Annotated in this window: 33 protein-coding genes; 27 read left to right on the top strand and 6 right to left on the bottom strand. The window is 59.2% G+C overall.

Features of this window, described 5'->3' with window-relative positions; genetic code table 11:
- Positions 1-763 (bottom strand): oleate hydratase (locus BSU04_RS13495; protein WP_179258311.1); only part of this gene is annotated, 763 nt, incomplete at its 3' end.
- Positions 764-959: 196 nt separating this feature from the next.
- Between BSU04_RS13495 and BSU04_RS13490 the strand changes: the two genes are divergently transcribed.
- The 5 genes from BSU04_RS13490 (at position 960) to BSU04_RS13470 (ending at position 8,092) form a co-directional block, all read left to right on the top strand.
- Positions 960-2,462, top strand: coding sequence for a basic amino acid/polyamine antiporter (locus tag BSU04_RS13490; RefSeq protein ID WP_089161063.1), 1,503 nt, complete (start codon positions 960-962; stop codon positions 2,460-2,462).
- A 66-nt stretch (positions 2,463-2,528) separates the two neighbouring features.
- On the top strand, positions 2,529-4,874 hold the full coding sequence (gene speC / locus BSU04_RS13485) for an ornithine decarboxylase (protein WP_089161062.1): 2,346 nt from the start codon (positions 2,529-2,531) through the stop codon (positions 4,872-4,874).
- A gap of 22 nt (positions 4,875-4,896) precedes the next feature.
- Complete coding sequence (locus BSU04_RS13480) at positions 4,897-6,120, top strand: arginine deiminase (RefSeq protein ID WP_179258310.1); 1,224 nt, start codon at positions 4,897-4,899, stop codon at positions 6,118-6,120.
- Positions 6,121-6,147: 27 nt separating this feature from the next.
- Positions 6,148-7,152: an ornithine carbamoyltransferase gene (locus tag BSU04_RS13475; RefSeq protein WP_089161061.1), complete on the top strand. Its 1,005-nt coding sequence runs from the start codon at positions 6,148-6,150 to the stop codon at positions 7,150-7,152.
- 10 nt (positions 7,153-7,162) lie between these two features.
- Positions 7,163-8,092: a carbamate kinase gene (locus BSU04_RS13470; protein WP_089161060.1), complete on the top strand. Its 930-nt coding sequence runs from the start codon at positions 7,163-7,165 to the stop codon at positions 8,090-8,092.
- Here the strand turns inward: BSU04_RS13470 and BSU04_RS13465 are convergent.
- The 5 genes from BSU04_RS13465 to BSU04_RS13445 all read right to left on the bottom strand — a co-directional run bounded on the left by BSU04_RS13465 (position 8,076) and on the right by BSU04_RS13445 (position 14,287).
- A complete protein-coding gene (locus tag BSU04_RS13465) occupies positions 8,076-8,948 on the bottom strand; it encodes a slipin family protein (RefSeq protein ID WP_089161069.1) in 873 nt (290 codons plus the stop codon). The genes BSU04_RS13470 and BSU04_RS13465 overlap by 17 nt on opposite strands.
- A gap of 41 nt (positions 8,949-8,989) precedes the next feature.
- The gene (locus BSU04_RS13460; RefSeq protein ID WP_089161068.1) at positions 8,990-9,496 is read right to left on the bottom strand and encodes a universal stress protein; all 507 of its coding nucleotides are present in this window, start codon (positions 9,494-9,496) and stop codon (positions 8,990-8,992) included.
- 240 nt (positions 9,497-9,736) lie between these two features.
- Positions 9,737-11,335, bottom strand: a complete 1,599-nt coding sequence (locus BSU04_RS13455; protein ID WP_089161059.1) for a bifunctional aspartate transaminase/aspartate 4-decarboxylase — start codon at positions 11,333-11,335, stop codon at positions 9,737-9,739.
- A gap of 20 nt (positions 11,336-11,355) precedes the next feature.
- Positions 11,356-13,062, bottom strand: coding sequence for an aspartate-alanine antiporter (gene aspT, locus BSU04_RS13450; RefSeq protein ID WP_089161058.1), 1,707 nt, complete (start codon positions 13,060-13,062; stop codon positions 11,356-11,358).
- 115 nt (positions 13,063-13,177) lie between these two features.
- Complete coding sequence (locus tag BSU04_RS13445) at positions 13,178-14,287, bottom strand: asparaginase (RefSeq protein ID WP_256982675.1); 1,110 nt, start codon at positions 14,285-14,287, stop codon at positions 13,178-13,180.
- Positions 14,288-15,331: 1,044 nt separating this feature from the next.
- Between BSU04_RS13445 and BSU04_RS13440 the strand changes: the two genes are divergently transcribed.
- The 22 genes from BSU04_RS13440 to zwf all read left to right on the top strand — a co-directional run.
- Complete coding sequence (locus BSU04_RS13440; protein ID WP_306427192.1) at positions 15,332-19,774, top strand: chemotaxis protein CheB; 4,443 nt, start codon at positions 15,332-15,334, stop codon at positions 19,772-19,774.
- Between the two features lie 950 nt (positions 19,775-20,724).
- Positions 20,725-21,324, top strand: coding sequence for a hemerythrin domain-containing protein (locus tag BSU04_RS13435; RefSeq protein ID WP_089161056.1), 600 nt, complete (start codon positions 20,725-20,727; stop codon positions 21,322-21,324).
- 43 nt (positions 21,325-21,367) lie between these two features.
- Entirely contained in the window at positions 21,368-21,649 is a 282-nt protein-coding gene (locus tag BSU04_RS13430) for a hypothetical protein (protein WP_089161055.1), read from the top strand.
- Positions 21,650-22,014: 365 nt separating this feature from the next.
- Positions 22,015-23,397: an NAD-dependent succinate-semialdehyde dehydrogenase gene (locus tag BSU04_RS13425; protein ID WP_089161054.1), complete on the top strand. Its 1,383-nt coding sequence runs from the start codon at positions 22,015-22,017 to the stop codon at positions 23,395-23,397.
- Positions 23,398-23,424: 27 nt separating this feature from the next.
- A complete protein-coding gene (locus tag BSU04_RS13420; RefSeq protein WP_089161053.1) occupies positions 23,425-24,615 on the top strand; it encodes an NAD(P) transhydrogenase subunit alpha in 1,191 nt (396 codons plus the stop codon).
- Positions 24,616-24,643: 28 nt separating this feature from the next.
- Entirely contained in the window at positions 24,644-25,006 is a 363-nt protein-coding gene (locus tag BSU04_RS13415; protein ID WP_075357217.1) for an NAD(P) transhydrogenase subunit alpha, read from the top strand.
- Between the two features lie 10 nt (positions 25,007-25,016).
- Positions 25,017-26,468, top strand: a complete 1,452-nt coding sequence (locus BSU04_RS13410; RefSeq protein ID WP_089161052.1) for an NAD(P)(+) transhydrogenase (Re/Si-specific) subunit beta — start codon at positions 25,017-25,019, stop codon at positions 26,466-26,468.
- 33 nt (positions 26,469-26,501) lie between these two features.
- Positions 26,502-27,536: a zinc-dependent alcohol dehydrogenase gene (locus tag BSU04_RS13405; RefSeq protein ID WP_089161051.1), complete on the top strand. Its 1,035-nt coding sequence runs from the start codon at positions 26,502-26,504 to the stop codon at positions 27,534-27,536.
- Positions 27,537-27,579: 43 nt separating this feature from the next.
- Complete coding sequence (locus tag BSU04_RS13400) at positions 27,580-29,043, top strand: NAD(P)H-hydrate dehydratase (RefSeq protein WP_089161050.1); 1,464 nt, start codon at positions 27,580-27,582, stop codon at positions 29,041-29,043.
- Positions 29,044-29,127: 84 nt separating this feature from the next.
- Positions 29,128-30,111: a zinc-dependent alcohol dehydrogenase family protein gene (locus BSU04_RS13395; protein ID WP_089161066.1), complete on the top strand. Its 984-nt coding sequence runs from the start codon at positions 29,128-29,130 to the stop codon at positions 30,109-30,111.
- A 350-nt stretch (positions 30,112-30,461) separates the two neighbouring features.
- Positions 30,462-32,285 (top strand): NAD(P)H-dependent oxidoreductase subunit E, encoded by a 1,824-nt coding sequence (locus BSU04_RS13390; RefSeq protein WP_256982671.1) that lies wholly within the window; start codon positions 30,462-30,464, stop codon positions 32,283-32,285.
- The gene (locus BSU04_RS13385) at positions 32,282-33,022 is read left to right on the top strand and encodes a 2Fe-2S iron-sulfur cluster-binding protein (RefSeq protein WP_218827279.1); all 741 of its coding nucleotides are present in this window, start codon (positions 32,282-32,284) and stop codon (positions 33,020-33,022) included. Before BSU04_RS13390 ends, BSU04_RS13385 begins: the two co-directional genes overlap by 4 nt.
- Positions 33,019-33,597 (top strand): NADP oxidoreductase, encoded by a 579-nt coding sequence (locus tag BSU04_RS13380; RefSeq protein ID WP_089161049.1) that lies wholly within the window; start codon positions 33,019-33,021, stop codon positions 33,595-33,597. The genes BSU04_RS13385 and BSU04_RS13380 overlap by 4 nt, the downstream gene beginning before the upstream one ends.
- A gap of 19 nt (positions 33,598-33,616) precedes the next feature.
- On the top strand, positions 33,617-35,131 hold the full coding sequence (locus BSU04_RS13375; protein ID WP_089161048.1) for a Ni/Fe hydrogenase subunit alpha: 1,515 nt from the start codon (positions 33,617-33,619) through the stop codon (positions 35,129-35,131).
- Positions 35,128-35,622, top strand: a complete 495-nt coding sequence (locus BSU04_RS13370; protein ID WP_089161047.1) for a hydrogenase maturation protease — start codon at positions 35,128-35,130, stop codon at positions 35,620-35,622. The genes BSU04_RS13375 and BSU04_RS13370 overlap by 4 nt, the downstream gene beginning before the upstream one ends.
- Complete coding sequence (locus BSU04_RS13365; protein WP_089161046.1) at positions 35,615-35,962, top strand: hydrogenase maturation nickel metallochaperone HypA/HybF; 348 nt, start codon at positions 35,615-35,617, stop codon at positions 35,960-35,962. The genes BSU04_RS13370 and BSU04_RS13365 overlap by 8 nt, the downstream gene beginning before the upstream one ends.
- A 19-nt stretch (positions 35,963-35,981) precedes the next feature.
- Positions 35,982-36,905 carry a hydrogenase nickel incorporation protein HypB gene (gene hypB, locus BSU04_RS13360; protein ID WP_089161045.1) on the top strand — a complete coding sequence of 308 codons (924 nt, stop codon included), beginning with the start codon at positions 35,982-35,984 and terminating at the stop codon, positions 36,903-36,905.
- The gene (locus BSU04_RS13355) at positions 36,902-38,062 is read left to right on the top strand and encodes a Kae1-like domain-containing protein (RefSeq protein WP_089161044.1); all 1,161 of its coding nucleotides are present in this window, start codon (positions 36,902-36,904) and stop codon (positions 38,060-38,062) included. Before hypB ends, BSU04_RS13355 begins: the two co-directional genes overlap by 4 nt.
- On the top strand, positions 38,053-38,268 hold the full coding sequence (locus BSU04_RS13350; RefSeq protein WP_089161043.1) for a HypC/HybG/HupF family hydrogenase formation chaperone: 216 nt from the start codon (positions 38,053-38,055) through the stop codon (positions 38,266-38,268). The genes BSU04_RS13355 and BSU04_RS13350 overlap by 10 nt, the downstream gene beginning before the upstream one ends.
- A complete protein-coding gene (hypD, locus tag BSU04_RS13345) occupies positions 38,265-39,404 on the top strand; it encodes a hydrogenase formation protein HypD (protein ID WP_089161042.1) in 1,140 nt (379 codons plus the stop codon). The genes BSU04_RS13350 and hypD overlap by 4 nt, the downstream gene beginning before the upstream one ends.
- Before the next feature lie 47 nt (positions 39,405-39,451).
- Positions 39,452-40,510 (top strand): hydrogenase expression/formation protein HypE, encoded by a 1,059-nt coding sequence (gene hypE / locus BSU04_RS13340; RefSeq protein ID WP_089161041.1) that lies wholly within the window; start codon positions 39,452-39,454, stop codon positions 40,508-40,510.
- A 368-nt stretch (positions 40,511-40,878) separates the two neighbouring features.
- The coding region (gene zwf / locus BSU04_RS13335) for a glucose-6-phosphate dehydrogenase (RefSeq protein WP_144021227.1) at positions 40,879-42,245 on the top strand (1,367 nt) is incomplete at its 3' end.

Here is a 42,245-nt window from a genome sequence, read left to right as displayed (position 1 = left end):
GCGTTTCGCCGTTGGCCTCGTCAAGCACCAGATCGCTCACGCGCGTGCCGAACTGGAACTGGACACCGCGGTCGTCGAGCCATTTGCTCAGCGGCCGGACCATCGAGTCGTATTGGTTGTAGACCGTGCGCATGATTCCATGCAACTGGTTGAACCCCGACACCATGTGCACGAAGCGCAGCAGGTAGCGCTTGAATTCAACCGCGCTATGCCATGGCTGGAACGCGAAGGTCGTGCACCACATCAGCCAGAAGTCGGTCTTGAAGAAGGCCGGGGCGAAGTAGTCCGCTATGCGGCGGCGGCCGAGCAGGTGCTCCGGTTCAATCGCGAGGCGCTCGAGCGTGAGGATGTCGCTTTCAGTGAGCCCGAACTCGGGTTTGTCGATCCGACGACCGTCGCGTACCAGTCGAGACTTCGACGCAGTCTTCATCGTTTCATTCCAGTCCAGGATTTCCTGTGTGACCGTCTTGCTTTCGTCGAGCGTAGGGATCGATGAGAACAGATCAAACGTACACACGTACTTGCTCTCGAGCATGCGACCGCCGCGCAGGACATAGCCGTCTTGCGCCGAGCCCGCTGCGTCCAGGCTGCCGCCTGCTACGCCAAGCGCTTCGAGTATCGTGATATTGCGGCCAGGAACATCGGCATCGCGGATCAGGAAGGCGGCTGCGGCCAGCGATGCAATGCCGCCCCCCACCAGATAAAACTTGCTTTCTTCGGAGGAGAACGGCTTGGCCGTACCGTCCGCGTACGCACGTTGCATGGAATCACCCTGGTTGGGATCGGGTTGAGCGGTGTTGACCAATGAACAGTGAACCACCGCTTTGAAAGGTATCGGTCCCACTTAAACCGGGGTTGATAAAGATCAACGAGCGAGCTGATGCAGTCCCTATGCTGGATCGGGTCAAACGCCGAAGGGCGCTTGCAACGGCACACCAGCAGCAGGGAGAAAACACCTTATGGACCAGACGCATAGCAGTTTGCCGCTCAAGCCCGTTGCCGCCGATACGGTCGTTGCTCAACCCGCCGCTCAACCCGGAGGCCGCAAGCTGAGCTTGCCGCTCCTCACGGGTGTTGTGATCGCCTCGATGATCGGCGGCGGCGCCTTCAATCTGCCGCAGAACATGGCGCAGGGCGCAGGACTGGCGGCAATCGTGATCGCGTGGATGATCACGCTTGTCGGCATGTTCTTTCTGTCGAACACGTTTCGCACGCTGGCCGACAAACGCCCTGATCTGAAAGCGGGCATCTACTCGTATGCGAAAGAAGGCTTCGGCTCGTTCGCGGGCTTCGAGATGGCTTGGGGCTACTGGCTGTCCGCTGCTTTCGGCAATGTTGCCTTCGCCGTGCTGATCATGAAGACGGTCGGCTATTTCTTTCCGGTGTTCGCAGCGGGCAACACCTGGCCGTCGATTGTCGGCGCGTCGCTGCTGATCTGGGTCATGCATTTTGTCGTGCTGTATGGCGTTAAGCGGGCAGCCATCCTGAGCGTCATCTCGAGCGTATTGAATATTGGCACCATCACCGTGGCCCTGTGCGCGATGGCGGTGGCGATCAAGGGCGGCATGTTCTCCTACGACTTCTGGGGCGCTCAGGAGCATTTAGGCAGCCTCCTGGGTCAGGTCAAGAGCACGATGCTCGTGACCTTGTGGGTGTTCATCGGCATCGAGGGTGCTGTGGTGGTTTCGGACCGCGCCAGCAAAACCTCGCAAGTAGGGATCGCGACTTTTCTCGGCCTGACGGTCTGCACGATCCTCTATTTCCTGTTGTCGGCGTTGCCGTTCGGCGTGATGCATCAGGCGCAACTGGCGGGGCTCGCTTCACCGTCGGCAGCTTATGTGCTGAAGGCAGCAGTGGGCGACTGGGGCGCGGTGTTCATCGTTGTCTCGCTGCTGGTGTCGCTTCTGAGTTGCTGGCTTGCCTGGACCATCCTTGTTGCGGAGTTGCCGTTCGAAGGGGCGAAGGACGGTGTATTCCCCAAGTTCCTGGCCAAAGAAAACCGTCACCATGCCGCGGCGCCGTCGCTGTGGGTATCGAGCGCGACCATGCAGCTCGTAATCTTCGTGGTGCTGTTCGCGAACGACGCCTGGATGTGGCTGATCTCGATTACCGGGATCATGATCCTGCCGCCGTATCTGGCGAGCACGGTCTTCCTGTGGCGCTACGCGACGCAGTCGAAGTACGCACCGACCGCCGGCGAAACCTCAAAAGAATCGATCTGGACCGGCGTGTTGGCGACTGTCTATTCCCTCTGGCTCGTCTATGCCGCGGGACTGCAGTTCCTTCTGATGTCCACCATTCTGTTCGCACTCGGCTTCCCCGTCTTCTGGTGGGCACGGCGTGAACATGCGGCTGGAGAGCGTGTGTTCACGGGACGTGAGGCATCGGTCGCGGGCGTGCTCGTGGTCGTGGCGGGTGTGGCTATCGTCCTGTTCAGCCGGGGCTTGGTAAAGATCAGTTGAGGTGGTGAACGACTCAGTATCGGGCCCAATACAAGGCCCAATACCGCGCCCAATACAAGGATCAAGATGATGTATGACCAGATGTTCGGTTTCCTGTTTTGCTGTGCGTTGCCCTTGCCACCCGCGTTGCCGTCGTCACGCTTTCAGCGACTCGTCGATGAACTTGGACGCTTGGGGTATGCCACCACGGTCACCCTTACGGTGGGGGAAGCGTCCTCCGCCATCCGCAGCGAGGCTGCGGTTGGCTGTGTGATCGTGGAATGGTCGCTCACCGAATCTGAGACGGACGTTGAGGCTTTCGTGCGCTTTGTCCGAGAGCGGGGTCTGGACGTACCCATCTTCATCCTGGTCGAGCGCCATCTGCTCGCGGAGATTCCGGTTGCGGTGCTGGGGCATGTGACGGGTTATGTGTTCATCGAAGAGGATACGCCTGAGTTCGTCGCCCGCAACCTGGTGAGTCATTTGCGGACGTACGCGGACTCGCTCAAGACGCCGTTCTTTGGCGCGATGGTCGATTACGCGGAACAGGCGAACCAGATGTGGACCTGTCCGGGCCACAACGGTGGCGTGTTTTACCAGAAGAGTCCGATCGGCCGCGCGTTCGTCAAGCATCTGGGCGAAGCGGTGTTCCGTAACGACCTGGATAACTCCGTCGTCGAACTGGGTGACCTGCTGGTTCATGAAGGCCCCGCGCTCGCTGCGCAAAAAGCGGCAGCGCGGATCTTCGGCGCGGATCGGACTTACTTCGTGCTGAACGGTACGTCCACGTCCAACAAGATTGCATTGACCGCACTCGTGACACCGGGTGACCTGGTGCTCTTCGATCGCAACAATCATAAGGCGGCACATCACGGCGCGCTGCTGCTCGGCGGGGGCATCCCCGTCTATTTGCAGACGCAGCGCAATGCGCACGGGATGATCGGTCCGATCGACTACGACGCGCTCGACGAAGACCGCATCCGCGACGGCATCCGTTACAACAAGCTCATCACCGATCCCAAGGCGTGGCAGCGCGAGCGGCCGTTTCGTGTTGCGGTGATCGAGCAATGCACCTACGACGGCACGATCTACAACGCGCAAATGCTGATCGAGAAGATCGGGCACCTGTGCGAATACATTCTCTTCGACGAAGCCTGGGCCGGTTTCATGAAGTTCCATCCGCTATTCAAGGGACGTTTCGCGATGGGCATCGAGGGACTGGATGCCAACGCGCCGGGCATCCTTGCCACGCAGTCGACGCACAAGCAGCTCGCCGGCTTCTCGCAAGCGTCGCAGATCCACGTAAAGGACGCGCATCTGGATGGCCAGCGTCGCCAGGTCAGTCACCGGCGCTTCAACGAGACTTTCATGCAGCACTCGTCCACGTCGCCGTTCTATCCGTTGTTCGCCTCGCTCGATGTGGGCGCGCAAATGATGAAGGGCCGCTCCGGCGAAGTGCTGTGGGACGATACGATCAAGCTCGGGATCGAGATGCGCAAGAAGATCCGTGCGCTGAAACACGACTACGAAGCCACCGAGACGGACCCCGCACGGCGCTGGTTCTTCGATCCGTTTGTTCCTGACAAGGTCACGGCCACGAGCGGCATGCAACGCTGGGAAGACCTGTCAACGGACGAACTTGCGAGCGATCCGCGTTACTGGGAGCTTGCGCCGGACGCGAAATGGCATGGCTTCGGCCACCTCTCGCCCGGCTACGCGATGACGGACCCGAACAAGCTGACGCTCATCACGCCCGGGTTCGATCGAAGCACCGGCGAATACGCGGAGCACGGTGTTCCGGCAGCGGTGCTCGCCGAGTTCCTGCGCGAACGGCGCATCGTGCCCGAGAAGAATGACCTCAATAGCATCCTGTTCCTGCTGACACCGGGGCTGGAGTCGAGCAAGGCGGGCACGCTCCTTTCGGCACTGGTGCGCTTCAAACAATTGCACGACGAGAACGCGCTTCTCGACGATGTCATCCCGACCTTCGTCGCTGCCCATAGCGAGCGTTACGCGGGAATCGGCCTGCGCGATCTTTGCGCCGACATGCATGCGTTCTATCGTGAGCGCAATGCAAGCCGCCTGCAACGCGAGCAATTCCGCGCAGCGCACTTTCCCGAGATGGCGATGACCCCGCAAGCCGCCATGCACGAACTTGTGCGCAACAACGTGGAGCTGTTGCCGATCGACGAGATCGAGGGACGAATCGCGGCAACACTCGGTCTTGTTTATCCGCCGGGTATTGCGGTGGTGGTATCCGGCGAGCGCTACACCGAGCGCGCGATGCCCACGCTCGATTACTTCCGGATGTTCGAGGAAGGCGGGAACCGTTTCCCTGGTTTCGAGAACGAGATCCAGGGAATCTATAGAAAGAAGGAAGCCGACGGCAGCGTGCGGCTCTATACCTACGTCGTTAGTGGTCGAAGAGCATGAAGACATTGAGGGGGAATCACTGATGGCTCTAGGCGTTCATTCGGAAGCGGGCAAGCTGCGCACGGTGATGGTCTGCCGTCCGGGTCTTGCACACCGGCGGTTGACCCCCGCCAACGCGGCATCCCTTTTGTTCGACGATGTCATCTGGGTCGACAAGGCGATCGAAGACCACGATGTATTCACGGGAGCGATGCGCGAGCGGGGTATCGAAGTATTGGAGTTTCACGATCTGCTCGCAACGATCTGCGGCGACCCGGTCGCGCGCGACTGGATTCTCGATCGACGCATTGTCGAGGAGGAAGTCGGCACGGGGATGCTGAAGGAGTTGCGCGCGTGGCTCGAACAGATGCCGGCGGCACAACTGGCCGAGGTGCTGGTCGGCGGCGTGGCGAAGGCCGAAATGCCCTTCGACGCCCGCGGCCTTTTTGGCGGCTACCTGGAGCAATCGGACTTTGTGATCCAGCCGCTCGTGAACCTGATCTTCCAGCGCGACACGAGCGCGTGGATCTACGGCGGCGTGACGGTTCACCCGATGTATTGGCCGGCGCGCCGCAAGGAAGCATTGCTGGTCGCCGCGGTGTACCGCTTTCATCCGCGCTTCGCCGGTAAGGTGAACACCTGGTGGGGCGACCCGGATCGCAACTTCGGCGTGGAAACCATGGAAGGCGGTGACGTCATGTCCATTGGCAACGGCGTGGTGCTGATCGGCATGGGCGAGCGCTCGAGTCCGCAAGCGGTCACGCAGGTCGCGCGGCATTTGTTTGCGGGCGGCGGCGCCAAGCGGGTGATCGCTTGCGAGTTCCCGAAGCGGCGCGCCTCGATGCACCTGGACACGGTGTTTTCATTTCTCGATATCGACTTTGTCAGCATCTATCCCGAGGTCGCCGACGAGATCCGCTGCACCAGCCTGTATCCGGGTGATGCACCCGGCGAAATCCACTATGAACGCCATAACGCCAAGTTCCTGACGGTCGTGAGCAATGCCCTCGGGGTGGGTTCACTGCGCATCCTGACGACTGGCGGAGATGCATATGAAACCCAGCGTGAACAATGGGACGATGGCAACAACGTGCTGGCGCTTGACCGGCGCATGGTGATCGCGTATGACCGCAACACTTACACCAATCGCAAGATGCGGCAGGCGGGCGTGGAGGTCATCGAGATCCCGGGCGGGGAACTCGGACGTGGACGGGGTGGCACGCATTGCCTCAGTTGCCCGATCGAGCGCGATGCTATCGACGCCTGAATCCCCTCTAATTCTCAACCGGATCTCATCGTGTTCAATGTACATAACCGTAGTTTCCTGACGCTGATCGAATACACGCCACGTCAGATTCGCTACCTGCTCGACCTGTCGCGAGATCTCAAACGCGCCAAATACGCCGGCACGGAAATCGCGCGGCTGGTGGGCAAGAACATTGCGCTGATCTTCGAAAAGACCTCGACGCGTACGCGTTGCGCATTCGAAGTTGCGGCCCATGACCAGGGCGCCCATGTCACCTATATCGATCCGGGCGCGTCGCAGATCGGTCATAAGGAGTCGATGAAAGATACCGCCCGCGTACTTGGCCGCATGTACGACGCGATCGAATACCGGGGCTACGGGCAGGAGATCGTGGATGAACTCGCCAAGTACGCAGGGGTACCCGTGTACAACGGGCTCACTGACGAGTTCCACCCGACGCAGATGCTCGCCGACGTCCTGACCATGCACGAATTCAGCGACAAGCCCATCCATGAAATCAGCTACTGCTATATAGGCGATGCCCATAACAACACGGGCAATTCGTTGATGATCGTGGGCACGAAGCTCGGCATGGACGTACGTCTGTGTGCGCCGCGCCGGTTGTGGCCGCACGATGATCTGATCGCGCAATGCCGCACGTTTGCGGCGGCTAGCGGAGGTCGTTTGACGCTAACGGAAACACCGGCGGAAGCGGTGAAGGGTGTCGATTTCATTTATACCGACGTCTGGGTATCGATGGGCGAGCCGTTCGAAAAATGGGGCGAACGGATCGAGGAGCTGCTGCCCTTCCAGGTGAATGCGTCCTTGCTTGCGGCCAGCGGCAATCCGCGTGTGAAGTTCATGCATTGCCTGCCTGCGCTGCATGACACGAAGACAGAAATTGGAAAGCAAATCGGCGATAAATACGGCTTGCTGAATGGCGTGGAAGTGACAGACGACGTATTCGAGTCGGACGCATCGATTGTCTTCGAGCAGGCAGAAAACCGCCTCCACACGATCAAGGCTATTCTCGTCGCTACGCTGGCCGAGTGAGGAGAACGCAATGCTGATGGTAATCGCATTGGGTGGTAACGCGTTGCTCAAGCACGGTGAGGCGGTCAGCGCCGAGGCACAGCGCAACAACGTCCGGATTGCTGCCGCGCAGCTCGCGAAGGCAGCGGCCGGCAACGACCTCGTGATCGTGCACGGCAACGGACCACAGGTTGGCATGCTCGCGCTGCAAACGAGCAGCTTTCCGCTAGATGTCCTCGATGCGGAAACGGAAGGCATGATCGGCTACATGATCGAGCAGGAAATGCGCAACCTGCTGCCTGCAGGACGGGCTTGCGTGAGCTTGCTGAGCATGGTTGAAGTGAGCGCGTCCGATCCGGCTTTCGAACACCCCGACAAACCGATCGGGTCCAGGTACACGGTCGCCGAAGCGGCGGTGGCATCGCAGGGAAAGGGCTGGACCATGGCTGCACAAGGCGACAAGTTACAGCGTGTCGTACCGAGTCCAAAGCCGGTGCGCATGCTCGAGATAGAGCCCGTGCGCTGGTTGCTGGAACACCGTTGTGTGGTGATCTGCGCCGGAGGCGGCGGGATTCCGGTAGTCGCTGACGCACAAGGGCAGCATCGCGGTGTCGAGGCAGTGGTCGACAAGGACCGCAGTGCAGCGATGCTCGCGGCTGAACTCAAGGCGGATCTGTTCGTCATCGCGACAGACGTGCAAGGGGTTTATCTCGACTGGGGCAAGCCGTCGTTGCGCTTGGTCGCGCGTGCGACTCCAGCAGCGCTTGGCGAGCTGGCTTTCTCGGCTGGATCGATGGCGCCAAAGGTCGAAGCGGCGTGTGATTTTGCAAGCCGCACGGGTCGGCGCTCGGTCATTGGTGCGTTGAGCGACATCGAGGCAATGATCGCCGGCAATGCCGGGACATCTATCGATGTAACGGCGACTGGCATTGAAGGGGCGGTCGCTACGCAGCCGTCTTGATGAGCGGCTTGACTTCTGCACCGGGCAGATCACGTCCGGCGATCGCAAGCGCGAGCGGCGGATTCAGGCTGTCGACCATTGAGGTAGGCATGAGGATGGTCGCCCCGCGCTCCTTGGTCGTTTCGTAGATGATGTTCATCGCGCGCAACTGCAGCGCACCCGGTTGAGTCTCGTACACCTTTGCCGCCTCGACAAACTTCGCCGCAATTTCCGCTTCCGCCGAACCCAGGATCACGCGGGCTTGCTTTTCGCGCTCGGCCTGCGCCTGGCGCGACATCGCATCCTGCAATGCCACTGGGATTGCCACATCGCGAATCTCGACGGAGCCAACGGTCACGCCCCATTCTGCCGTCTTTGCGCCAATCTCGTCACGCAGTTGAGCATCCGCTGCCCGGCGGTCCGACAGCAGCGCCGCAAGCATGGATGAACCGATCATTTCCCGTAGCGATGTTTGTGCTACCCGGTCGATCGCCTGCCGATAATCGGTGATGGCCAATGCCGCTTTTTCCGCGTTGTGGATATGCCAGAAGATGATCGCGTCGACGTTCACGGGTACTGTGTCTTTCGTGAGCGCTTGCTCGGCATTGAACGAGGTGGTCTGGATCCGTTCATCGATGACAGCAACTACGTTGTCGATCACCGGGATGATCATGAAGAATCCTGGTCCCTTGACGCCCTGCAACTTGCCAACGCGTAACACTACGTATTTTTCCCAGGCGTTAGCGACCCTCACCGACAAGAAGACCAGCGCGGCTGCGATAAAGAACAGCGGAGCCAGCCACACACTCACAAATTCGCCGGTAGCCAGCCCGGCAAGCACCAGTATCAACGCAAGGAATAGGGTGATGGGATTCATGATGGTCATTTCCTGAAAGGCTACCGGCCACGACTACTCAATCAGGTCGGATGTTCGATGGATTCCGCTGCAGCAGGCGTCGCGGCATTATGGGCGCCCGGATGGGGCGCAGGAACGAGCAGGACTGGACACGTTGCCATTCGCACGAAGCGCTCGGCAACGCTGCCGAGCAAGAGCCGCTGGAAGCCTCGGCGCCCGTGGGTACCCATCACCACAAGATCGGCTTTCAGCTCGTCTGCCGCGACCAGCAGGCGTTGTGCAATGCCGTCGCCATACAGGTCGACCTCGGCGATCCGCGCGACGCCTCTGGTTTTTTGCAGATGCATTTTCGCGAGCGCTTCGTTCGTAACTCGCGTTCCTTCTTTGGTCAACGCAGCGCGCAGGATCGACGGATCGTAGCCGGGGGCGTCGTAGACCATCAACGGTGCGTCGATGATGTACACGGGCTGCAGTTCGGCGTCGGTATCGCGGGCGATCTGCAGGGCTGCGTCGAGCGCCAGGATGGACGTCTCGCTTCCGTCGATTGCAACCAGGATGCGCTTATACACGGTGTTCTCGCTTCGGTAATACACAATGCTTGCAGCCGCGATGTTCGATGCATGCGGGCGTTGCGTGAAGGTTTCCATAGACGAGCGTAGCGCTTGGAAGCGCCGCAACGCCAGCCTCGGAAACTACTCAGGCAGCGACCCGTGACGACTTGCGTCCATGTCGGTCGCCGGCCGAAAATCGTGTGACGAAGTGAACCGCCGTCTGGCGGTTCCGGGAAAAACATGCCAATTCGCGGTGTACTAACGCTTCACTGCCTTCTCGTAGTCTTCGCGGTATTCGTTCAAGATCTGTCGGGTAAACTTCCCGATCGCGGCGTACTCGATATCGGTCAAATTTGCGAGCGATACCCTGGCCGAGGTATCGACAACTTCAAAGCCGTTCCCAGGTAATAAGACTACGCCTGTCTCTTCTGCGAGACGGAACAAGAAGTTAGTTCCGAGATTGCTCTTGATAAACCACGCCTCGAAGGCGGGCCCGTAGAGCTTGCCGCCGATCTCCTGGAGGTCGATCAAGCTGTAATAATTGACGTCATTAGCATCCCGTTCCACCTTCACTCCCATCTCGCGGTAAAGCGTTTGATGCCTCTTGCGTATGAGTTGTTTGGCCGAATTCTTATAGTGATGGTCCCGGTCCATGAGTCCGTTCAGCGCGAACAGAGCCATCTGCAACTGTTGCGGCACAGAGAGCCCCGCTGTGTGGTTCAATGCGACGGCGCGACTGTCGGCGACCAGACGATCAATGAACCGCAGTGCCCGAGGTTCAGTCGTAAGCGTGGAATAACGCTTGTCGAGCAGTTGTTTCTGCGGTTCTGGCAGCTTTGCAAGGGATGCGTCGAAGACATTGTCATCATGTACGCCAATGGTGCCCAGGCGCCAACCCGTCGCGCCAAAGAACTTGGAAAACGAGTACACACAAAGCGTGTTGTGTGGGCATTTGGCAAACAGGGAAACGAAGTCATCTGCAAACGTCCCGTAGACGTCGTCGGTGATAATCATCAGATCCGGGCGATGACTGGCGACAAGCCCCGCTAACTGATCCAGCGAGGCATCCGATAGCTTTGTCGACGGTGGGTTGCTCGGATTGACGAGGCAGAAGAGCTTGACAGCCGGGTCCTTCAGTTTGGCGATCTCGGCTTCCGGGAATTGCCAGTCAGCGTGTTCGTCCATCCGGATGTCGACTACCTCTAGCTGGTAATCGCTTAAGACGGGAATCTCCAGGTACGGCGAGAAAATCGGCGTTGCGATAGCGATCTTGTCTCCAGCCTGAATCAGGCCATTCTCGTGAAGCGTCTGGAAGATATAGGCCATCGCGGCCGTTCCACCCTCGGTGGCGAACAGGGAGAAGTCCCCGCTCTTCGGCTGGGCACCGAACATCTCCTGAGTGAGATACGCCTTGACGATCTGTTCCGTGTGTTCAAGCATGCGCGGCGGCGTGGGATAGTTGCAACCGAGGAACGCACTCACCATTTCATAGAGAAACGAATCACGGTCGAGGCCGAGCTGATCTTTGACATAGGAAATTGCGGAGCGCAAGAAGATAACGCCGTCAGTTTGTCGATGATCGTTAGCGTAGGCTTCAAACCTTTGCACGATACCGTCATGTTCGGGAAGACCGCCGAAGCCGCTGTTTAAATAGGAATATGACCGTTCCGATTCTCGCAGGGAAAAGTCACCCAGGCTCAGGAACGCCCAACGCGGCAATGTTGCGAGGAAATTCGGATTCCCCCGGCCCGCGTTCAGCATGATTCGCTGTGCATCGGATGAAGCAATCTCGATGAGCCGGTCCTTAAGTTCAAACGGGCTCAGACCGGAAAATTTACTATAGTCTTGCTCTGCCATGATGGTCTCGCCTAAAAGTTTTAGCCTGCGTTTTTCGAAATAATGCCGACAATGACCGGTCCCCACAGCGTGAGGAAGACGTTGGCAACGGCGTAGGTGACGGTGAAGGAAACGACCGGCGTGGCATTGCCTGCCTTGGATAGCAATGCCGCAAACGCGGGATTAGCGCTGCGGCCGCCTGCGACGCACGCCAGTGCTTCAATTGGATTTCGAATGCGTAGAACGAAGTAGGAGAAAAAGAACGTGACGATCTGAGGGATAAGGGTGACGGCGACGCCGAGCAGCAGCAGGGTCAAACCATATTGCCGAATCGCGACCAGTGCTTGGGGACCTGCCGCAATTCCCACAATTCCGACAAAGACGGCAAGCCCAAAGTCGCGTAAAAAGTTCGAGGCCCCGATTGGTAACGCCGCGAACTTCGGATGGACACTGCGAAGCCACCCGAAGAGCAATCCTGACAGCAGGCAGCCGCCGCCGCTTCCGATCGATACGGGCACGCTCCAGAGCTTGAACTGGATCAGTCCGATCAGCATTCCAAGTATCATGCCGAGGCCGAAGAATACGAAGTCGGTAACGGATGCCGCCGTAATCTTGTAGCCGATCTTTGGCTGCACGCGGTTGAGATCGGCAGAGCTGCCGACGAAATGCAATTCATCGCCCGTTTTCAACTGAAGGTTGCTCAGCAAGGGCAGGTCGCGTCCCATGCGCTTGGCCGCCGTCAGGAAAACACCGTGACGGGTGGCGACATTTATGTCGTCATGCATGTTGCCCAATTCCCGGCCAGTCATTTCACGATTGGTCAGGATGATCTCTCGACTCTCAAGCACGACTGCCATATCGGGCGGCGCGACGACTTCAGGACCAAACATGCTGGAAGCAGCGTCCATGACTCCCACCGCGCCGCTGATCGCGACGCTGTCGCCAACCTGGACCAATGCCGTGTCGGTGACGTCGAGCACTTTGCCCCCGCGATAGATTGCTTCGACCGCTGCATCCGGAAGCTCGGTATCGATCGCCAGCGCGGTTTTCCCAACAGCGGTACTTGCCTTAGAGATTTCAAAGAAGCGTGTATTGACCGGGGCAATAGCGTTGAATTGCCCAGGGTCGAGTTCGGCCTTGCCGCCCGACAAGAGTTTGGCGAGCTTAACCGCTTCTTGTCGGATATCCCACTTCATCACCATTGGCAAAAACCACGTCACCATGATGATTGGGCCAAGCGAGCCAAAAATGTAGCAGACGGCGTATCCGACCGCGACGTTGGTTTGCATGGTTTTTATCACTGCCGGCGCCAGTCCCAGCCGGCCAATGGCGTCACCAGCTGTTCCAATGATTGCAGACTGCGTCAGGCCGCCGGCAGCCAGTCCCGCGGCCATTCCCCGGTCGAGCCCGAAAGCCCACGCTGCGACGAGAACGCAAAGGAGCCCTGTCACGCACATGACGACTGCAGACGCCAACTGGTTCAACGACCGTCTGTTCAGCGCGTGAAAGAATTGAGGACCACCCTGAAAGCCGACCGCATAGATGAACAAGGCAAAGAAGATTGCCTTGATCCCTGCGTCAATCTGTATGTTCATTTGGCCGATGACCACGCCCACCAGAAGCGTTCCGGCGACACCGCCCAGCACGAAGCTTCCGATTTTGATCTTGCCGACCAGATAGCCAAGCGCGATGGTCGCAAATAGCGCGAGAAGCGGCTCCTCTGTGAACAAGTGTTTTAGGATTTCCATTGCTATTTTTTCCGAAGAGTCGTGGCTGTCGTTGATCGTTTGGGGGAGGGCGAGTCGCTATCGTGACTCGCCGCTGCGGCTGTCCGACTGCCGCTGATGTTGCCCTGAGGAGGCGTTACCAGGTGGCTGAAAATTGCTGCTGCATTTGGGCGGCGGACGTTACCCCGTTAGCGATGAGAAGCTGCGTGAGAATGCGCGCCTTCTGAGGATTTAAGTCCAGTGAGACGATGAAACCGCTTTTGTCGTCGTCAACCTCGACATTGCGATTCACAAATCCGGATCCAACGCGCGTCGAGCGGACGACTACAACGCCCTTCTTGACTGCTCGTTCAAGTGCGGCAAGCGCAGCTATCGATGTGTTTCCATCGCCGACACCCGCTAAAACTATGCCCTTCGCGTTGTTGGCGACGGCGTCGTCTATTTGCACGCCGTCCATATTGCTATGTCCGTAAATGATCTCGACCCTTGGCAACGTCCCCGCTGCAGGCAGGGCTAGCCCGGCATAGTGAGGCGCATGCTGGCTGGTCATGAATCGCACACTCGCCGGGTCGACATAGCCTATCGATCCGCTGTCCGGAGACCGAAACGTTTGCACGCTCGTGGTGTTCGTCTTCGTTGCCCACCTTGCACCTTCGATCCTGTCGTTGAGGACAATCATGACGCCTCGACCGCTCGCCTTGTCGCAGGAGGCAACTTCGACGGCTTCATAGAGATTGTTTGGTCCATCGGCACTAATGGCATTGGACGGGCGCATCGATCCGACAAGAATGACGGGCTTGTCAGTATGAAGAACCTTGTCGAGGAAGAAGGCAGTTTCCTCGAGTGTGTCGGTGCCGTGCGTGATGACCACCGCATCTGCCTCGTTCTTATCGGAAATCTGTTGAATGCGTCGTGCAAGCTGAAACCAGACCGTGTCGTTCATATCCTGCGAACCAATCGATGCGACTTGCTCAGTCGAGAGACGGGCTAACTTATCAATCCCCGGAACAGCCTTGATGAGCTGTTGGGCGCCGACACTGCCTGCGTTGTATGCGTCGGCGGCGCGAGGGTCGGATTGGCCTGCGATCGTTCCTCCCGTTGCTAAAACGATGACGCGAGGCAATGTGGACAATCCGCCTGAACCCACCTTGGCTGTGACCGGACACGTTGTGGCTGGTTCCTCTGCTTGGGCGCAGGTCGAAAGAAGGGCCGCGGCTGTGCAACTCACCGCTACGAGCGCTTTCACTATCCGATGGTGCGCCTTCAATGCAAGGGGGCTTTTTAACGAGCGCATTTTCCGGAATCCTAAAGAGCATAAAATTGGTGGTGCGCGATTCCGCATCTCGGGCAACTATGGGGTGGCCGTGTTCGGAATGATCACGCCTGGATGAAGAAAACGGTAGGGTCGGAAATTACTCAGAACCGTTAGCGGGAGCGCACTGTCATTTGGCAGAATGGAAGCCCGCCGGTGTGGGAACCCTTGAATGCCAGTGGCGCGGGGAGCTCGCGGTTGCGTCGCGAGCCTGGAGGCAGCGCGCCAGAGATAGTGGCATCCGTAAAACTGTCGTCACATGTATGGCGACAAACGTTGGATCTGACAGATAAAAATGCGCCTGAGTAGTTTCCGACCCTTTCGTCTGCAACGGGACCGGATCATCATAGCTGCAGTATGGGAAGCGGCATTTCCGTCGTCAGATAGCGCTGAGAGATTGCGATACTTGCGGACACATTTGTGCGTCGATCTTGCGATCAGCTAATCTGTCGATCTTTTTAATCCAGCGGGGATGTTTTTTGCTAGAGGATTCTTGAATTGTGAATGAAGCGCAGAAAAATAGCCATCTGTCGCATTGAGTTTCAGCGTGAACGCAGCAGTCTGTTGGATCGGCAAAGAGTGAAGCGGCGCACAGCCGCGACATCTCCGACCCGGAACGCTAACCTGAGACCGCGACAGCAGTGAGATAGGCGAGTACGATGATTGAAATGAATGCAGAGGCCGTTACACGATTACCCATCTGTGTACACTCCTGAAATCCGAAAAAATACGCTGATCTGGGCTCGGTTTATGCGTTAGCCAAGGGGAATCCCGATTAGTTTTTGCAATCGCGTGATTGTTCTCCAATCGCGCATATCTAAGCGCGTATAGACCCGTGGTCAACGCGAAGTCGCTACGGCTTGCCGCCTGGGGGATCGTCGAATGCCAGGGATCTGCAACTTACGCCCGCTGACCGGCTTGCATTTGTAAGCCTGAAGGCTCGGGGAGCGCTGGCCGCTTCGAAACAATTCTCTCCGGATGCACAAGATGCCTGCAAGTATCGTCCGTCAGGCTAGCCTCTCTCGACCCAGGTCGAATCGCAAGCCACTTTCAAACGCTGGTCCTGCTGCTAGGAGCGACAAACTTTTTGTCGTCGGGATCGGCGCATCGGCGGGTGGGCTCGACGCGTGCCGTAAGCTTGTCGAAGCGTTGCCGCCGAGAACCGCCACAGCATGGGTCTTTGTCCAGCACCTGGATCCGGCTCACGAAAGCTTGTTGGTGAGCTTGCTTACCGGTCATACACGGATGACCGTCGTGCAAGCGGCAGATGGTATGTTGATTGAGCCGGAACACCTTTACATTATTGCCCCTGGTACCTATCTATCCGTCGCCAACGGAGTGTTACGCAGTTCGATTCCACAAGCACGTCACGGCGCGCGGCTACCCTTTGACTTCCTGCTGCATTCACTCGCGAAAGAGTATGGCCCACAGGCAGCGTGCGTTGTCCTGTCGGGAACTGGCGCGGATGGAAGTCTCGGTTTGAAGGCGATCAAGGATCAAGGCGGAATGATCATTGTACAGGATCCGCGCGAGGCGGGATCCGATGGAATGCCGCTAAGCGCGATTGCCACCGGCGCGGTGGACCGGGTGCTGCCGCTAGCAAAAATCCCGGAAGCGCTTATGGAGTACCGGCGGCGGATGCCAAGCCGGGATTTGGCTGGCGAGGAGTCAGGCCAGGGCACTGGGTCGGCCTGGCTGGCTCCGATTATCGAGTTGTTACGCACCAGAACCGACCACGATTTCACGCTCTACAAGCGCGGTACGCTGGAGCGTCGAATCGAGCGCCGCCGCGCAATGGCCGCAGTCGAGACGCACAACATGGCTGGATACATTGCGGTTCTTGCTAACGACCCTGCCGAACTGGAACTTCTCGCCAAAGACATCCTGATTAACGTCACGCAATTTTTTCGCGATCCCAAGGTTTTTGATTTGCTGGCGAAAACCGTTGTGCCCGAGCTCGTCCGCCTCCATGCGCCGGGTCGGGATATCCGCATCTGGATCGCGGGGTGCAGCACGGGGGAGGAAACCTATTCGCTTGCCATGCTTTTTCTCGAGGAGATCGCGGCCTCGAGGAGCGGCGTCAAGCTGCAGGTTTTTGCCTCGGATGCCGATCCGGATGCCCTTGCCAAGGCTCGCGAAGGTCTGTATCCAGAGGGCATTGAAGCGAATGTCTCACCCATTCGACTTGCCAATTTCTTCCTCAAGGAAGGGAGCAACTATAGGGTATTGCCTGATCTGCGGTCGATGGTGGTGTTCACTGCCCATGACGTGCTCGCAGACCCGCCATTTTCCAGGCTTGACATGGTCTCGTGCCGCAATCTGCTTATTTATCTGAATCCCGAAGCCCAGACAAAGGTCGTGTCCCTGTTCCACTTCGCCTTGCGCGACGGCGGCATTCTTCTGCTCGGCAGTGCCGAGACTGTCGGAAAACCCGATGGCCGCTTCGAGATTCTTTCGAAGTCAGAACGCATTTATCGGCATACCGGTCACGGCAGGTCGCACGACGTCGGCTTTTCGATGAACTCGACCAACGCAGTCCGTATTGCGTCCCAGCATGAGCGGGGACGCGCCGTCTCCCGGCAGTCCGCCATGGCGGAGCTGTGCAGGCGGCTGGTCATACAGTCGCATGCGCCGGCCACCGTCCTGATCAGCCGCGATCACGAGTGCATTTATTCCGTCGGACCCACCGACCGGTATCTGCATGTCGCCTCGGGCCCTCCCACTCAGGACATCCTGGCAATGGCCGCGCATGAGGTGCGCAGCAGGCTCAGGCTTGCCATCCAGCGTGCGAGGCAGGGAAATGCGCGGGTCGTGGTGGTGGGGGGCACGACGCAGCAAAACGGCAACGTGGTGGGTTTCAAGCTGGACGTCCAGCCTGTCTCGAACGATGGCGAGGAGATGTTCCTGGTTTCCTTTGTCGACGACCCGCATCACGACCATCAGAACAGGAAGGTCATTACCGGCACGCCGGAGGACATGCCTCGGGTTGCAGAACTTGAGAGCGAGCTCGAGGCGACGAAAGCGGAGCTCGCGAGTGCAATTCGAAGCCTCGAGATAATCACTGAAGACGATAAGGTGGTCAACGAGGAGGCGTTGTCGGTTAACGAAGAATACCAATCGACCAACGAGGAGCTGCTGACATCGAAAGAGGAATTGCAAGCGTTGAACGAGGAGCTGACGGCGCTCAACAGCCAGCTACAAGAGACGCTGGAGCGGCAACGCACGACCTCTAACGATCTTCAGAATGTCTTGTATAGCACCGAGGTAGCCACGCTTTTCCTGGATATGCAGCTCAATATCCGCTTTTTCACCCCGGCGACGAGATCGCTGTTCAATGTTCTCCCGGGCGACATAGGCCGGCCGTTGCGGGATCTCAGTTCGTTGGCCGCAGATGATGATCTTATTGCCGACACGCGCACCGTACTGGCGACATCTGTCCCGTCCGAACGTGAGATACAGACGCAAACAGGCATCTGGTTTATTCGTCGGATCTTGCCGTATAGAACGGACGATAACCGGGTGGAGGGCGTTGTCATTACGTTTGCGGACATTACCGAACGTAAGTTGGTAAAGAATTCATTAAGGGAGGCCAAACAGCTTGCAGATCAGGCCAATAACGCCAAGTCGCGATTCCTGGCTGCGGCGAGTCACGACCTGCGCCAGCCGCTGCAAGCGCTTGTCCTCCTCCAAGGTTCACTCGCGAACGCAGTGGAAGGCGACGTCGCCAAGAAGATGGTCGAGCGTCTCGAGCATATACTGAGCTCAATGTCCGGCATGTTGAACGCGTTGCTGGACATCAACCAGATCGAAGCCGGAACTGTTCATGCGGAGCTGGTTAGTTTTCCGATTGGCGAGCTTCTTGATCAAATGAAGGATGAGTTCAACGACCGCGCGCTCCCGTCTAACCTCACCTTCCGTGTTGCCCCCTGCAGTCTCTTGATTAAAAGCGATCCGCATTTGCTGATGCAGGTGATCCGCAACCTGCTGTCCAACGCCTTCAAGTACACCAAGCGGGGGCACGTGTTGTTAGGTTGCCGCCGCAGAGGCGATAGACTTCGCATCGAAATCTGGGACACAGGTATTGGCATTCCGAATGATGAGCTAAAGGCAATATTCGACGAGTACCATCAGTTGGACAATGCAGCGCGTGAACGTAGCCGGGGCTTGGGTCTTGGCCTGTCTATAGCAAATCGTCTGGCCGATCTCCTGGGCGATCGAATCACGGTGCGCTCTCAGCCTGGCAAGGGCTCCGTTTTCTCGATCGAAGTCGCGCTTGCACCGGTCGAAGCGAGTGGACCGACGAAGGACGATGATGCGTGTATCGGCGAAGTTTCAATACCCGAGCCGAACGCACACCACGGCTCAATACTCGTTATCGAGGACGACCCTGAGGTGCGAGACTTGATTGGATCGATACTCAAGGCGCAGGGTTATAACGCAGGGACGGCATCGGACGGTGTAGAGGGGTTGGAACTCGTGCTACAGCACGCCATGCAACCCAACCTCATTCTGGCGGACTACAACCTGCCCGGCGGCATGAATGGGCTTCAGATTGTCGCCGGCGTTCGCAAGATCGCCCGATGGGAGATCCCGGCAATCATCTTGACGGGTGACATATCGCTGGAGACGCTGCGCGACATTGCCCAGGGGAAATGCCTTCACCTTAACAAGCCGGTGAAAGTGGGTGATCTCATCAAGGCGATCGAAGGCCTCATGGATACTTCGCGCCATTCAGTTCCGCAGCAGGCTTTACCGCCCGCTACGCGGCCAGCGGGACAAACGTCGGCCATCGTGTACATAGTGGATGACGACCAATACGTCCGCACGGAAATTCGGCAGGTCCTTGAAGACGACAACCGCACCGTCGAAGATTACGAGTCCTGTGAGGCGTTCCTGGAAGCCTACAAGCCGGGGCGAGAGGCATGCCTGCTTGTGGATGCCTATTTGCCCGGTATGAAAGGCGTCGACCTCCTCAAGCTCTTGCACGACCGGGGAGACCGGTTACCTGCAATCATGATCACGGGAAACAGCGACGTACGAGTGGCGGTGCAGGCCATGAAGGAAGGCGCTTCAGACTTCATTGAAAAACCGATCGGCACGACCGAGTTACTCGAAAGCGTGGGGCGTGCGTTTGAACAGTCACCGAATTCGCAAAAGCTCTTTGCTTGGCGAGAAGCTGCGGCCAGTCACATCTCGGGCCTGACACCGAGACAACACCAGATAATGGATCTCGTGCTTGCGGGATGCCCTAGCAAAATCATCGCAGCGGACCTTGGCATCAGCCAGCGTACGGTCGAGAATCACCGGGCGTTGATCATGAAGAAAACCGGCTCGAGGTCTCTGCCGGCTTTGACCCGCCTCGCACTTGCGGCACAGTTGGTGCATGCCAATAGTGTCGACGACCCGTCTTCCAGTAGTTAGTAGGGGTCTGCGTCGCAGATAGCCGAGAGGTTGGTAGAGACGACGCTCTCTCAGGCTGCGCGGCATTGCTCAGCCGTTTCCCGAACGGTTGAGCACATCGAGTCACATTGACAAAGGAGGCCCGCGGAGAATCCCCGGTCTTATTTTGTGCCGTTACGCTTGGACACCGCTCTGCGAGGTTCGAGCATTTCGTGCCCACGCAAAAAGAGAGCCGAGAAGAATAATGCTGTCATACCACCCAAGATGCCCCAGATTGGTAGTGCCATGGTTGTACTCCTTGTTTTGTGATTATAGGTTGACGCGTTTGCACTGTGCAGAACAGCACCTCCCGCGACCAAACGATGAAACCATCGCGGTCCTATCTGATCAATGTAATCCCCAAAAAATTGCTTGGGCAGGATCGGAAACTACTTAGTTTGCCGAATCCAACGTGGCGAAATCAAACGACCTCGCAACCGGAGACGGCCAGATCATCCGCTGGTCTTGCAAAGATCCAGCAATTAAACCTGCGCTTATGTGGCAGGCCCCGAGCCGGGGAATCGCTGGTGCCGTTGGTGCTGGAAAAGCTGTGAATCACGGTGCTGTACCGTCTTACGCAGGCCGAAAACTGTTCATCCAAGAGTGTCGTGGGACGTCGGTCTGAGTAGTTTCCGAGTCTACCTTTTGTTGCGCATTCGGCGCTATTGTGAGGGCGAGTACACAGACGTTTATGAGCTCGTATTCATGCTGCGGCTCCGAGCGAGTGCAACGCTTACGGCAACACAGACGATGTCTCGGTCGACCGTTTAACCAAGACCGATACCTGGTGCCCTAGCCGATGCGTAACGTGAGGGGGCGTACCCGTCCGATGAAAACTATCCAACTTGTTGCTAGGATTCGTTGGCCAAGTGCGGGCGAAGCTTCCATTGTCGTATCAAGACAAAGAACGAAGAAATAGGGGATGGCGCGCCATGTCCAAAGTTATTGAAAGGCTGATTACGGAACATTCGAGGCTCACCCGAGTGGTGCGCCTGCTCAACGACCAATCAAATCTCCGGACTGATGCAACTGCGCCAAATATCGGACTACTTGTCGATGCGCTTTGTTATCTGACGCGCTTTCCCGACGTGACCCATCACGTGCTGGAGGATCGTATGGTCGAGAGGCTGCTGGCAAAGAAGGCGCTCCCGGTCGAGTTCGGGCACGAGATCGAGGCACAACATACGAAGTTGATCCGGGATGGACTCGATTTGCTGAGGGATTTGGAGGCGGCAACCCGAGGAGAGAACATGTCGCAGGAGCTCGTCGACGTTCGGGTCGGGCTCTATGCCGAGCGACTCCGGCACAACATGGCCATCGAGGAGTTGACGTTGTTCCCGGCAGCCAGAAAGAGCCTCGACGAAGAAGACTGGCACGCGATCAAAGACATTGGCCTGCAGGGGCGGGCGGACCCGCTTTTTGATGGCGAGGTGGACGAACAATTTTCTCAACTGTATCGGGTCATTACAGAGGAAGCGACGAACGTGCACGCTGATCCCGCTTCTGGACGGGGTTCCCGGCGCAATGCTTGAATCGCCTCCGTCTTACTCAACGCGTAAATCTCGGGAGACTGTCATGTCAAAGCAAGTTTTTACTGCCGAACAAATTCGCGAGGAAGTGCTTAGACGCTTGATTCAAGGGGCTCCCGCGCCCCGCGATGGTTCGCAGATTTTCGTCTCGTTGCCAACAGCCCATTCGCTCGATGCTGAGGCGCGGAACTGGGATATGAAGAAAGAGGATTACGACCCTCAAGATACCTACGTGAGACGGGTGATTGAGGAGGCTCGACGAGACTTTTTATTATCGGATTCCGCCGAACGAGACGAAATATTAGGTGACTCTTTCGCGCACAGCTGAGCTAGCAAGGATGGGCGCTTTTTTTGAATAAGCTCTACGGCTTAAATGGTACGCTGCCGTGCCCAAATTCACGTCGTTGCGCATTGCCGGTAAGCCCGCATATGTACTGAGTAGTTTCCGAGGCTGGTTTCGGTGTCGACACAGCCTATGATTGAGCATCAATTCAAAGGTCGGCGTCGAAAGATGCCGCTTTCTTGAAGCGGGTGCGGCGGCCACGCCATTCGTAGCGTGGCTTCACTAAGCCCAAATTTAACGTCTCAATAGCTAATAATTAGTATTACGGACGTAATTATAAAAATTGCTTAAACACACTTGATGTCATCTCCCTGACCTCCAGAACACTTCTACCTGAAGAGAGCAAGACAATGGCCTACCAAAGCGTTAATCCCAGCAACGGTGAAGTCCTGAAGAACTTTGATCAACTGAACAACTCACAGCTGGAACAGTCGCTCGCTGCCGCCGAATCATGCTTCCAGACCTGGAAGCACACCACCTACGCGGAGCGTGCTGTGATTGTAGGGAAGGCCGCGGCGCTGATGCGCACCCACGTTGATGATTTTGCAAAGCTCGCGACGCTGGAGATGGGCAAACGAATTGATGAGGCGCGTGGTGAGGTGAAGTTCAGCGCCGACATCCTGGCTTACTACGCCGAGCATGCTGAAAAGTTCCTGGCACCAACCAAACTACATCCTAAAGTCGGCGCAGCCCACATGGAAAGCAGTCCGTTTGGTGTGCTCTTTTGCGTGGAGCCGTGGAACTTTCCGTTCTATCAGCTTGCGCGTGTCGCCGGACCGCAACTGATGGCGGGCAACACGCTGGTGGTCAAGCACGCGGGCTGTGTGCCGCAATGCGCCATTGCGTTCGAAAAGCTCTGGATCGATGCAGGCGCACCTAAAGGCGCTTACACCAACCTGCTGATCTCGCATGAACAGTCCGAGAAAATTATCGACGATCCGCGGATCAAGGGTGTGGCGTTGACAGGCAGTGTCGCGGCAGGCAAGAGTATTGCGGCCCAAGCCGGACAGAACCTCAAGAAGACGTCGATGGAGCTTGGCGGCAGCGACGCGTTTATCGTGCTTGACGACGCTGACCTTGAGAAGACCATTCCGTGGGCAGTATGGGGGCGGATGTACAACGCCGGCCAAACCTGTTGCGCCGCGAAGCGATTCATTGTTCTCGATTCCATCGCCGACAAGTTCCTCGAGAAGTTCAAGGTCGCTCTCTCGGCCCTGACGCCGGGCGACCCGATGGACGAGAAGACCACGCACGGTCCCTTATCGACCGAGGCAGCGCTGGTACAACTGCTCAAGCAAGTCGACGAGGCGGTGGCCAGCGGCGCGAAACTGGTGATGGGCGGCAAGCGTATCGACAGGCCCGGCTCGTTCATGGAAACGACGATTCTCACGGATATCAAGCCTGACAACCCGGCATTTCGTGATGAGTTCTTCGGCCCGGTCGTCTCGTTCTTCCGCGTCAAGGACGAGGCTGCGGCGATCGCTCTTGCGAACGACTCCGACTTCGGACTGGGTGGCTCCGTCTTCACCAAGGATGAGGCGCGTGGCAAGCGTGTGGCCAGCCAGGTCGACACCGGGATGATGTTCATCAACAACATTGACTGGTCCGACGCCGAACTGCCGTTCGGAGGCATCAAGTATTCCGGCTACGGGCGTGAGCTTGGCAACATGGGGATTCAGGAGTTCGTCAATAAGAAGCTGGTTCGCACCGCTGATCTGAACGCTCCGGCCTGACCACGACTCGCCACGGGAAACTCCGACATGTACATCAACGTTGCCGTGCTAAAGGAAACACAGGCACACGAGCGCCGGGTGGCGCTCGTGCCCGCCATCATTCCTAAACTGATCAAGCTGGGTGCGAAACTGCACATGCAAACTGGCGCAGGGGCGGCCATCGACCTGGTCGATGCGGCCTTCGAGAACGTGGTCTTCATGGCTGACCGGAACGCATTGGTCAGGGATGCCGACGTCGTACTTGCTGTTCAACCACCCGCGCTCGAGGTGATCAATGCGATGAAGGAGGGCTCGATCCTGGTTTCCTTCATCTATGCGCACAACGAGCCCGCACTGGTGAAGCGTTTGATCGAGAAAAAGATCACCTGCTTCGCGATGGAGCGAGTGCCGCGCATTACCCGCGCGCAAGCAATGGACGCGCTCTCAAGCCAGGCGGCACTCGCCGGATACTACGCGGTACAGCTTGGCTCCACACATCTGGCGCGCGTGCTGCCGAAGATCACGAGTGCGGCGGGCTCTCTCGGGCCGGCCCATGTACTCGTGATGGGAATGGGCGTGGCGGGACTCGAAGCCATCGCCACGGCTCACCGGCTAGGTGCGATCGTCGAAGGCTACGACGTGCGCCCCGAAACCGAAGAGCAGGCACTGTCATTAGGCGCCACGTTCGTGAACACCGGCGTCGATGCGCGCGGAAAAGGTGGCTATGCCCGCGAGCTAAGTGCAGAGGAAAAGACCAAGGTCGGTGCGGTACTGACGAAACATATTCAGGCAGCCGACCTGATCATCACAACGGCCGCGATTCCGGGTAAGGCTTCGCCCAAGCTGATCAGCCACGAGCAGGTTGCTGGCATGAAGGCCGGCGCTGTGATTGTGGACCTGTCAGCTGAGGGCGGCGGTAATTGCGAAGACACGCGCCCCGGCGAGACGGTGAAATTGGGAGGGGTGACGATTGTTGCTCCGCTCAACGTACCTTCAATGCTCGGTGAGGACGCGAGTGAACTGTATGCGAAGAATCAGTACAACCTCCTTGCGTTGATCATGAAAGACAACGTGATCGAAATCGACTGGAGCGACGAAATCCTCGCCAAGACGGTTCTCACGCATGCGGGCGAGAACAAAGCTTCCGCGAGCAAAAAAGAAGACAAAGGAGACAAAGCCGCAAGACCGGACGCGCCGGCCGCACGGCCGACGAAATCGACACCGGCCACATCCAGTTAGACATCACGAGCCGACAGAGGACACACGCATGGACTTCCAGATCAGTATCTCAGGCTTCGTCGCCCTCTACATCTTCATGCTTGCCGCGTTCGCGGGTTGGGTGATCATCGGGCACGTGCCGGCTATCCTCCATACACCCTTGATGTCGGGCTCGAACTTCGTGCACGGTATCGTGGTGGTGGGCGGGATCTATGCGCTGCTGAATGCATCAACGGTGCAGGAGCAGGTGATTGGTTTTTTCGCCGTGCTGCTGGGTGCGGGCAATGCCGCGGGTGGCTATGCCGTTACCGACCGCATGCTTGCGATGTTCAAGACAAGCGGCCCTCCCGCGAAGCATGCCGCCCACGGCAAGACCGCTCGCGTGAAGTCTATCCACGCAAAGAAGCAGTGAGGACGCCGCCATGCTAACTCTCATTGAACAACTCGGCATTGGTACGGCTGATCTGGCGGCGGCCTTCCTCTTCCTGTATGGCCTGCATCGTATGTCATCGCCAGTGACGGCGCCTTCGGGCATCTTCGTCGCCGGTATCGGCATGGCCGTGGCTGTGCTCGCGAGCTTTCTATACGCCTTCGGCGTCGGCACTGCTGCGCGGTCGAACCTGCCGGTGAACATCGGCCTTGCTGTCGTCGCGCTGGGGCTTGGCGGAGGTGCGGCTTGGTGGAGCGGCCGTAAAGTCGCAATGACGGCCATGCCGCAGATGGTTGCGATCTACAACGGCATGGGCGGCGGTGCGGCCGGCGCTATTGCCGCTGTGGAGCTGTTCGGCAACAAGGCGCAAGGCAAGACCGAGCTCATCGTCACTTTGCTGGGAGCGTTGATTGGCGCCGTGTCGCTGTCGGGCTCGCTGATCGCATGGGCCAAACTCGACGGGGTGATCAACAAGCCGTTTCGTGTGAAGGGACAGCAAGCCTTCAACGCGCTGGTGATGCTCGCTACCGTTGCGATCGGCGCATACATTGTCGTGGCGAGCGCCGACAAGGCTGCACTGGTACTGGCCATGCCGACCACGATCTACCTGTTTTTTGGTTGTGCATTGGCGCTAGGCATCCTGATGACGTTGCCGATCGGCGGCGCCGACATGCCGGTCGTGATCTCCATCTTCAATGCCTTCACGGGCCTGGCGGTCGGGCTCGAGGGCTACGTGCTTCAGAACCCGGCGCTGATGATCGCGGGGATGGTGGTTGGCGCAGCCGGTATGCTGCTGACGCTGTTGATGGCGAAGGCGATGAACCGCTCCGTCAGCAACGTGGTCTTTACGAACTTCGGAGAAGTGGCGAAGCACAAGCAGGGGAAGATAAAGGGCAGTTTGAAGCCAATGCAGCCGGGCGACGCAGGTATCGCGATGCGCTATGCGGCGTCAGTCATCATCGTGCCGGGTTACGGCCTCGCAGTTTCGCAAGGCCAGGGTAAGCTCTTCGAGTTCGTCAAACTGCTGCAGGCAGGGGGCGTCTTGGTCAAGTTCGCAATCCATCCGGTTGCCGGCCGGATGCCGGGCCAGATGGACGTGCTGCTGGCCGAGGCGGGTGTGCCCTACGACCTGATTGTTCAACTGGAGGACATCAACGACCAGTTCGCGAGCACCGATGTGGCGCTTGTGATCGGCGCCAATGACGTGGTGAACCCAGCCGCGCGTACTGATAAATCCTCCGCTATTTACGGCATGCCGATCCTCAATGCTGATCAGGCCAAGAAAGTATTCGTGATCAAGCGCGGGGAAGGCAAGGGCTATGCCGGGATTGTCAATGCCCTTTTCTATGCCGACAACTGCGACATGGTGTATGGCGATGCGCAGACGGTGCTCATCAAGATGATCGAGGCGGTTAGAGGCCTGAATTTGCCCGCAGTGGCGTAAAACGCTAGACACGTTTTAACCGAGAGAAAGATCATGAAAAGCAAGATGCAAGCCGCTTTTGTCGAAGCGTTCGGCAAGCCACTGGTGCTGAAGGAAGTCGACATACCAACGCCCGGGACGGGGCAGGTGCTGGTCAAGACCGAGGCCTGTGGCGTTTGCCATACCGATCTGCATGCGGCGAATGGAGACTGGCCTTTGAAGCCCACGTTGCCGTTCATTCCGGGCCACGAAGGTATCGGAATAGTCACCGCAATCGGCACGGGTGTCACGGCCGTGAAGGAAGGCGATCGTGTTGGCGTGCCCTGGCTCTATTCCGCCTGTGGACATTGCGAATATTGCCTCGCGGCGCACGAGCCCGTGTGTCGGGAAGCGCAGTTCGGCGGTTACACGAAAAACGGTGGCTTCGCAGACTACATTCTCGCAGACCCCAACTACGTAGCGCACATACCGGCGCATCTGGCCGCCCGGGATGCGGCCCCGCTTATCTGCGCCGGCATCACGTCATACAAGGGCATCAAGGAAACGCAGGCCCGTCCGGGCGAATGGGTTGTCATTTCAGGTGTCGGAGGCTTGGGTCATTTGGGTATCCAGTACGCCAAGGCCATGGGCTTGCACGTGTGCGCGGTTGACATCGACGATGGCAAGCTCGCACACGCTAAACGTCTGGGCGCGGACGTGATGGTCAACGCGAAGGACGAAGACCCGATCGCAGCTGTCAAGAAGGCCACCGGTGGCGGCGCTCATGGTGTGCTGATTACCGCACCGTCGCTAGGTGCGTTCAAGCAGGGTGTTGGCATGACCCGCAAGCACGGAACCTGCGTTTTGGTGGGCTTGCCGCCGGGCGAATTCCCGACTCCGTTGTTCGACGTGGTGGCCAACTGCATCACGATCAAGGGCTCGTTCGTCGGCAATCGCCGCGACATGGCCGAAGCGCTTGCCTTTGCCGCGGACGGAAAGGTGAAGGCGGATATCGAGTTGCAGCCGCTATCGGCGATCAACGACGTGTTCCATCGGCTGGCCCATGGCGACGTTCCTTCGCGCGTGGTGCTGGAGTTCACGAGCCATTAAGCGCTGCGCATCGCTAGGCTTAAACCTTGAGTCACCGCCAATCATGACGAATACCAAAACCGCACTCCTCAGCGCAAAACAGATGGGTGAAGCGGATCGTCTCACGGTGGCCTCGGGCATCGACAGCATCACTTTGATGGAAAACGCGGGCCGTCCGGTGGCGTTCGAGATCGCAAAGCGCTGGACGCCATGCCCGGTGGTTGTGCTATGCGGCCCAGGAAGCAACGGTGGTGACGGCTTCGTGGCCGCGAGGCGGCTCGCGGAGGCTGGCTGGCCGGTGCGCGTGGCACTACTCGGCCCGCGCGAAAGTCTTCGTGGCGCAGCGGCTCATCACGCCGCACTGTGGCGTGGGCCGCTGGAGGCGCTGAGTCAGGCTGCACTGGACGGCGCGGAATTAGTCGTGGATGCTATTTTCGGCGCTGGCCTGAGCCGTGCGCTCGAAGGTTCCGCTGCCCAGACGCTGGCAGCCGCAGCGGCGCGCAAGATGACAATCGTCGCCGTGGATGTTCCCAGCGGGCTGATGGGCGACACAGGTGCCGACGTCGGCGCTGTATCGGCGGTGCTCACGGTCACCTGCTTTCGCAAGAAGCCCGGGCATTTGCTGTTGCCGGGGCGCACGCTGTGCGGCGAGTTGGTCGTGGCTGACATAGGGACACCGGCATCGGTGTTCGACGTGGTCACACCCGATACCTTTGAGAATGACCCGGTGCTGTGGGTCGATGCCCTGCCTGCGCTGCAGGCCGACGCCAACAAATACAGTCGCGGCCATGCGCTCGTCTGCGGTGGCTACCCGACCACCGGTGCGGCGCGCATGGCTGCGCGAGCGGCTGCGCGAGCCGGGGCAGGGCTAACCACCATCGCTGTGTCGGAAACCGCACTGCCTGTCTACGCCGCAGCGCTGACCAGCATCATGGTGAGCCCGCTTGCGACGGATGAAGACCTGGAAGTCCTGGTGTCTGATCGCCGCTACTCGGGCTTGCTGATCGGCCCGGGCGCAGGCGTCGGCCCGGCGACCCGAGCGAATGTGTTGACGATGCTGAGGGCGCGCAGATCCACCGTGCTTGATGCCGATGCCCTGTCGACCTTCAAGGATGATCCCGGTGCGTTGTTCAATGCCATTGAAGGCCCTTGCGTGATGACGCCGCACGAAGGCGAATTTGCCCGTCTGTTCAATATCGATGGCGACAAGCTCAGCCGCGCGCGCTCGGCCGCCCGGCTTAGTGGCGCGGTTATTGTGCTCAAGGGCCGCGACACAGTGATCGTGGCCCCCGACGGCCGCGCGATCATCAACGCCAACGCACCGCCGACATTAGCCACGGCGGGGTCGGGCGACGTGCTGGGGGGCATCGTGCTCGGACTGGTAACGCAGGGTATGGAGCCGTTCCTTGCCGCCGCCGCGGCGGTCTGGTTGCATGGCGCAGCGGCTACTGTGTTTGGCCCAGCCCTTCTGGCCGAAGACCTGCCTGACCTTTTACCAGCAGTGTTTCGCCAGTTACACCGAGGGTGAATGGGCGCCGAAGCGCCCATAACCTCATCGAAACTATATGGACGCGGGTCACCTGCGCTCGAACTCATGCAAACGGAGAAATCGATGCATGCAATGGTGCTGAACAAGGTCGGCGGTGCGCTTGAATGGACCGAACTCGCCGACCGGGAACCTGGTCCGAACCAGATTCGGGTGAAGGTGGGCGCTTGCGGTGTCTGCCGCACGGACCTTCATGTTGTAGACGGTGAGCTCGCGCATCCGCAGGTACCCATCATTCCTGGCCACGAGATTGTTGGGCGCATCGATGCTCTCGGGGCGGACGTTAAAGGCCTGCAGTTGGGTGAGCGGGTTGGTATTCCATGGCTGGGTCACACCTGTGGCGTCTGTCCGTTTTGTGCCGCGCACCGGGAGAACCTGTGCGATCAGCCGCTATTCACCGGCTACACGCGCGACGGCGGTTTCGCCACCGCGACGATTGCAGACGCACGCTTTGCGTTTCCGCTAGGCGATTCCGGCACCGATGAGTCGCTCGCCCCCTTGCTCTGTGCGGGACTCATTGGCTGGCGCTCATTGACCATCGCGGGTGACGGCAAGCACTTGGGGCTTTACGGCTTCGGGGCGGCTGCGCACATTCTCGCCCAGGTCGCTAAATGGCAGGGCCGGTCGGTCTTTGCTTTCACCCGTCCGGGAGACCTGGTGACGCAAGCCTTCGCCCGTAGCCTTGGTGCAATCTGGGCAGGCGGCTCGGACGAAACGCCGCCACAAGCGCTCGACGCCGCCATCATCTTTGCACCCATAGGAAACCTGGTACCGAGCGCCCTGAAGGCCGTGCGCAAAGGCGGACGCGTGGTGTGCGCGGGCATCCATATGAGCGACATTCCTGCGTTCCCCTATAAGTTGCTTTGGGAAGAGCGGCAGTTGCTGTCGGTTGCCAACCTCACCCGTCAGGACGGGGTCGATTTCCTGCGTCTGGCGCCGCAGATCGGCATTGTCACGAAGACCACGCGCTATCGCCTGCAGGAGGCTAACCAGGCTTTAGCGGATCTACGTGCGGGCCGGTTCGAAGGTGCTGCGGTTCTCCTCCCGTGAGCAAGGGTCTCAGCCCAGGCTTTAAGCGGGTACATGTGGGAGAAATGCCAGGATTGAAGTCTGGACCGCCGGGATTTGAAAATCGGAGTGCTCGATCTTTCGGCTTGTCGATTTCTTTCAAGTCCGAAGTAGCTCCATTAATAATCCGAAATATTTGATAGATGGGCGCTTCTCTCGCTGAGCGGCGTATTCGACCAGATCTGAGTATTTTCCGAGGCTATCGTTCACCCGCAGATGCGGGCTACTCTGTCAGCTCAAAACGAGCGATGAAAGAGGGTGCTCTACCGTTGGCTTTAACTCCACCGCCCGAAGCGATTAGCGCATCGGACTAGACATGGGAGCGATCAATCGTGGCCACTGCACACGGTCTTCTGTCCAAACCCGCTGAAATCCAGAATGAGGCTATCGAGTCGCTCGTCTCGCGCTACGCGTGTGATCCGCACGCACTGGTGCAGATCCTTCGCGAGGCACAGGCGCAACATACCTGGCTGCCGCGCGACATGCTGTCATACGTGGCGAGCGCGCTGGGGCTGACGCTTGCCCATGTAGAAGGCGTCGCGACGTTCTACCGCTTCTTTCACACCCAACCGGTGGGCGAGTACCGCGTACTCTTTAGCGACAACATCACCGACCGTATGCAAGGTAACGCAGCGTTGCTGGCTGACCTGTGCCAACGGCTGAGCGTCGAGCCGGGCCACATGCGGGCGGACGGACGCGTCAGTGTGGATTTCTGTTCTTGCACCGGCCTGTGCGATCAAGGACCGTCCTTGCTGATCAACCACCATCAGGTTGTCACCCGGCTCGACGCCGAGCGCGTCGCCAGGATCGCCTTCCTGATCGAAGCAAGGGTGCCCGTCTCCGACTGGCCGGCGCATTGGTCTCGCGTGGATGACCACATCCGGCGCGCCGACGTCCTGCTAGACACTCCCTTACCTCCCGGCGCAGCCATTGCTGCCGCGCTGGCGCGCGGAGCCCTTGACCTGGTGGACGAGATGACGATCTCGAACCTGCGTGGACGCGGTGGCGCGGGCTTTGTCACGGGCAAGAAATGGGAACTCTGCCGTGATGCGAAAGGCAGCGAACACTACATGGTGTGTAACGCCGACGAAGGAGAACCCGGAACGTTCAAGGATCGCGTGCTGCTGACATGCCATCCCGGCATGGTGTTTGAAGGAATGACGATTGGCGCACTCGCGATTGGAGCCCGGCATGGATTGATGTATCTGCGTGGCGAGTACCGCTACCTGCTGGAGCCGTTGCGCGATGTCCTGCAGCGCCGCCGCGACGCTCACTTGCTGGGGACCGCGATCCAGGGGCATACGGGATTCGATTTCGACATCGAGATTCACGTCGGCGCCGGCGCTTATGTATGCGGGGAGGAGTCGTCTTTGATCGAATCCCTCGAAGGCAAGCGCGGCACTCCGCGCATTCGTCCGCCGTTTCCCGCGGAGCACGGCTATCTCGATCAGCCGACCGCAGTGGACAACGTTGAAACCTTGTGCGCCGCGACGCATATTGCGTTGCAAGGCGGCACCTGGTGGGCGGCCATCGGCACGCCCAAGTCGACCGGTACAAACCTACATTCTGTATCGGGCGACTGCGATCGGCCGGGTATCTACGAATATCCAATGGGTACAAGCATCGATCGCATCCTGGAAGATTGCGGGGCGCACGACACTCAAGCGGTGCAGGTCGGCGGACCATCGGGAAAGTGCTTGTCGGCGATGGAGTTTGGTCGCCGCATCGGGTTCGAGGACGTACCCACGGCAGGTGCATTCATGGTATTCAACCGGTCGCGCGACATGTTCGAAGTGGCACGCAACTATGCGGGATTTTTCGCTGAGGAGAGTTGCGGTTTTTGCACGCCGTGCCGCGTGGGCACGGCGCTGGTAGTCAAGAGCATGGACAAACTCGCAGCCGGTCGAGGCTCGCGTCATGACGTTGATCTGCTCAGCGGCATCGACACGCTGATGCACGGCACCACCCACTGCGGCCTGGGCGGCTCGGCATGCAACGCCCTTCACGACACCATCGTCAAGTTCAGGCCCGCCTACGAGCGACGTTTGAAGTCGCTGCATTTCGAGCCGGCATTCGATCTCGACGCAGAGCTTGCGGACGCACGCCGCGCGACCGGGCGAGACGATGCGGCCGCGCATCTGGAGAGCACTCCATGACTACGCTCGCCAATACCGGCAATACCGGCAATATCGGCGCCACGTTTTCGCTCGACGGTGAAGACGTGCCCTTTGAACCGGGCGAGACCATTCTTCAGGCAGCACGGCGGGCGGGGCGTTACATTCCGCACTTATGCTGGCATCCGGACTTTCATGCGCAGGGCTCCTGCCGGGTTTGCACCGTGAAGGTCAAGGGCCGCGCTGGAGCGGCATGCACCGTGCACGCCGCTCCGGGCGACGTGGTTGAAAGCAACACGGACGAGTTGAACGCCGAGCGCAAGATGCTTGTGCAGATGCTGTTCGTCGAAGGTAATCACTTTTGCCCCTCATGCGAGAAAAGCGGCAACTGCCTGCTACAAGCGACGGCCTATGAGATGAAGATGGAGGGCGTGCTGTTCGACGAGTTCTATCCACTACGTCCAATAGACGCGAGCCACGCCGACGTGATGATCGATTTCAACCGCTGCATTCTCTGCGAACTGTGCGTGAGGGCCAGTCATGATGTGGACGGCAAAGACGTTTTCGCTATTGCGGGGCATGGGATCGGAACCCATCTGGTGGTTAACAGCATGAGCGGACAGCTGGTCGATACCAATATGGCGCTCACCGACCGTGCCGCAAGCATTTGCCCGGTCGGCGCGATCCTGCCCAAGCGGCGCGGCTTCGTTATTCCGATTGGCGAGCGCCGGTACGACCCGCACACGGCCGCCGATCCTGGCACGCAGGAGGCATCATGAACGCGTCCGTGAACACCGGCGTGCCACCGGTTCAACCCCACAAATTAAAGGTGGCGACCGTCTCGCTGGCGGGCTGTTTCGGCTGCCACACGTCCTTCCTCGACATCGACGAGCGTCTTCTGGAGTTGATCCAGCACATTGAGTTTGACCGCTCGCCGCTGACTGACATCAAGGAAGTCGGCCAGTGCGACATTGGACTGATCGAAGGCGGTGTATGCAATTCCGAGAACGTGCTGGTACTGCGCGCGTTTCGCGCCCATTGCAAGACGCTGGTGGCCATGGGGGCTTGCGCCATCAATGGCGGCTTGCCGGCAGAGCGCAACCGGTTCGACGTAGGTGTCCTGCTCAACGAGGTTTATCACGATCGCGCGGGCTTGAGCGAAGGCAGCGAGATTCCGAACGACCCCGAACTGCCGCTGTTGCTTCGGCAGGTGCGTCCGATCCATGCGATCGTGCACGTCGACTACTTCTTGCCCGGATGCCCGCCGTCGGCGGATGCATTCTGGAGTTTCCTGAACGACCTGATGGCCGGGCGCACGCCGCAACTCGGCCACGCCTTGATGCACTACGACTGAGAGCGAGGACCCAAACGCGATGAGCTTCGATCTCGAAACCGCGGCAGACCCGAAGGGCCTGCGCCGCGTGGCTATCGACCCGGTGTCACGTGTTGAAGGGCACGGCAAGGTGACGATCCTGCTCGACGAGCAGAATCGCGTGAAACAGGTGCGTCTGCACATTGTCGAGTTCCGCGGCTTCGAGAAATTTATCGAAGGGCGTCCGTACTGGGAAGTCCCGGTGATGGTGCAGCGTTTGTGCGGTATCTGCCCGGTGTCGCATCAACTCGCGGCGGCCAAGGCGATGGATCTGGTAGTAGGTGCACAGCCCATCACGCGTAGTGCGGAGAAAATCCGCCGGCTGATGCACTACGGCCAGGTCATGCAATCGCATGCGCTGCACTTCTTTTATCTCGCGTCACCGGATCTGCTTTTCGGCTTCGACTCTGAAGCTGACCTGCGCAACATTGTTGGTGTGGCGCAGGCGCATCCGGACATCGCGAAGAAGGGCATTCTGTTGCGCAAGTTTGGTCAGGAGATTATCCGCGTTACTTCGGGCAAGCGCATTCATGGCACGGGCGCGATACCGGGCGGGATGAACAAGCACGTGAGCCAGGCAGAACGTGATGCGCTTTATCAGGACGTGGACCAGATGATTGCCTGGGCCGCCGATGCCGTGGACATCGCCAAGCAGTTGCATGCGCAAAACCCGATCCTGTACGACGGCTTTGGGAGCTTTCCCTCCAACATGATGTCACTCGTTCGAGCCAATGGCGCGATGGATCTCTACGATGGCGTGCTGCGCGTGCGCGACGCCGACGGCAAGATTATTCTCGATGGCGCGAGCGACCAGCGCTACATGGACTTGATAGAGGAGGAGAGCAGGCCCTGGACGTATATGAAGTTTCCGCACTTGCGAAGCCTCGGCCGCGACGCGGGATGGTACCGGGTCGGACCGCTCGCCCGCGTTCAAAATTGCGACTTCATTCCGAGTCCACTTGCCGAAGCGCAGCGCCAGGAATTCGTAGCCTGGGGCAAAGGCGCGCCGGTGCACGCCACCCTTGCGTACCACTGGGCACGGATGATCGAGGTGTTGCACACGGTAGAGGTCATCAAGGAATTGCTCGATGACCCCGACATCCTGCGAGGCGAATTGATGGCCGGCGGTGAACGCCGGGGAGGGGGCGTTGGCATCATCGAAGCGCCAAGGGGAACCCTCATTCACGATTACGAAGTGGGGGCGGACGACCTCGTCACCCGGTGCAATCTGATCGTCTCCACGACACACAACAACCAGGCGATGAACGAGTCCGTCCGCTCAGTCGCGCGGCAGTACCTGGATGGCCGCGAGTTGACCGAAGGACTCCTCAACCGTATTGAAGTGGCCATCCGTGCGTTCGACCCTTGCCTTTCCTGCGCCACGCACGCATTAGGCCAGATGCCGCTCGATGTCGTACTGCTTGGAGCCGACGGTGGGCTGGTCGATCACGTCGTGAAGTCGCCGCACGGCGAAATAGTGCGCCACGGCAAAGCGTCGATGGAGCCGTTCGCATGACTGCGCCCTTGCTGGTTTTCGGGTGGGGCAACCTGAGCCGTGGCGACGATGCATTAGGCCCGTTATTCGTGCAGCAATTGTCTGCGCTGGCCGGGTTGGCGAGTGGCCATCGCGTGGATTTTCTTGAGGACTATCAGCTTCAAATCGAGCATGCGCTTGACCTGGTGTGTCGCGAGCGCGTGCTATTCGTCGATACCAGCCTGAACTGCGCCGCTCCGTTCGAGGTGACCACGCTAAGTCCGGCGCGTGATGCCAGTTTCACTACGCACGCCATGTCTGCACAGTCAGTCATGCAGGTCTATTGCGACTTGTACGGTGTTCATCCGCCGCCGTGCACGCTGCTGGCGATACGAGGCATGCAATTCGAACTCGGGGAGCCGCCTGCGCCCGTTGCGCTTGAAAACCTCGCGCGAGCGCTGGTTTGGGGGCGGTCCTGGATGCTCGATAAAGCTGCGCTACCCGCCATCGTGCCCGAGGCTATGGATGCATGAAGTCAGCATGGCGGCCGGCATCCTGCGCATGATCGAAGAGGCTGCCGAACGCGAACACTTCGGCCGGGTTTCACTCATGCGGCTTGAAATAGGTGCGCTGGCCGGTGTCGAACTACAGGCCCTGAGTTTCGCGCTCACGGCCATGATGCCCGGCACCTGCATGGAGGGCAGCGAGCTCGCGATAGACGAGATTCCTGGCACGGCTCGGTGCCTGCATTGCGCGGCCAGCGTGGAGATCAAAAGCCATCTTGAGGCCTGTCCGTTTTGCGGCAGCTACACCTTGCAGGCCACCGGAGGCTCCGAGGTACGCATAGTCGACCTCGTGGTGTTCGACGACTGAAACTTTGAAGGAGAAGGCCATGTGTGTCATTTGCGGCTGCAATGCCAAGTCGGACCCCGAGGGCACCAATGCGCGGAAAACACCTTCCGGCGCTTCCCCTATTCCTGCGGAGACGGCCGGGGGAGATCTTCACTATGGCACTGGCGCCGCGCGGGTGTCGGTGCCCGGTATCAGTCAGGCGCGCGTCATCCAGATGGAAGCCGATGTACTAGGCGAAAACAAGCGGCTGGCGAGCCGTAACCGGGCTCATTTCGCGGCGCATGGCGTGAGCGCGTTCAACCTTGTCTCCAGCCCCGGTTCGGGCAAGACGACACTGCTTTGCACGAGCATCAGCGCACTCAAGATCCGTCATCCCGGCCTGAGCGTGGCGGTAATCGAGGGCGACCAGCAAACCAGTATGGACGCGGACCGCATTCGCGCTACGGGCGCCCCGGCGATCCAGGTCAACACCGGCCGCGGCTGCCACCTGGATGCGCAAATGGTGGGCGACGCCTTCTCGCGTCTCGATCTGCATGCAAGGGCGCATCGCGGCCACGGTGGTGAAGCGCTCTTGTTTATCGAAAACGTCGGCAACCTGGTTTGTCCGGCTCTTTGGGATCTGGGAGAGGCCGCGAAGGTCGTCGTGTTTTCGGTGACGGAAGGCGAGGACAAGCCTCTCAAGTATCCGGACATGTTCGCCGCAGCCACCCTGATGGTGATCAACAAGATCGACCTTCTGTCTTACGTCAGTTTCGACCTGTCCAGATGTATCGGCTATGCCCGTCAAGTTAACCCGGGCATCGAAGTGCTGCTCTTGTCGGCCACGACGGGTGAAGGCATCGAACCTTGGCTGGACTGGCTGTTGCCGAAGCACGGTGACCCGGAACATCGACCGGCGGTCAATCCATTGGGACACGGCATTGCTACTCCACGAATCGCGGCGTCACCGGCTGCGACGTCATGATCCGTTCAGCCGTCTTGCCGAAACCCGCCCCCGCACGCGTGCTGGCCTGCGGCGCCTATCTTAAGAACACCGCCTGCCTGTTAGAGGGCACGCGAGTACTGTGGTCCGCCCCCCATGGAGATCTGATCGGCGCAGCCAACCGCGAAGCGCTGAACGACTCGGTCGAGGAACTGCTTCGGGAGGCATCGGGGCCGGTGCAGGCGGTGGCACACGACCTGCATCCGGACTTTCATAGTACTCACGTTGCTCAGGCGGTGGCGGACCGTCTGGGCGTGCCCGCGATCGGTGTCCAGCACCATCATGCGCACATCGCTGTGGTCCAGGCCGAGCAAGGCGTAGCCGGTCCCGTCATCGGCCTCGCACTGGATGGCGTGGGCCTGGGCGACGACGGCAGCGCATGGGGTGGCGAAGTACTTTGGGTGGACTCGGCCGCCAACCGGTGGCGTCGACTGGATCATTTGGCGCCTTTGATGTTGCCTGGCGGCGACGTGGCTGCGCGCGAACCCTGGCGCATGGCCGCGGCCGTATTGCAGCGTCTGGGCCGTACCGACGAAATTGAAGCAAGGTTCGCTCAGGTGGTTGGCGTGTTCGCGGCGCGCCTCGTGCGCAGCCTGCTGGAGCGTCAGGTCAACAGTTTCCCCACGACCAGTGCTGGCCGCTGGTTCGACGCTGCCGCGGGCGCGCTGGGGCTGTGCGTTCACCAGACTGTTGAAGCCGAAGCGGCCATCGCTCTCGAGCAGCAGGCGCGAACGTGGCTGCAGGCACACCCTGAATTTGTCGTGCAATGGACGACGCTCGACCTTTCGCCTCTCGTAGCCAAATTATTTGCGATGTCCGACGAGGGCGTCGCGTCGAGCGGCGAAGGTGCAGCGCTTTTTCATCTAGGCCTGGCCGGTGGTCTGGCGCATGCGGCCACTGAAGCTGCGCGCACACATGGCACCCGCACCGTCATTCTGGGGGGCGGCTGCTTCCTCAATCAGGTCCTTAGCGAACGTGTGAGCGCAGCACTGCACGGTGCCGGCCTGGTGGTGTTGCGACCACAAGGGGTGTGTTGCGGCGATGCAGGCCTCGCGCTGGGTCAGGCGTGGGTGGCTGGCTGCACCCTGCATGCCCGTCAAGTCATGGCATCTTCAGCGGAGGTCTCATCATGTGCCTAGCGTTACCTGCTTGCGTCATTGCGATCGAGGGACTCGACATGGCCGTCGTCGACCTTGGCGGTGTGCGCAAACGAATCTCGATTGCGCTGGTGCCCGAGGTTCAGGTCGGCGACTACGTAATCGTTCATGTAGGTTATGCCATCGGCATGCTCGACATAGAGGAAGCGCAAGCAACACTTAAACTGTTCGCGGAGCTGACCACATGAAATACATCGATGAATTTCGCGACGGCGCGCTTGCCCGTAACATCGCTGCCAACATCGCGATAGAAGTCAAAGCGACTCGGCGATACAGCTTCATGGAATTCTGCGGCGGTCACACACACGCCCTGGCACGCTATGGCGTCGCGGATCTGCTGCCCCCAAATTTACGCATGATCCACGGCCCCGGCTGCCCTGTGTGCGTGCTTCCCATTGGCCGTGTCGACATGGGCTTACGCCTCGCGCTCGATGCCGGCGTGATCTTGTGTACCTACGGCGACGTGATGCGCGTGCCGGCGTCGGACGGCTTGTCTTTGATGCGCGCGAAGGCTCGCGGCGCCGACATCCGCATGGTGTATTCCCCGCTCGATGCGTTGAAGCTCGCCGTCGATAACCCACGGCGCGAAGTGGTATTTCTCGCCATCGGTTTCGAGACCACTACGCCGCCGACCGCGCTCGCTATCCAGCAAGCAGCGCGTGAAGGGCTGAAAAACTTCAGCGTGTTGTGCTGCCACGTGCTGACGCCGGCGGCCATTACTCACATCCTTGAATCCCCGGAAGTGCTTCAGTACGGCACGGTCGAGATCGACGGCTTTGTTGGGCCGGCCCACGTGAGCATCGTGATTGGATCGGGCCCGTACGAGGGGTTTGCAAAGACTCATCGCAAGCCGGTCGTGATCGCCGGGTTCGAGCCACTGGACGTGATGCAGGCCATCCTGATGTTGGTGCGCCAAGTCAATGACGGCCGCGCCGAGATCGAGAATGAATTTACGCGTGCGGTGAGCCGCGAGGGCAATGCTCGCGCCCAGGCGGTGACGGCGGACGTGCTCGAAGTGCGCGATACGTTCGAGTGGCGCGGATTAGGTGAGGTGCCGATGAGTGCGCTCAGGATTCGCCCGACCTATGCGCTCTTCGACGCCGAGCGGCGCTTCGACTTGAACTACCGCGCGGTGCCCGACCACAAACAGTGCGAGTGCGGTGCAATCCTGCGTGGGGTCAAGAAGCCGATCGACTGCAAGCTCTTTGGCACCGTCTGTACGCCTGAAAATCCGATGGGATCCTGCATGGTGTCGAGCGAAGGCTCATGCGCGGCGCATTACTCATACGGACGGTTCCGGGACATTCCCGTGGTAGCCGCATGAAGTTGCAATACTCAGCGTGACCCACTTTTGATCGAGATCGCCGATCCATGGATACACCGAAAAGACACTACACCCGTCCTCTGGATCTGAAGCATGGCTGCATCGACATGAACCATGGCGCGGGCGGTCGCCTGTCGGCGCAGTTGATCGAGGAAGTATTCGCGCGCGCTTTCGACAATGAATTTCTGCGACAGGGCAATGACGGGGCTCTGTTGCCGGTACCTGTCGGACAGCAGCTCGTCATGGCCACTGACGGGCACGTGATTTCACCTCTGTTCTTTCCCGGCGGCGACATAGGCTGTCTTGCAGTGCACGGCACGCTCAATGATGTGGCGATGCTGGGAGCGACGCCGCTCTACCTGAGCGCGTGCTTCATTCTTGAAGAAGGCTTGCCGTTGGCGGACCTGAAACGCATCGTGCAGTCGATGGCCAGTGCCGCGCTTGATGCGGGCGTGCCCATTGTCACCGGGGACACAAAGGTAGTCGAACGCGGCAAGGGCGATGGCGTTTTCATCACTACGACAGGGATCGGCACCGTGCCCGAAGGTCGCGTCATCGGCGGGGCGCGAGCCAGGCCCGGCGACGCGGTGTTGCTGTCCGGAACAATCGGCGAGCACGGCGTCGCGGTGTTGTCTCAACGCGCTTCGCTGGAGTTTGAGACCACGATCAAGTCCGACACAGCTGCATTGCACACTCTGGTTGCGGCGATATTGGCGGCTGCACCTGTCGGCGCCATTCATGTGCTTCGCGACCCCACTCGTGGTGGCCTCGCGACTACTCTCAATGAGATCGCCGGGCAGTCCACCCTGGGCATGATGCTCAACGAGTCCGCTATTCCCATACTGCCCCAAGTCGATGCCGCCTGCGAATTGCTGGGCCTGGATCCGCTGTATATCGCCAACGAAGGCAAGCTGGTGGCGATCGTCGCGCCGGAGGCTGCATCCGCAGTGCTGGCGGCTATGCATGCACACCCTTTAGGTCGTGCAGCTGCGTGCATAGGCAGGGTTAAGGAAGACGAGAATTGCTTTATTCAGATGGACACACGCGTTGGCGGACGGCGCGTTGTCGACTGGCTGAGCGGCGAGCCGCTGCCGCGCATCTGCTGATCTCATGCGCATCGCCGTGCCCTGACATGTCCAGTCGCGCCGACGGTCCGAAAATGAGTAGTTTCCGAGCCTGCACAGGCAACCAGGCGACGACTATTATCAAAGTCGATGGTGGAGCAATATCGTTCCAAGCCGGCGTCCATCGAAACAAATACTGCGAGACGCAGACATGTAAAACGCTCTCGGTTGTTTCTTCAGATCTCCACGGAGAATCACTATGCAAGTAGGGATGATCGGATTAAGTGCTACGCTCTTCGAGCGGGTTGGCTCGCGTGGTGAAGCGGATTTTCCTTACAAGCTGTTGTCAGCTATGCGAAACAAATTCGGATGTCATCTGGCAAGATCAGCTCCGAAAGCCGGAGCTTGAGATGGTCGAACCTCGGTCGGACGCATTCGTCTTCTTCGGCGCTACCGGTGATCTGGCATACAAACAGATCTTCCCGGCGTTACAAGCCATGATTCGACATGGCCGTCTCGACATGCCGATAATTGGTGTGGGCAGATCGCCATGGGACAACGATCGTTTCATCGCGCGGGCGCGCGACAGCATCGAAAAGCACGCCACGCTGGATCGTGCAGCTTTCGCAAAACTCACTTCCCGACTGCAATACGTTGTAGGCGACTGTCGCGACGAGCAGACCTACCGGAACTTGCGCACAGCCTTGGGCAACTCCGAGCGGCCCTTGTACTATCTTGCCCTTCCCCCCGAGATCTTCGGGGTCGTGGTAGATGGCTTGTCCGCGTCGGGCAGCGCCAAAAATGCTCGCGTGATGGTTGAAAAGCCATTTGGAAGTGATCTCGCGTCAGCACGTGCTCTGAACGAGTTGCTCATGAAATCCTTCGCGCCATCGGCAGTGTTTCGCGTCGATCATTACTTGGGCAAGGAACCGGTCCAAAACCTGCTTTACTTTCGCTTTGCGAATGCGCTCGTTGAACCGGTATGGAATCGTCATTATGTGGCGAGCGTTCAGGTCACAATGGCTGAATCATTCGGCGTACAAGGCCGTGGGGGAATGTACGAAGGCGTCGGGGCGATTCGGGATGTCGTGCAGAATCATTTGCTGCAAGTTGTTTCGTTACTGGCGACTGACGCTCCGGCCGACGGTCATCCCGATGCAATGCGCGATGCGAAACTGCGCGTATTCGAGGCGATGCAGCCAATCTCTGTGGACGAGACCGTGCGAGGACAGTTCAGTGGATACCGGGATGAGCCGGGCGTCGCCCCAGATTCCCAGGTTGAGACCTTTGTTGCGTTGCGTCTGCATATCGAGAATGAACGGTGGGCAGGTGTGCCGTTCTATATCCGGGCCGGCAAACAATTGCCGGTGACCGGTAACGAGATCATGGTGAAACTTAAATCGCCGTCGCACGCAGTCTTCGATACCGCGACATCCGGCCAATCAAACTACTTCCGCTTCCGGATCAGCCCGGATGTGCTGATCTCCGTGGGCGCACGCGTCAAGGTACCTGGCGAGGTCATGGCAGGCGAAACGGTGGAACTCGTCGCACATCGTCATCCCGGCGATGAAATGGCGCCATACGAACGCTTGTTTGGCGACGCGATTCTGGGTGACGCTTCGCTATTCGCGCGCTATGACAGCATTGAGGCTGCCTGGCGCACCGTTGCGCCCATTCTTGGGAACACCGTCCCAATCAGGTACTACGAATCATCGAGCTGGGGCCCGGAAGAAAGCGAACAGCTTATCTCGCGTGATGGCGGCTGGCATGCCCCGGT

Origin of the sequence: Caballeronia sordidicola (genome assembly GCF_002220365.1) — a bacterium.
Classification (GTDB): domain Bacteria; phylum Pseudomonadota; class Gammaproteobacteria; order Burkholderiales; family Burkholderiaceae; genus Caballeronia; species Caballeronia sordidicola_C.
This window is presented reverse-complemented; position numbering and strand designations above follow the sequence as displayed.

Excerpts from the sequence above, each read along its gene's own strand:
- BSU04_RS13465 (WP_089161069.1), bottom strand. The coding sequence starts at position 8,948 with ATGAATCCCATCACCCTATTCCTTGCGTTGATACTGGTGCTTGCCGGG.
- BSU04_RS13355 (WP_089161044.1), top strand. The coding sequence starts at position 36,902 with ATGATCCGTTCAGCCGTCTTGCCGAAACCCGCCCCCGCACGCGTGCTG.
- BSU04_RS13435 (WP_089161056.1), top strand. The coding sequence starts at position 20,725 with ATGTCCAAAGTTATTGAAAGGCTGATTACGGAACATTCGAGGCTCACC.
- BSU04_RS13405 (WP_089161051.1), top strand. The coding sequence starts at position 26,502 with ATGAAAAGCAAGATGCAAGCCGCTTTTGTCGAAGCGTTCGGCAAGCCA.
- BSU04_RS13480 (WP_179258310.1), top strand. The coding sequence starts at position 4,897 with ATGGCTCTAGGCGTTCATTCGGAAGCGGGCAAGCTGCGCACGGTGATG.
- BSU04_RS13425 (WP_089161054.1), top strand. The coding sequence starts at position 22,015 with ATGGCCTACCAAAGCGTTAATCCCAGCAACGGTGAAGTCCTGAAGAAC.
- BSU04_RS13395 (WP_089161066.1), top strand. The coding sequence starts at position 29,128 with ATGCATGCAATGGTGCTGAACAAGGTCGGCGGTGCGCTTGAATGGACC.
- BSU04_RS13415 (WP_075357217.1), top strand. The coding sequence starts at position 24,644 with ATGGACTTCCAGATCAGTATCTCAGGCTTCGTCGCCCTCTACATCTTC.
- BSU04_RS13430 (WP_089161055.1), top strand. The coding sequence starts at position 21,368 with ATGTCAAAGCAAGTTTTTACTGCCGAACAAATTCGCGAGGAAGTGCTT.
- BSU04_RS13370 (WP_089161047.1), top strand. The coding sequence starts at position 35,128 with ATGACTGCGCCCTTGCTGGTTTTCGGGTGGGGCAACCTGAGCCGTGGC.
- BSU04_RS13350 (WP_089161043.1), top strand. The coding sequence starts at position 38,053 with ATGTGCCTAGCGTTACCTGCTTGCGTCATTGCGATCGAGGGACTCGAC.
- BSU04_RS13420 (WP_089161053.1), top strand. The coding sequence starts at position 23,425 with ATGTACATCAACGTTGCCGTGCTAAAGGAAACACAGGCACACGAGCGC.
- BSU04_RS13455 (WP_089161059.1), bottom strand. The coding sequence starts at position 11,335 with ATGGCAGAGCAAGACTATAGTAAATTTTCCGGTCTGAGCCCGTTTGAA.
- hypE (WP_089161041.1), top strand. The coding sequence starts at position 39,452 with ATGGATACACCGAAAAGACACTACACCCGTCCTCTGGATCTGAAGCAT.
- speC (WP_089161062.1), top strand. The coding sequence starts at position 2,529 with ATGATGTATGACCAGATGTTCGGTTTCCTGTTTTGCTGTGCGTTGCCC.
- hypB (WP_089161045.1), top strand. The coding sequence starts at position 35,982 with ATGTGTGTCATTTGCGGCTGCAATGCCAAGTCGGACCCCGAGGGCACC.
- BSU04_RS13400 (WP_089161050.1), top strand. The coding sequence starts at position 27,580 with ATGACGAATACCAAAACCGCACTCCTCAGCGCAAAACAGATGGGTGAA.
- BSU04_RS13385 (WP_218827279.1), top strand. The coding sequence starts at position 32,282 with ATGACTACGCTCGCCAATACCGGCAATACCGGCAATATCGGCGCCACG.
- BSU04_RS13410 (WP_089161052.1), top strand. The coding sequence starts at position 25,017 with ATGCTAACTCTCATTGAACAACTCGGCATTGGTACGGCTGATCTGGCG.
- hypD (WP_089161042.1), top strand. The coding sequence starts at position 38,265 with ATGAAATACATCGATGAATTTCGCGACGGCGCGCTTGCCCGTAACATC.
- BSU04_RS13365 (WP_089161046.1), top strand. The coding sequence starts at position 35,615 with ATGCATGAAGTCAGCATGGCGGCCGGCATCCTGCGCATGATCGAAGAG.
- BSU04_RS13440 (WP_306427192.1), top strand. The coding sequence starts at position 15,332 with ATGCACAAGATGCCTGCAAGTATCGTCCGTCAGGCTAGCCTCTCTCGA.
- BSU04_RS13380 (WP_089161049.1), top strand. The coding sequence starts at position 33,019 with ATGAACGCGTCCGTGAACACCGGCGTGCCACCGGTTCAACCCCACAAA.
- aspT (WP_089161058.1), bottom strand. The coding sequence starts at position 13,062 with ATGGAAATCCTAAAACACTTGTTCACAGAGGAGCCGCTTCTCGCGCTA.
- BSU04_RS13490 (WP_089161063.1), top strand. The coding sequence starts at position 960 with ATGGACCAGACGCATAGCAGTTTGCCGCTCAAGCCCGTTGCCGCCGAT.
- BSU04_RS13375 (WP_089161048.1), top strand. The coding sequence starts at position 33,617 with ATGAGCTTCGATCTCGAAACCGCGGCAGACCCGAAGGGCCTGCGCCGC.
- BSU04_RS13470 (WP_089161060.1), top strand. The coding sequence starts at position 7,163 with ATGCTGATGGTAATCGCATTGGGTGGTAACGCGTTGCTCAAGCACGGT.